This window comes from Streptacidiphilus jeojiense, assembly GCF_000719095.1.
Lineage (GTDB): Bacteria > Actinomycetota > Actinomycetes > Streptomycetales > Streptomycetaceae > Streptacidiphilus > Streptacidiphilus jeojiensis.
Genome location: NZ_JOEH01000030.1, coordinates 1 through 56,850, shown reverse-complemented (window position 1 = coordinate 56,850; position 56,850 = coordinate 1). Strand labels below are relative to the sequence as shown.

General features: G+C 70.1%; 51 protein-coding genes, 2 pseudogenes and 2 riboswitches (1 of these 55 only partly in view). Of the genes and pseudogenes, 23 read left to right on the top strand and 30 right to left on the bottom strand.

From position 1 onward, the window contains the following. Positions 1-794 carry the 3' portion of a phosphotransferase enzyme family protein gene (locus IF29_RS45435; protein ID WP_157624047.1) on the top strand. Its footprint begins 178 nt before the window's first position, so 794 of the gene's 972 nt are visible here — the last part of the coding sequence; the start codon falls outside the window, past its left edge; its stop codon occupies positions 792-794. Positions 795-951: 157 nt separating this feature from the next. Here the strand turns inward: IF29_RS45435 and IF29_RS0133255 are convergent, their stop codons facing one another. Further along, complete coding sequence (locus IF29_RS0133255) at positions 952-1,341, bottom strand: MerR family transcriptional regulator (protein WP_030262949.1); 390 nt, start codon at positions 1,339-1,341, stop codon at positions 952-954. Between the two features lie 172 nt (positions 1,342-1,513). On the opposite strand from IF29_RS0133255, the gene IF29_RS0133250 reads away from it, so the two are divergent. Together IF29_RS0133250 and IF29_RS0133245 are read left to right on the top strand one after the other, a co-directional pair. Continuing rightward, entirely contained in the window at positions 1,514-2,380 is an 867-nt protein-coding gene (locus IF29_RS0133250; protein WP_030262947.1) for an SDR family oxidoreductase, read from the top strand. Between the two features lie 99 nt (positions 2,381-2,479). Further along, positions 2,480-3,037, top strand: coding sequence for a hypothetical protein (locus tag IF29_RS0133245; protein WP_030262944.1), 558 nt, complete (start codon positions 2,480-2,482; stop codon positions 3,035-3,037). Positions 3,038-3,083: 46 nt separating this feature from the next. Here the strand turns inward: IF29_RS0133245 and IF29_RS0133240 are convergent, their stop codons facing one another. After that, positions 3,084-3,704 (bottom strand): TetR/AcrR family transcriptional regulator, encoded by a 621-nt coding sequence (locus IF29_RS0133240; RefSeq protein WP_030262942.1) that lies wholly within the window; start codon positions 3,702-3,704, stop codon positions 3,084-3,086. 78 nt (positions 3,705-3,782) lie between these two features. Here IF29_RS0133240 and IF29_RS0133235 point away from each other — a divergent pair, with 78 nt between their 5' ends. Beyond that, positions 3,783-4,745: a zinc-binding dehydrogenase gene (locus IF29_RS0133235; protein ID WP_030262940.1), complete on the top strand. Its 963-nt coding sequence runs from the start codon at positions 3,783-3,785 to the stop codon at positions 4,743-4,745. 96 nt (positions 4,746-4,841) lie between these two features. Here the strand turns inward: IF29_RS0133235 and IF29_RS0133230 are convergent, their stop codons facing one another. Then, a complete protein-coding gene (locus IF29_RS0133230; RefSeq protein WP_157624046.1) occupies positions 4,842-5,012 on the bottom strand; it encodes a hypothetical protein in 171 nt (56 codons plus the stop codon). A gap of 66 nt (positions 5,013-5,078) precedes the next feature. Then, a complete protein-coding gene (locus IF29_RS0133225) occupies positions 5,079-7,790 on the bottom strand; it encodes an ATP-binding protein (protein WP_030262934.1) in 2,712 nt (903 codons plus the stop codon). 130 nt (positions 7,791-7,920) lie between these two features. Between IF29_RS0133225 and IF29_RS0133220 the strand changes: the two genes are divergently transcribed. From IF29_RS0133220 to IF29_RS0133210, 3 genes are all read left to right on the top strand, one after another. Beyond that, positions 7,921-8,940: a GNAT family N-acetyltransferase gene (locus IF29_RS0133220; protein WP_030262932.1), complete on the top strand. Its 1,020-nt coding sequence runs from the start codon at positions 7,921-7,923 to the stop codon at positions 8,938-8,940. 36 nt (positions 8,941-8,976) lie between these two features. After that, positions 8,977-9,798, top strand: coding sequence for an alpha/beta fold hydrolase (locus IF29_RS0133215; protein WP_030262929.1), 822 nt, complete (start codon positions 8,977-8,979; stop codon positions 9,796-9,798). Positions 9,799-10,186: 388 nt separating this feature from the next. After that, complete coding sequence (locus IF29_RS0133210; protein ID WP_037597517.1) at positions 10,187-11,104, top strand: serine hydrolase domain-containing protein; 918 nt, start codon at positions 10,187-10,189, stop codon at positions 11,102-11,104. 56 nt (positions 11,105-11,160) lie between these two features. Here IF29_RS0133210 and IF29_RS0133205 read toward each other — a convergent pair whose 3' ends face one another. Further along, positions 11,161-12,027, bottom strand: a complete 867-nt coding sequence (locus tag IF29_RS0133205) for a MerR family transcriptional regulator (protein WP_030262924.1) — start codon at positions 12,025-12,027, stop codon at positions 11,161-11,163. A gap of 131 nt (positions 12,028-12,158) precedes the next feature. On the opposite strand from IF29_RS0133205, the gene IF29_RS0133200 reads away from it, so the two are divergent. Both IF29_RS0133200 and IF29_RS46395 read left to right on the top strand, forming a co-directional pair. Then, positions 12,159-12,530, top strand: a complete 372-nt coding sequence (locus tag IF29_RS0133200; protein WP_030262922.1) for a nuclear transport factor 2 family protein — start codon at positions 12,159-12,161, stop codon at positions 12,528-12,530. Positions 12,531-12,650: 120 nt separating this feature from the next. Then, positions 12,651-12,815, top strand: a complete 165-nt coding sequence (locus IF29_RS46395; protein WP_198037627.1) for a hypothetical protein — start codon at positions 12,651-12,653, stop codon at positions 12,813-12,815. Between the two features lie 7 nt (positions 12,816-12,822). Here the strand turns inward: IF29_RS46395 and IF29_RS0133190 are convergent, their stop codons facing one another. The 19 genes and pseudogenes from IF29_RS0133190 to IF29_RS0133100 all read right to left on the bottom strand — a co-directional run bounded on the left by IF29_RS0133190 (position 12,823) and on the right by IF29_RS0133100 (position 35,183). Next, entirely contained in the window at positions 12,823-13,968 is a 1,146-nt protein-coding gene (locus IF29_RS0133190; protein WP_157624045.1) for an MFS transporter, read from the bottom strand. A 70-nt stretch (positions 13,969-14,038) separates the two neighbouring features. Continuing rightward, positions 14,039-15,319, bottom strand: a complete 1,281-nt coding sequence (gene ectB / locus IF29_RS0133185) for a diaminobutyrate--2-oxoglutarate transaminase (protein ID WP_232242704.1) — start codon at positions 15,317-15,319, stop codon at positions 14,039-14,041. A 13-nt stretch (positions 15,320-15,332) separates the two neighbouring features. Beyond that, positions 15,333-16,415 carry a hypothetical protein gene (locus IF29_RS0133180; protein WP_030262913.1) on the bottom strand — a complete coding sequence of 361 codons (1,083 nt, stop codon included), beginning with the start codon at positions 16,413-16,415 and terminating at the stop codon, positions 15,333-15,335. Beyond that, positions 16,412-17,698, bottom strand: a complete 1,287-nt coding sequence (locus IF29_RS0133175; protein ID WP_030262909.1) for a SidA/IucD/PvdA family monooxygenase — start codon at positions 17,696-17,698, stop codon at positions 16,412-16,414. The genes IF29_RS0133180 and IF29_RS0133175 overlap by 4 nt, the downstream gene beginning before the upstream one ends. A 14-nt stretch (positions 17,699-17,712) precedes the next feature. After that, complete coding sequence (locus tag IF29_RS0133170; protein WP_030262907.1) at positions 17,713-18,786, bottom strand: FAD-dependent oxidoreductase; 1,074 nt, start codon at positions 18,784-18,786, stop codon at positions 17,713-17,715. Further along, positions 18,783-20,771 carry a class I tRNA ligase family protein gene (locus IF29_RS0133165; protein ID WP_030262904.1) on the bottom strand — a complete coding sequence of 663 codons (1,989 nt, stop codon included), beginning with the start codon at positions 20,769-20,771 and terminating at the stop codon, positions 18,783-18,785. Before IF29_RS0133165 ends, IF29_RS0133170 begins: the two co-directional genes overlap by 4 nt. After that, positions 20,768-21,859, bottom strand: coding sequence for a hypothetical protein (locus IF29_RS0133160; RefSeq protein ID WP_030262901.1), 1,092 nt, complete (start codon positions 21,857-21,859; stop codon positions 20,768-20,770). Before IF29_RS0133160 ends, IF29_RS0133165 begins: the two co-directional genes overlap by 4 nt. Positions 21,860-21,889: 30 nt before the next feature. Further along, complete coding sequence (locus tag IF29_RS0133155; protein ID WP_051726347.1) at positions 21,890-23,164, bottom strand: ATP-grasp domain-containing protein; 1,275 nt, start codon at positions 23,162-23,164, stop codon at positions 21,890-21,892. After that, positions 23,161-23,322, bottom strand: a complete 162-nt coding sequence (locus IF29_RS47100; RefSeq protein ID WP_198037626.1) for a hypothetical protein — start codon at positions 23,320-23,322, stop codon at positions 23,161-23,163. Before IF29_RS47100 ends, IF29_RS0133155 begins: the two co-directional genes overlap by 4 nt. A gap of 64 nt (positions 23,323-23,386) precedes the next feature. Beyond that, a complete protein-coding gene (locus IF29_RS0133145) occupies positions 23,387-25,222 on the bottom strand; it encodes a carbamoyltransferase family protein (protein WP_030262895.1) in 1,836 nt (611 codons plus the stop codon). Between the two features lie 39 nt (positions 25,223-25,261). After that, positions 25,262-27,463: an iron-containing redox enzyme family protein gene (locus tag IF29_RS0133140; RefSeq protein ID WP_030262891.1), complete on the bottom strand. Its 2,202-nt coding sequence runs from the start codon at positions 27,461-27,463 to the stop codon at positions 25,262-25,264. A gap of 145 nt (positions 27,464-27,608) precedes the next feature. After that, on the bottom strand, positions 27,609-28,634 hold the full coding sequence (locus tag IF29_RS0133130) for an SGNH/GDSL hydrolase family protein (protein WP_030262888.1): 1,026 nt from the start codon (positions 28,632-28,634) through the stop codon (positions 27,609-27,611). Positions 28,635-28,730: 96 nt separating this feature from the next. After that, positions 28,731-29,936: an MFS transporter gene (locus IF29_RS0133125; RefSeq protein WP_084715352.1), complete on the bottom strand. Its 1,206-nt coding sequence runs from the start codon at positions 29,934-29,936 to the stop codon at positions 28,731-28,733. Between the two features lie 175 nt (positions 29,937-30,111). Next, a riboswitch (SAM riboswitch) is annotated at positions 30,112-30,248 on the bottom strand. Between the two features lie 85 nt (positions 30,249-30,333). Beyond that, complete coding sequence (locus tag IF29_RS0133120) at positions 30,334-31,464, bottom strand: pyridoxal phosphate-dependent aminotransferase (RefSeq protein WP_051726346.1); 1,131 nt, start codon at positions 31,462-31,464, stop codon at positions 30,334-30,336. A 50-nt stretch (positions 31,465-31,514) separates the two neighbouring features. Continuing rightward, positions 31,515-32,723, bottom strand: coding sequence for a methionine adenosyltransferase (gene metK, locus IF29_RS0133115; protein WP_030262878.1), 1,209 nt, complete (start codon positions 32,721-32,723; stop codon positions 31,515-31,517). 41 nt (positions 32,724-32,764) lie between these two features. Continuing rightward, positions 32,765-33,475, bottom strand: a complete 711-nt coding sequence (locus IF29_RS0133110; protein WP_051726345.1) for a class I SAM-dependent methyltransferase — start codon at positions 33,473-33,475, stop codon at positions 32,765-32,767. Positions 33,476-33,522: 47 nt separating this feature from the next. Continuing rightward, the gene (locus IF29_RS0133105; protein ID WP_232242703.1) at positions 33,523-34,323 is read right to left on the bottom strand and encodes a methyltransferase; all 801 of its coding nucleotides are present in this window, start codon (positions 34,321-34,323) and stop codon (positions 33,523-33,525) included. Between the two features lie 9 nt (positions 34,324-34,332). After that, positions 34,333-34,656 (bottom strand): annotated as a pseudogene (locus tag IF29_RS49105) (methyltransferase family protein); the annotation flags it as partial. Beyond that, the gene (locus IF29_RS0133100; RefSeq protein ID WP_030262869.1) at positions 34,551-35,183 is read right to left on the bottom strand and encodes a pyridoxamine 5'-phosphate oxidase family protein; all 633 of its coding nucleotides are present in this window, start codon (positions 35,181-35,183) and stop codon (positions 34,551-34,553) included. The pseudogene IF29_RS49105 and the gene IF29_RS0133100, both read right to left, overlap by 106 nt. Positions 35,184-35,262: 79 nt before the next feature. On the opposite strand from IF29_RS0133100, the gene pdxR reads away from it, so the two are divergent. Both pdxR and IF29_RS42605 read left to right on the top strand, forming a co-directional pair. Continuing rightward, on the top strand, positions 35,263-36,687 hold the full coding sequence (gene pdxR, locus IF29_RS0133095; RefSeq protein ID WP_030262868.1) for a MocR-like pyridoxine biosynthesis transcription factor PdxR: 1,425 nt from the start codon (positions 35,263-35,265) through the stop codon (positions 36,685-36,687). Between the two features lie 200 nt (positions 36,688-36,887). Continuing rightward, positions 36,888-38,111, top strand: coding sequence for a glycosyltransferase 87 family protein (locus IF29_RS42605; protein ID WP_051726343.1), 1,224 nt, complete (start codon positions 36,888-36,890; stop codon positions 38,109-38,111). A 7-nt stretch (positions 38,112-38,118) separates the two neighbouring features. Here IF29_RS42605 and IF29_RS0133085 read toward each other — a convergent pair whose 3' ends face one another. Next, the gene (locus IF29_RS0133085) at positions 38,119-41,649 is read right to left on the bottom strand and encodes an AfsR/SARP family transcriptional regulator (RefSeq protein WP_198037624.1); all 3,531 of its coding nucleotides are present in this window, start codon (positions 41,647-41,649) and stop codon (positions 38,119-38,121) included. Between the two features lie 184 nt (positions 41,650-41,833). Here IF29_RS0133085 and IF29_RS0133080 point away from each other — a divergent pair, with 184 nt between their 5' ends. From IF29_RS0133080 to galE, 7 genes are all read left to right on the top strand, one after another. After that, positions 41,834-43,192: a glycoside hydrolase family 18 protein gene (locus tag IF29_RS0133080; RefSeq protein ID WP_051726342.1), complete on the top strand. Its 1,359-nt coding sequence runs from the start codon at positions 41,834-41,836 to the stop codon at positions 43,190-43,192. 204 nt (positions 43,193-43,396) lie between these two features. Beyond that, positions 43,397-43,538, top strand: a riboswitch (cobalamin riboswitch). Between the two features lie 314 nt (positions 43,539-43,852). Beyond that, positions 43,853-44,197, top strand: a complete 345-nt coding sequence (locus IF29_RS42600) for a hypothetical protein (protein ID WP_037597516.1) — start codon at positions 43,853-43,855, stop codon at positions 44,195-44,197. A gap of 366 nt (positions 44,198-44,563) precedes the next feature. Further along, positions 44,564-44,794, top strand: coding sequence for a CbtB domain-containing protein (locus IF29_RS0133070; RefSeq protein ID WP_051726341.1), 231 nt, complete (start codon positions 44,564-44,566; stop codon positions 44,792-44,794). Between the two features lie 19 nt (positions 44,795-44,813). Continuing rightward, positions 44,814-45,761 carry a CbtA family protein gene (locus IF29_RS0133065; RefSeq protein WP_030262854.1) on the top strand — a complete coding sequence of 316 codons (948 nt, stop codon included), beginning with the start codon at positions 44,814-44,816 and terminating at the stop codon, positions 45,759-45,761. Positions 45,762-45,887: 126 nt separating this feature from the next. Then, entirely contained in the window at positions 45,888-46,655 is a 768-nt protein-coding gene (locus IF29_RS0133060) for a maleylpyruvate isomerase family mycothiol-dependent enzyme (RefSeq protein WP_030262851.1), read from the top strand. 233 nt (positions 46,656-46,888) lie between these two features. Then, positions 46,889-47,212 (top strand): nuclear transport factor 2-like protein, encoded by a 324-nt coding sequence (locus IF29_RS0133055; RefSeq protein ID WP_030262849.1) that lies wholly within the window; start codon positions 46,889-46,891, stop codon positions 47,210-47,212. Positions 47,213-47,407: 195 nt separating this feature from the next. Further along, positions 47,408-48,415 (top strand): UDP-glucose 4-epimerase GalE, encoded by a 1,008-nt coding sequence (gene galE, locus IF29_RS0133050; protein ID WP_030262846.1) that lies wholly within the window; start codon positions 47,408-47,410, stop codon positions 48,413-48,415. 159 nt (positions 48,416-48,574) lie between these two features. Here the strand turns inward: galE and IF29_RS0133045 are convergent, their stop codons facing one another. Both IF29_RS0133045 and IF29_RS0133040 read right to left on the bottom strand, forming a co-directional pair. Further along, positions 48,575-49,267 (bottom strand): aminoglycoside phosphotransferase, encoded by a 693-nt coding sequence (locus IF29_RS0133045; protein ID WP_332262570.1) that lies wholly within the window; start codon positions 49,265-49,267, stop codon positions 48,575-48,577. Between the two features lie 330 nt (positions 49,268-49,597). Next, the gene (locus tag IF29_RS0133040; RefSeq protein ID WP_157624044.1) at positions 49,598-50,026 is read right to left on the bottom strand and encodes a hypothetical protein; all 429 of its coding nucleotides are present in this window, start codon (positions 50,024-50,026) and stop codon (positions 49,598-49,600) included. Between the two features lie 233 nt (positions 50,027-50,259). Here IF29_RS0133040 and IF29_RS0133035 point away from each other — a divergent pair, with 233 nt between their 5' ends. Beyond that, a complete protein-coding gene (locus tag IF29_RS0133035) occupies positions 50,260-50,862 on the top strand; it encodes a sugar O-acetyltransferase (protein ID WP_030262834.1) in 603 nt (200 codons plus the stop codon). Between the two features lie 85 nt (positions 50,863-50,947). Here the strand turns inward: IF29_RS0133035 and IF29_RS44040 are convergent, their stop codons facing one another. Beyond that, entirely contained in the window at positions 50,948-51,415 is a 468-nt protein-coding gene (locus IF29_RS44040; protein ID WP_051726339.1) for an STAS domain-containing protein, read from the bottom strand. A 176-nt stretch (positions 51,416-51,591) separates the two neighbouring features. Continuing rightward, on the bottom strand, positions 51,592-52,536 hold the full coding sequence (locus IF29_RS0133025; protein WP_030262827.1) for an SMP-30/gluconolactonase/LRE family protein: 945 nt from the start codon (positions 52,534-52,536) through the stop codon (positions 51,592-51,594). A 106-nt stretch (positions 52,537-52,642) separates the two neighbouring features. On the opposite strand from IF29_RS0133025, the gene IF29_RS0133020 reads away from it, so the two are divergent. Both IF29_RS0133020 and IF29_RS0133015 read left to right on the top strand, forming a co-directional pair. Further along, a complete protein-coding gene (locus IF29_RS0133020) occupies positions 52,643-53,095 on the top strand; it encodes an Lrp/AsnC family transcriptional regulator (protein ID WP_030262824.1) in 453 nt (150 codons plus the stop codon). Positions 53,096-53,153: 58 nt separating this feature from the next. After that, entirely contained in the window at positions 53,154-54,032 is an 879-nt protein-coding gene (locus IF29_RS0133015) for a menaquinone biosynthetic enzyme MqnA/MqnD family protein (protein ID WP_051726358.1), read from the top strand. Positions 54,033-54,281: 249 nt separating this feature from the next. On the opposite strand, the gene IF29_RS0133010 is transcribed toward IF29_RS0133015, so the two are convergent. Next, positions 54,282-55,583, bottom strand: a complete 1,302-nt coding sequence (locus IF29_RS0133010) for a glycosyltransferase (RefSeq protein WP_030262819.1) — start codon at positions 55,581-55,583, stop codon at positions 54,282-54,284. A 107-nt stretch (positions 55,584-55,690) separates the two neighbouring features. Between IF29_RS0133010 and IF29_RS0133005 the strand changes: the two genes are divergently transcribed. Together IF29_RS0133005 and IF29_RS42595 are read left to right on the top strand one after the other, a co-directional pair. Beyond that, on the top strand, positions 55,691-56,188 hold the full coding sequence (locus IF29_RS0133005) for a MarR family winged helix-turn-helix transcriptional regulator (RefSeq protein ID WP_084715347.1): 498 nt from the start codon (positions 55,691-55,693) through the stop codon (positions 56,186-56,188). A 272-nt stretch (positions 56,189-56,460) separates the two neighbouring features. After that, positions 56,461-56,850, top strand: a pseudogene (locus IF29_RS42595) (hypothetical protein); the annotation flags it as partial.

Sequence of the window (56,850 nt, the reverse complement as noted above, 5' to 3'; positions counted from 1 at the left end):
TTGTCCTTCGAGTTCACAGGCCCTGGGTCCGCCGCGGGCGGGTCGCGGGACTGCGGCGCCTGCGCGAGCGACTCCAGCGGACACAAATCTGCGTCCCTCGGCCGATTCCGAGTTTCGACCGCGACCTCCTGAGGGTCGCAGATCGTTGGGCCGAGACTGAGGAATTCATCGAACACGTGCAGCCACAGGCGGACGAGGACTCCTACGTCCGCCTCTTCGAGGAGCTCGGACGCCTTCACACCGCGCTCCAAGCAGTCTGGGAGCCCAGTGCGCCCGCACCCCTCGACGACCACAGAACCTTCCGCCAACTGCGCTACTCGGTCGGCTTCACACACCGCACGCTCGGACCCCGCAGCGAGCCGGTCGTGCAGCGGATGCGCCACCTGGCCGGCGAGCTCTCCAAGCTCCGCAAGGAGGTCGACCTGCCCTGCGCTCCGATTCACGGGGACTACAAATTGGGTAACGCGGGAGAACTGGCAGACGGCTCATGGGTCACTTTCGACCTGGATTTCGCGCGGGTCAGGGAGCGGTTGTACGACATCGCGGTCAGCCTGCACCACATCGCCCAGGACGACGAACTGCTCAAGCCGCGACGGCTGCTCGACGCCTACGAGAGCACGGCAACAGAGCCGCTCACCCGCGACGAGCACCGATGGCTCCCCGGCGCTCTAGCCCTTGTACCCCTGCACTGGGCTGCCACCACGGGGCTCGTGGGCAAGAGCCTCCATGAGGCCGAGAACGCAATGACCGCAGCCGAGGCCTGGTGGTCGCGCCAGGCTGAACTCTCGACGTAGTCCGGCGGTCACAATTAGCGCTCTGACCGCATTGGTGCGCCGTGTGTGAACTGCCGCAGCGGCCCGAAGCGGGGCTCGATCGGGTTTGCCCAGGACGCGCACGAAAATCTCGCCAGACCCCGCGGGGGCCGTCGGGGGTCTGTGTGAGTTCCGCCGATTAGGCAGCGGACACTCGGGTCCGCTGTTGTCCTTGTACTGGCTGGGCCCGGCGGGCTCGGGCCATCGCCGCGTCCAGCGCGTCGCGGGCGTTGAGCATGTCGGTGATGTGGGACGAGAGCTTCTCGCGTTCCTGGGCCATCCGCTCGAGCGCGGCCCGGGAGTTGTCGAGGCTGGGCGAGTCCACGCAGGGCAGCAGCTCCAGAATGGTGCGGCTGGAGAGTCCCGCGGCGTACAGACGCTGCAGGAACAGGACCCGCTCGACGTCCTCCTCCTGGAAGTGGCGTTGCCCGCGGGGGCTGCGCTCGCTCGTGATCAGGCCCTGCTCCTCGTAGTACCGCAGGGATCTGACGCTGACGCTGCTGCGTCGCGCGAGCTCTCCGATACGCATCTCCGCCACTCCTCGCTGCTCCGCCGTCCAGCCCGTATGACCTGCGCCATACGACTTGCCTCTCACATCAATGTCAGGTTCTAGCGTAGTTCGCGAGCCCAGGACATGGGAATCGCACGGCAGCAGCCGAGCCGTTCGGAGCGGCCAAGCCAACGAGAAAAGGACAGCAGACATGTCGGTTGTGATCACCGGAGCCACCGGACACCTCGGACGTCTCGTCGTGGACCGCCTGCTCGACACCGGCACACCCGCCGGCGACATCATCGCGACCGGTCGGGATGTCGCGAAGCTGGAGCCGGTCGCCGCACGCGGCGTCACCACGCACCGCCTGGACTTCGCCGACCCGGCGCAACTGGAGGCCGTCCTCGCGGGAGCCGACCGGCTCCTGCTCGTGTCCACCACCACCGCAGGCGAGCGGTTCGACAACCATCGCCGTGCCATCGATGCGGCACGCGCCAGCGGCGTCAAGCGACTCGTCTACACCAGCACGCTGAACGCTGACACGGCGCGCATGCGGCTCGCCGAGGAGCACCGTCGAACCGAGGAGTACCTGCGTGAGAGCGAAGTTCCGTTCGTCATCCTGCGCAACGGGTGGTACTTGGAGAACTACACCGGCCAACTCCCGCTGATCCGCCGGCACGGGGTGCTGCTGGGCAGTGCGCGCGACGGCGCCGTCAGCGGCGCGAGCCGCCGTGACCTGGCAGACGCAGCAGCGGTCGTGCTGACCCAGGACGGCCACGAGGGATCCACCTACGAACTCGGTGGGGAGCCGTTCACTCTGTCCGACCTGGCCGCCACGATCGGCGAGGAGCTCGGTACGCCGATCGCCTACCAGGATCTGCCGGTCGACGCCTACGCCGAGGCGCTCATCGGGGCCGGACTGCCGGCCGACCTGGCGAAGATTCTGGCCGATGCCGACGCCGGCTTGGCGCGAGGCGAGCTGTACACCGACAGTGACGACCTCCCGCGTCTGATCGGTCGCGCGGCCACCACTCTCCGCGACGCCGTGCATGCAGCACTCACCCACGGCAACGCGTGATGCCCGCCCTCGCCGAACGCCACGACGCGCTGTTCTTCCCGGACCCGAAGCCCTACCCTCGGAGTCGTGGGCTGGGGCTGGGGGAGCTCGGGGGGACACATGAAGGTCGGCGACGCACCAGGGCTCGACGTCACGGCACATTTCACGCTCACTCTCGGCGAGTGCCGACGGATCGCCTGGCTCGCAGCGCCGCGGCTCTACATCTGGGTGATGCCTCGAGCGGCGGCCTTCGGCCTGGTGGTTTCGGCTGCGCTGTATTTCAGCCACACCGCGCGCAGCACCGTGCCCGCCCTCATCTACCTCGGTTTGACCGTCTACTGTCTCCTTCCCCCCGCATACGTCGGCTTCTCGGTGGCTCGGATAAAACGCGGATCCGACCATCCCGGGCTGGAGCCGATGACCTTCACCGCGAACCCGACGGTCGTCCGCATCGAGTTCCAGTCGGGCGTCACGCATGAGTGCCGACCGGACGAGGCGTGGGTCGTGGGCAAGAGCGGAGCGCTGTGGTATCTGCGCCTGGGTTCGTCCGGGTTCGCTGCCCTTCCGCTGCGGGCCGTGGCCCCCGATCAGCGCGACGGACTCGTGGCGTTCATCGCCGCGCTGCCACGCGCGCAGGGCGCGCCGCGTGCGCGGCGACCTCGGCGCACGCGGCGCTGAAACTGCCGCCCTGGCCTCAGCTGCCCCCTCCCCCGCCCATCGGCCGTCAACTGGGCGTCGAAACCAGTCGTGCCGCTGGTGGCAGCGGCGCGTGCTGAGGTGAGGCTTTCAACGCCTGGATGGCCAGCCCTGCGAAGCGTCGGGAGGCCGTCACCTGGGTGTCGGTCGATCTGCTGTGGATCCCCTTGTTGGCCATGAGGATGAGAATGAGGTCGTCCAGGACGAAGTCGGACCGCAGATGCCCTGCGTCCTTGGCCCGCTGGGCCAGTCCGGCGACCGCCTTCACCGTGTACTCGCGGCCCGCGACATCCGGCGCCCCTGGAAAGGCCGTCAGGAAGGCTTCGCCCAAACCCCGATCCCGCGCGTGCAGCTCACAGATCTTCTCGATCACCAGGCAGAGGCCACGCCACGGATCGGGATCGGCGCACCCCTGGTCGACGATGGTGCGGCATGCGCGCAACTGGTCCGCGAAGGCTTCGGTGGCCAGCACCTGCTTGGTCGGAAAGTGACGGTACAAGGTGGCAGGGCCGACCCCCGCACACCGTGCGATCTCCCGCATCGGCACGCCCAGGCCGTCAGCGGAGAACAGGGCTCGGGCCGCGTCGAGGATGCGCTCGCGGTTGTCCAGCGCATCGGAGCGCAGGGTGTGAGGCAAACGGTCGATCATGCTCTCACTTTAGCCAAACGGACGGGGGCGTCCGTTAGCGTCCGCGACGTAGCAGCTCATCGAGATCGGGAGACGACAGTGAAGGCCATCGCGATCCAGACGTACGGAGGCCCTGACGGTCTGGCTGTTGTCGACCTGCCGGCTCCCGCACCTGCTGCCGGGCAGGTGGTGGTCGCCACCGAGGCCGTGGGCGTCGGTGGCGTCGACACTGTGATCCGCAGCGGGGCCCTGGCCGCCTACGGCTTCACCGTGGGCCACATTCCGGGCAGCGAGGTGGCAGGCACGGTGACCGCGGTCGGTGACGGCGTCGACGCCTCGTGGATCGGCAGGCGGGTGTGGGCCTTCACGGGCACCGGCGGAGGCTATGTGGAGCAGGCCCTGGCACCGGTCGAGGAGATAGTTCCGCTGCCGGTGAACCTGTCCGCAGTCGATGCGGTGACCCTGGGCAGTGCCGGCGTGGTGGCCCACTTCGGGCTGCGCCACGCCCACTTCGCTCCCGGGGAGACGGTCCTGGTGCGTGGTGCGGCCGGCAGCATCGGGATCATGGTCGTGCAACTCGCCGCTCGCGGCGGCGCAGCCGCGGTGGCGGTCACCACCTCCTCGGCCGAGCGCGGCGAGCGGCTGCGAGGTCTCGGCGCGACCCGGGTGCTGGACCGCTCCGGCGACGGAGGGGGCCCGGCTCCCGCAGGGTTCGACGTCATCATCGACGTGGTGGCCGGCAAGGGCCTGCCGTCGTTCTTCGACCGGCTCAACCCGAACGGCCGCATGGTGGCCGTGGGCGCTGTCGCAGGCCAGCCACCGGCGGACTTCGGTACGAAGATCATGGCGGCGTTCCAGAAGTCGATGTCCTTCGCCGCTTTCAGCGCCGCCACCGTCCCCGGGGCCGACCGCCGTGCCGTACGGAGCGAGCAGTTCGCCGCAGCAGGCCGGGGTGAGATCGAAACAGTGGTGCACGAGGTGCTGCCACTGGACGCAGCTGTGCTGGCGCACCAGAAAATGGATGCGGGTGAGGTCTTCGGCAGGATCGTGCTGACACCGTAGTCGAAGGGATCGTGGTGTGCGCCGGCGCCGGCGCACTGACCGCCCGTCAGGCCGGGTCGACCGACGCCCCCAGCTGGACCATCTGCTCCCAGGGGTTCAACGGTCGTCGTCCACCGGCAGAAGGGCGAGCGCCTCCTGGAGGTTGTGCTCGGCGATGCCCATCATGACGGGGGCGACGGCGCTGATCAGTGAACTGAAGCAGGTACTCGACCACCTCTGAGAAGCCGTTGCCGCACCGATCACGTGAGCACCATCGACGGTGGGCACACAGCCCCCGCCGGAGTCCTCGCCCCTGACCTGCACCGTCGAACCGGACGACGCATGCGGATGCCGTCATCCGCTCCAGGGCCCGTCGAGGGCCTGAGCGAGTTCGGTGCGGGAGTTGATGCCGAGTTTGGGGAAGGCGCGGTAGAGATGGTGACCGACCGTCCTGGGGCTCAGGAAGAGCTGGGCGGCGATCTCACGGTTGGTGGCTCCGGTGGCCGCAAGTCGCACGACTTCCCGCTCCTGCGGGCTGAGCCGGCTGATCGCCGTGTTCGCGGAACCGCCGAGGTCGGCGGCCCCACCGCTGGCCTGGAGTTCGGTGCGGGCCCTGGACGCCCACGGCTGGGCGCCGAGTCCCTCGAACGTCTCCAGTGCGGCGTGAAGCTGGTGGCGAGCGTGGGTTCGACGCCTCTCACGGCGCAGCCATTCCCCGTACAGCAGCTCGGTGCGGGCCCGCTCGAACAGTTGGGCCGAGCCTTCACCGTGCAGGTGCAGGGCGGTGGTGAAGTGCTGCTCGGTCTGATCGTCCAGGCCGGTGACGGCCTGGCAGCGTTCGGAGAGCGCGGCAGCAGCAGGGTGGCCCGCAGCCTGTGCCCATGCGGCCAGCGCCAGCGCCGGCTGCTTCGCACGGTCGGGCTGTCCCGCGCGGATGGCGGCCTCCACGAGATCGGGCAGGAGCCGGGCCGACAGGAGCGGGTGCTCCACCCGGGCGCCGGCGGCCTCCAGGTGGCTGAGCGCGTCCTCCACCTGGCCCAGGCCAAGGCCGAGCAGGCCGAGTGCCCGATGCGCGTGTGCGGCGGCCAGCTCGATCCCGTGGGCGTCGGCGTAGCGCAGGGCCCGGTCGCCCAGGCCGGTGCAGTGCTCCTGGTCCCCCCGGAGCGCGGCCAGTGTCGCCAGGGTTCCACGCAGATAGGCGGCCCGGTGGTTGCGGCCGAACTGCTCGGCGACGGCGAGCCCCTCGGTGGCGGTTGCCTGGGCCTCTTCGTGCAGCCCCAGGGAGAGTTGGGCCTCGGCGAGAAGGTGCAACGAGGTGGGGAGCCAGCCGACCACGTCGTGGTCCCGGCAGTCACGTACGCAGGCGGCGGCGAGCTCCAGGGCGGTGTGGTGATCGGCGACCAGCCGGCCGTAGGTCCCGGCCAGGATCCGCTCGGCGAATCCGGCGTCCCGGGCCGGTGCCGGCCTCCTCGGGTATCCGGAACCGGTGCCGCCGGGATCCGCCATCACCCTGGCGATCGAGTGGCGCGACGAGGCGGGGATCCGCGACCCGACTTCGCTCATCAACGAGCGGTCACCCGACGACTGCGCCGTCGAGACGGCCTCGGCCAGTACCGGTGCCAGGTCGGCGGAAGAGGCGAGCCGGTCCATGCATTCCAGGAGGATCCGCGTGGCCTGGTGCGGCGTCCCGCGGTCCAGCTCCACGATGGCCCGGACCCGGGCGAAGTCGGCGAGCATCGCCGGGTCCAGGGCGAGCGCGTTGATCCGGTCGGTGAGGGCCGCGGTGCGGTGGAACTGCCCGGCCTCGGCCGAGGTGAAGGCTGCCGAGGCAAGCAGTCGGGCGCGTCGGGCCGGCACCGTGGTCAGTTGCGCCGCACGTTCGTAGGCGGCCGAGGCCGAGGCCGTCCCCTGCCGGCCTCCGGCCCTTCGCGCGACGCTCACCATGGCGTCGGCGACCTGCTCGTCGGTTCCGGTCGTCGCGGCGGCCAGGTGCCAGGCCCGGCGGTCGGCCTGCTGGTCGCCGGGCATGGTGTCGCCCAACGCGTCGGCCAACGCCCGGTGGGCCGCCAGCCGCCGGGCAAGCGGGGTGTCCTGGTAGGTGACCGATCTGATGAGGGGATGGCGGAAGGAGAGGGTGTCCTCGGTCAGCACGATGAGCGTGGCGCGTTCGGCCGGTTCCAGGTCCTCCACCGTGGCGCCGAACCGGGTCGATGCCCGCAGAACCAGGTCCAGGCCGCCGGAGTCGTCAGCAGCGGCCACCAGCAGCATGGCCCGGGTGGCGTCGGGCAGCCGCCGAAGCTGCTCCTGGAAGGTCTCCTGGATCCGGCTGGTGGGCGACCCCGGCCCGGCGGGGAGGGTGACCGGATTCAGCCGGCCGGCCCGCTGTTCGGCGGTGAGCGCCGTGGGAAGCTCCAGCAGCGCCAGCGGATTGCCCTGCGCCTGCTCGACGATCTGGCCGCGCGCGTTCGGCGACAGATCCGCGACGCGGTCGGTCAGCAGAGCCTCGGCGGCCGCGGAGTCGATCCCGGGCAGCCGCAGCCGCGCCAGGCCGGTGATCTGACCACCCGGAACGCTGTCACGCAGGGCGAACAGCATCACCACGCCCTGGCTGTGGAGCCGGCGGGCAGCGAACGTCAGGGCGTCCAGTGACGCCTGGTCCAGCCACTGGGCGTCGTCGATCAGGCACAGCAGGGAGCTGCCGCGCGCGGCCTGGGAGAGGCAGGTCAGCACCGCCACTGCCAGGGCGAGCCGGTCGCCCACCGCCTCACCGGACAGCCCGAACGCCGCCCTCAGGGCGGCGGCCTGCGGCCGGGGCAGCCGGTCCACATGGTCGGCAACCGGTGTCAGCAGCCCGTGCAGGCCCCCGAAGGCCAGCTCCATCTCCGATTCGATGCCCACGGTCCGCAGCACCCGCCCCGGCGCCGCGAGGTCGGCGGCGTACCCGAGCAGCGCCGTCTTGCCGATCCCGGCCTCACCGTGGATCACCAGCGCGCTGCTCGCGCCCTCGCGGGCACCCTCGAGCAGCCGGCGTATCCGCTCCTGCTCGGCCCCCCGCCCGTACAGCATGCGGTCACCCTACCCAACGCTCCCGCCCTGCCGGGGGTCGCGTTACGTCATGGCGACCGATGCGCCCGGTCGTCACGCTCCCCTAGCTTCAGAGCACTTCACCACCCCGCTCGACTCCGGGAGTACCGCCGTGTCCGACTCCGTCCACCTCACGCCGCTCCATCACGTCTCGGCCGTCCACGCCGCCGGGTGGCACCAGGTCCTCGCCGCCTCCATGGCCCACGACCTGCCCGGAGTCCCGCCTCCCGGGCCCGGGAAGGTCCATGCGCAGCTCACCAAGCCGGCCCTGGACAGTCATCGGCTGGCCTGGACGGCCACCGGGCCCGGTGGCCTCCCGGTCGCCGTCGCGGGCCTGCGGCTGTTCACCTCACCAGGGCGGGACCGCTTGGCCGAACTGGAACTCCACGTCGACCCGGCACACCGGCGCCGGGGAACCGGCTCACGCCTGCTGTCGACCGTCGTGGCGGCCTGCCGCACCGAGAAGCGGCGCAGCCTGGTGGTCGAAGTCCCGGGTGACAGCCCGGGTGAGGCCTTCTGCGAGCGGTGGGGCTTCCGACGGGCCCTGACACTCGATCACCTGATCCTGCGTCTGGACGCGCCGGCCGCGCTGGCCGCGCTGGACGAGGCCACGATCTCCGAGGTCGCCCCTGCCGGGCACCTCGGCTACCGACTGACCGGCTGGACCGGAACGGTGCCCGACGAGCTCGCGGACGCCTTCGCGACGGCCAAGAACGCGATGAACGACATGCCCGTCGGCGACCTGGACTACGGCAGCCTGGACTGGGACGCCGACCGCGTACGGACCATGGCCCAGGTGATCGCCCACCGCGGCGACACGCTGCTGACCCTCGCCGCCGTCCACGACGACGGCACGATGGCCGGCTACACCGAGATCCTGCTCCCCCACGGCGCGCCGCCACGGGCCCAGCAGTACGACACCGCGGTCGTACCCGCGCACCGCGGCCACGGCCTGGGGCTGTGGCTCAAGGCAGCGATGGTGCACCGGCTGCGGGCCCAGCACCCCCATGTCGTCGAGGTCGAGACCGACAACGCCGAGGACAACGTCCACATGCTCGCGGTCAACCACAAGCTGGGCTTCCGCTCCTACCGACGCACCTGCGAGTTCCAACTCGACCTGTCCGCACCCTGACCCGACACCCACGCAACACCTGACCTGGAGAGACACATGGCGACGAACACCACCTCCCCGACCGTCCCGGCGTGGACCGGCATGGTCCCGGTCGACGACACGGCCCTGGCCGTCACCGACACCAGCGGCCCCGGCATCCCCGTGGTCTACCTCAACGGCCAGTTCGCCACCCAGGGGTACTGGCGGCACGTCATCGCCGAGTTGGGCACCGGGTGGCGGCACATCACCTACGACGAGCGGGCCCGCGGCAGGAAGTCGAAGCGTTCGGCCGACTACTCCTTCGAGGCCGTCGTCCGTGACGTCGACGCCGTGCTCGCGGCCAGGGAGGTGGACCGGGTGCTGGTGGTGGGCTGGTCCTACGGGGCGTTCGTCGCGGCGCACTGGGCCGGCCGCAACCCCGACCGCGCCCTGGGCGCGGTCCTGGTGGAGGGCGCCCAACCGCACGACTGGCTGGACCAGTCCATGGAGCAGCGGATCCGCAGGACCTTCCGCCGGCTGAACCTGTTCATGCCGCTGCTGCGCCCGACCGGCCTGACCCCGCGGATGACCGCCGCACAGATGGCGGACTGCAACATCGAACTCGGCAGGCTCGCCCGCAGGCGCGAGTTGGGTCCCGTACTGGACACCATCACCGTCCCGACGCGATACGTGGTCGCCTCGGGAACGTCCCTGGGAAGCAAGGGCGACGAACAGGAACGGATCCGCGCCAGCCTCGACGGGGTGGTCGCCGGCAACCCGAACATCGAGATCAGCGCCAAGGTCGCCAGCAACCACGACACGATCCTGAAGAAGGACGCCCCCACCGTCGCCGAAGCCGTCTGCCAGGTCGCCGCCCACCACGACCGCGCAGAGCGGTGACATCTGCCCTGCCGTCGTGACCGACGCGGGTGCCCCCGCTGCCCCACGCGGCGAGGCACCCGCGCACCGCGTCAACAGCGGCCACCCCTCCCGGGGCAATGCAGGGTCGAGGTGCCTCATGCTCGTGGCCGCCCCGCACCTCCAACCCCGGCCCGTCAGTTCGGCGGCGCCCCAGTCGGGGTCGAACTGGGCGATCACCGCCAGGTGCTGGCGTAGCTGGAGGATCGGCATGCGTGCGCGCCAGTCTCGTGCGCGCCACGCTCGCCCCCTTCCGGCACCGGCCCTGAACTCAACTGAGCAGAGCCAGACACCGGTCCATCCGGGCGGGGCCATGGTGACGCGGCGCAGACGGCCGGGAATGTCAGACCCCGCTATTAGGCTTCCCGCCATGCGAGAACTCATTGACGCTCTGGTCCGGTCCGCCGAGCGAGAGGGCATGCAACTCTACGGAGTGCACATCTACCGCCGCGGTGCCGAGCCGGTCGAACGCAGGCTCCGCTCGGACGACCGGGTCGACGTGCGGTCCGTCTCGAAGACCTTTACCTCCGTAGCGCTCGGCATCGCCGAAGCCGAGGGTCGCCTCGCCCTGGACGACCCCGCCCTCACGTACTACCCCGAGCTGGCCGGCTCTGCCGCGCCCGGCCTGGACCAGGTCACGCTCCGGCACTTGCTGATGATGACGTCCGGCAGCCCGTACTTCTGGTCCGCCTACGACCCCGTCGTGGTCCCCGACCTGGCCGCTGACTTCTTCGCGACCCCGCTCGCGCACAAGCCCGGCACGTATTTCAGCTACACCGGCATCGGCCCGTACATAGCGGCCCGCGCCCTGCGCGCCGCGACCGGCGCCAACGTCCGCGACTACCTGCTGCCCCGCCTCTTCACCCCGCTGGGCATCCACAACCCCCAGTGGCACACCTGCCCCCTCGGCCACCCGGTGGCGGAGACCGCCCTCCACCTGAGGACGCCCGAACTGGCCCGCTTCGGCCGCCTCCTGCTCGACGAGGGCCGCCACGAGGGCCGCCAGCTGGTCCCCGCCGAATACTGCGCACGAATCGCGACAGAGACCGTCCCGACCATGCAGGACCCCACAGACGAAGGCTTCCGCCTCTCGGACAGCTACGGCCTCGGCGTCTGGTGCACCTCTGGGGAGAAGACGTACAAAATGGCAGGCCTCTACGGCCAGCTCTGCATCATCTCCCCGGACAAGGAAGCGGTGGTAACCGTAACTGCCCATGTAGAAGGGGGCGGCTCCCAGCGAACCTCTATCACAGCCCTGATAGACGAAGAGATCGTAGCCCGCCTGTAGAGGCAAGCGTTCCTCGACTCGATGAGGAGACAATCACGTGATCGGCCGGACGGCTCTCAATCGCCGCCTTCGTTCGTACGTGCTGCGGGTTCGTCGGGCGACGGTCCGGTGTGGAAGATCGGCCAGCAGATCTCGGTGCGCCACTCGGCCGCCTCTGCGCTCTCGTGGCGCCCGACGGGGTAGTACTCGCGGATCGGGCCGTCCACGGCGAGGGCATGTTCAGCGACGTACGTGCCCAGGGCTCCGTAAGCCAGGTCGATATTCGTATGCGGGCCGCGGTGCACGATCGTCGCCAACTCCACTGCCGGGATGACCAGCGCGTCGACCCGGCCGATGGGGCGCAGCGGTCCGGCGCAGGGTACGAAGATCGTCGCCGGTCCGTGCCCGTGGGTGAACAGGTCGGTACTGAAGATCCCGCCAGCCGGTGCGTCAGCGGCCAGTCCCTGGGCGTCGAGCGTCGCGTAGATCTCACCGAGCGCACCCTGGTACCAGGTCAACGCCTCGGCGACGTCCACCGTCTCGGTGACCGCAGCCCCCGGCATGGCCGGAACGCTGCGGCGCCCGATCTCGGCCCGGGTGCCGCCCGGCGGGCCGGTGAGCAGGTCGCGCAGCGAGGCGACCGCAGACTGGCTGCGCGCCAACTGCTGCTCCATCTGGTTCAGGTGTGCGGCCAGCAGCGCGTTGCGGGTGTCGAGGTCGGGGGCGGCCAGCACCTTGGCGATCTGCTCGACCGGCATGTCCAGGGCGCGGAAGCGGCGGATGATCTGCGCGGTCGGGATCTGCGCGGTGGTGTAGTAGCGGTGGCCGGTGTGCCGGTCCACCTCGTCCGGTTCCAGCAGGCCCACCTGGTGGTAGTAGCGCAGCGTCTTCACGCTCAGGTGCGTGGACCTGGCGAAGTCCCCGATCGGCAGTGTCGCGTCCATGCCTGCCACTGTGCCACCTCCCCCAGGGGGAGATGCACGGACGCGCGCGGGGCTTGCACCTCTCGTGGGAGCACGCGCGAGCCTGGGTGCAGGCGGTCGGACCGGGCCGCCGGCCGAAGGGAGCCGAAACGATGAACACGCCCACGAGCACCGCCCTGCCGCCCGTCGTCGCCGAGTACCTGGCGGCGGTCAACGCCTTCGACCTGGACCGGATGGTCGCCGCCTTCGCCGAGGACGCCTACGTCAACGACGCGCGCCGTGAGATCAGCGGTATCGCAGCCATCCGGGCCTGGGCCGAGAAGGAGATGATCGGCGACCACGTCACGATGGAGCCGATCGAGGTCGTCGCGCACTACGGCCAGACCATCGTGCGCTCGCGCTACGACGGGACCTACGACAAGACCGACCTGCCGGCCGAGCTGGTGATGTCGGACTACTTCAGCGTGCGCGACGGCAAGATCGTCAGCCTCGCCGTGATCCGCAACCAGCCCTCCCCGTACTGACGGACACCGCCGTGTCCGGCCCGCCCGAGGCCCGCGGCGCACGCGGACCGGCCCGCCGGCCCGCGTGCGCCACTTCGGTGCCCACCCATCCGTCCACCTGTGGAAAGCGAACCACTTCCCATGAACTACACCCTCGACCCCGAACTCGTCCCCCTGCTGGCCGCCCGCGCCGAGCAGGCCGCCGGCGTAGCCGCCCGCGAGCCCGGGGACTGGAGGTCGATTCGCGAGGCCGGAAGCCTCGGCCAGGCCGCCATGGCGGCCCTGGTCCCCGGCCCGGTCGGATGATCTTTTCTCACCGAATCTCTGACGTTCCGCCACGCCCGGATAGGGACAGTGCTGCCAGGACAGCCAGCGCCAGAACCCCGGCGAGGACCAGCACACCGTCCAGGCGGGTGGTGGCCAGCAGCCCGGCTGCCGTCGTCGCCGCCGAGGCGCCGATCCACGAACTGCTCTGCAGCCAGGCAAAGGCACTCGGCCTGATCGCCCGATGGGTCACCTGCGCGAGTTGCGATGTGATGAGGCCGAGTGTGGGCGAGACGGCGATGCCGCTCAGGGCGAGAACCGCGGCGAACACCACGCCGCTGTGCATCCCGAAGGCCGCCATCAGGAAGTAGGCAACCGGCGAGACGGCGAGAACGGCCCAGCGCACCCAATGCACCCCGATCCAGCGGGTCGCCCCGAGCCCTCCCAGCAGAGAGGCCAGCGACCAGCCGCACAGCATCGACGCCGCTGCCGTAGGGTCGTGGAACCTTGCCACGACCGCCACCTCGATGCAGGCGAGCATGCCGTAGCAGGCACCGCCCGCCGCCACCAGGATTACGGCAGGCAGCCACTGGGAGGCGGTCCTCGGCGCGTCGGCCGGGCTTCGATCATCAGGTTCCCCGGAGTTCGCCGCGACCTCTGGTCCTCCGCCGATCCGAGCGGCCCCGCGCCCCACGCGGACGTACAGCAGACTCACCGAAACCAACAGCGCGCCCGAGGCGAGGACCGGCCCCATCTCGACCAGTGCACGCGACGCCCCGACGATGAGCGGAGCGATGACGAAGGCCAGGCTGGCGAGAGCCGATTCGGTGGAGAACGCCCGCTCCCGTTCCGGACCCGGGAGGAGTTCCGCGAGCAGAGCGCGTGCCTTGGCCGTCACCGGAGGCAGCGTCAGACCAGCCAGCGTGGCCGCTCCGACCGTGAGCGCCGGCCCGTGGACGAGTCCCACCGAGGCGTGGAAGGCAGCCGTCAGCACTCCGAGGGAAGCCAACGTCCTGCCGTGCCCCCATCGCTCGCACGATGCCACCCAGGCCGGTTGCCCCGCTGCCCCCGCCAGGGTCCAGCAGGTCAGCGCGACGGAGGCGACCGCCAAAGACTGCCGCCCGGTCACCGTGACCAGAATCGCCAACGGACCCATGCCGGTCGCCGTGCGATACAGCAGGGTGCTGAAGAGCACCACGAGAACCTGCCGCCGGACCCGGAGGTCACCCGCATCCCGCTCCCTGGTCAGGCTGGACTCGGACGCCCTACTCGGCATTCTCGTCAACTGCCTCGGCAAGCACGTCGAGTCCCTCCCGCAGGTCCTCGTCGCTCACGGTGAGCGGCGGCAGCAGCTTGACCACCTCGTCCCGGGGCCCTGCCGTCTCCACCAGCAGGCCACGCCGGAAGGCGGAGCGTGCGATCCGCACCGCCAGCCCGGGATCGTCGAACTCGATCCCCCAGAAGAGGCCCCGCCCCCGGTGCCGGGCCCCGAGTCCGGCATGACGATCAGCCATCTCGCCCAGTGCTCCGGCGACCACGTCGGCCTTGCGCCTGGTGGACTCCTGCAGACCCGAGTCCTGCCAGTACAGGTCCAGGGCTGCGGTGGCGGTCACGAAGGCGAGGTTGTTCCCACGGAAGGTTCCGTTGTGCTCCCCCGGCTGCCAGAGGTCCAACTCCCGCTTGAACAGCGTGATCGCCATCGGCAGCCCGTACCCGCTGATCGACTTGGAGAGGCAGACGATGTCGGGGTGCAGGCCGGCTGCTTCGAAGCTGAAGAACTCGCCGGTCCGACCGCAGCCGGCCTGGATGTCGTCGACGATGAGCAGCATCCCCCACGCCTCGCACAGTGTGGCCAGCGTCCGGAGCCAGGCGCTGCTGGCCACGTTGACGCCGCCCTCGCCCTGAACCGTCTCGACGACCACTGCGGCGGGGAGCTCCACCCCACTGCCCGCGTCCCGGAGCAGGTCAGCGAGCAGGTCCAGCCCGGGCACGCGCTGGCCCTCGTACGGAATCCTCAGCACATGGCCGAGCGGCACTCCGGCTGCGGCCCGCTTCGAGGCGTTGCCGGTGAGCGCCAGCGCGCCCAGGCTCATACCGTGGAAACCCCTGGTGAACGCGACCACGGACTGACGGCCCGTCACCTTGCGGGCGAGTTTGAGCGCCGCCTCCACCGCGTTGGTTCCGGTGGGCCCGGTGAACTGCACCTTGTAGTCCAAGTCGCGCGGTCTGAGCACCCGGTCGTGGAGGGAGTCGAGGAAGCCCTGCTTCGCCTCGGTCATGGTGTCGAGGCTGTGGACCACCCCGTCGCCGGCCAGGTACTCCAGGAGACGGGCTTTCAGCACCGGGTTGTTGTGCCCGTAGTTGAGAGCTCCGGCACCGGCGAAGAAGTCCAGGTAGCTCCGCCCGTCGAGGTCGCGAAGCCGACTGCCCGCCGCCTGGGTGAAGACGGTCGGCCATGACCGCGAGTAGGTGCGAACCTCTGACTCCAGGTCGGCTCGGTCGGTGGAGTAGCCGAACTTCTGTGGCAAGAGCACGTCTGTGTTCACGAGGTATTCCTTGTCAGCGTCGAAGCAGCAGGTATCGCCCTGCCGCGATCACCAGGAGGACGAACAGCAGCAGGAGCGGTGCGGCAGCCCAGCGGAGGGGGGCACTGCCGCGGCGCAGCACCGCGACAGCCCCGAGTGCGTAGGCCGCACCGACGGCTGTGGCGGGCACCATCAGCAGCCGCCCGACGTCACCCCGTCCCACCAGCAGGAAGAAGCAGAACGCCAGGCCCACCAGGGCTGGTGCCACACCTCGCGTGGCCGTCTGGGGCAGGACCTCCCGCGCCGTCATGGACACAGCGCGCAGGTTGGTGGCGCAGTACGTCAGCAGCAGACAGGCCACCGCTCCGCAGAGGAGCCGGCGCCCGCCGGGAGGCAGGCCGCCCCCGGTGCGGTTGCCGTGGCACAGGGCGACCAGAACCAGGTAGACCGTGGACACCACGGCCGCCGCCCCGGCCACGCCGCGCAGCAGTTCCCTGCGAGTGAGTCCGGGCAGCGCGGAGTGGGCGACCACGCTCTCCCACCCGTAGCCGGCGAAGAACAGCACTGACGCGGCGGGCCAGAATCCCGCCGCTCCCGTCGGCAGTGACCAGGGCTGCGCCCACACCGCGGCGGCCACCGCGACCACCACCGCCACCAGGGGTCTGAACCTCAGTGCCCCGGCCCCGCTGCGGGGCAGCAGAGTCACGCCGACGCAGGCTGCCGCGGCCAGGCCCAAGGCCCACCACAGGGATGGCGCGCCGGGGACGTCCTGCGGGAGGGTCGCCTCGGCGAATCCGATGATGAACCAGACGATCGCGGCCTGCCCGGCGGCGAACGCCGGTACCAGGGCGATCCGTACGGCCCGACCCGCGGCGCTGCCGAGCACGTCGTCGAGCAGCTCGGGGAAGGAGCCGGGCGGTTTCGCTCCCCCGGCCGGGTAGCGCTCGTGGGTGAACAGCGCCAGGATCCCGCACAGGGCCGTCCCCGCTCCCAGTTGCACCACCCATGCGGCCGTGTCCCGCCCGTTCGCGAGCCCTGCTGCCACCAGGGGTGCCAGCAGCATCCCGGCACCGAGCACATGGGCGGCGGTCCGGCGGCAGACCAGTTCCGCAGTCACCGGTCGAGCCGCTTGTGCAGGCCCTCGAGAATGCTCTGGGCCCGGAGCGACAGCAGGCTGAAGGATCCTGCGTCACCGATCCCGTGCGAGGACTCACACAGTCCGTTGAGGATCGCGGGCGGGGTCTCCGGGGACAGCGAGGCGAGCGTGTAGTCGGCCTCCACCAGCGCGTATCCGTCGTTGTCGAAGGCGAACCGGTCGGCCAGCCCCTGGAGCAGCGGGGGCACCCGGTCCTGGTGCGGCCCCGGGCCGAGGTCACGGAATCCGGTGGCGAGTACGACCAGGTCGTGGTCGACCTCCTCCGTTTCCTGGGTGTCCAGGTCACCCACCCGGAGCCGGACGGCGTCGCCCGACTCGCTCGCGTCGAGCACCTCGCGGCTGCCTCGGACGAAGACCCGCTGCCCCTGATCGATCCGCTGCTCGTAGATGTGCGCATAGAGCTCGGCCAGCACGTCGCCGTCGGAGGCCGAGTAGTTGGTGGGGCGCAGGTAGGCGTCGAGCTCGTCCTTCCGGGCTCGCGGCAGTGCGTGGTAGCGGGCGGTGAACCCGGGGAAGTAGCCCTCCTCGCTGAAAGGGCTCGTGTCCTTGAGCCGAAGGGCGAAGGAGCGGACGTACATGGTGATCCTCGCCCGCGGGTAACGGCGCATCAGGTCGAGCGTCAGCTCGACCGCACTCTGGCTCCCGCCGATGACCGCCACGTTCTGCGGATGACTGTCGCCAAGCAGCCGCAGCGACGGAAGGTAGCGGGTCAGGTGGAAGACGCGGGAGGACTCCAGGCCGACGAACGGCTCCGGGATGTACGGCGACCGGCCCGGGGCGAGCACGATCGAGCGTCCGAAGAGCGCCTCTCCGGACAGCGTGGAGACCTGGTACATCGGACTGCCCTCGTCGGCCGTCCGCACCGCTATCGAGGACACCTCGGTTCCGTAGTCGACGAGGTGGCCGAAGAACCCTGCGGCCCAGCCGATGTACTGGGCGTACTCCTTGCGCAGCGGGAACTCCAGCGGCAGGTTGAGGTGTTCCAGCAGCCTTCCGTGCTCATGCAGGAAGTTGGTGAAGCTGTACCTGCTGCGCGGGTTGCGCAGCGACACCAGGTCCCGCAGCGGGTGGTTCTGGATGTCGGAGCCGTCCAGGAGCATGGCGCTCTGCCAGGAGGGGGTCTGCTGACGCTCGACGAAGCGCATCCGGAGCCCGCTGTCCGCCTCCTCCGCCGCGATGGCGAGTGCCAGGTTCGCGGGGCCGAAACCGATGCCGACGACGTCGTACACGTTGTGCGTTTGCATGTGCTCTGAATCTTTCAGCTAGGGGTTCGAACCTGACTCAGGACCCGCTCGGCCACGAGGCGTCCGACGGCCGGGGCGACCTTCACTCCCCCGCCGCTCCAGCCGCGGACGCTCCAGACCCCGCTGTTGCCGGTCGGCCGAAGCACCTCGGTACTCGACGTGTAGCCGTCATAGGAGCGGACCGTGGTGAGCAGGGGTGCCTGGCCGGCCCAGGGAAGGTTCACCGCCACGGCTTCCCTGGTCCTGGTCGTGTGCGGCACCGACGGCCGGTGCCTGTCGGCCGGGTCGACGTCCCAGACCTCGTGCGGCAGGCCGATCAGGGAGCTCTCCTCGTCGATCGGCCTCCCATAGGCGCCGGTTCGCAGATCCACGAAGCTCGCATGACCGGCCCGGCCGGCCTCCTGCCCCCGGCGCACCGTGCTGATCTGGATGGAGCGGGTGCGCAGCACGGTCGGCTCGCGCAGTCCGGGCACCGGTTGCGCCGCCCAGGCCCCGAGCGCGAGTACCACGGCGTCCGCGGTCAGAGCGGTGCCGTCGTCCAGTTCCACACCGGGCCTCCCCTGCTCGGTGGTGACCCGGACGACCGCATGGCCGAAACGGGCGGTCGCGCCCGCCCGGCATGCTCGACCCAACCAGTCCCTGGTGGCCCGGACCGGGTCGATCCAGCCGGCGTCCGGCTCGACCAGGCCCACTCCGCCGGCGGTGCGGACGCCGAGCAGCTCCTCGGCGGACGACACCGCCGCGGCCCCGAGTCCGAGCCGGCGCGCAGCGGCCCGGAGCACGGGCGCGGCTGCGGAGTCCGCGATCGTCACCGCTCCGACCCGTCGCAGCGGTGACGATCCGTCCGCCCACTGGCTGCCGTCCGCGTAGATGCGCAGGCTGGCCGACGCCAGTGCCGCGACGGTCGGGTCGGGGTCGAAGGCCCTGACCATCCCGCCGGAACTGCCGGTGGCCCCTCTCGCCGGTGCGTCGGCCCGGTCGACGATCACCGTGGCCGCCCCTCGGGCGGTCAGCTGCTGGGCCGTGGCCGCCCCGATGATGCCGGCACCCACGACGATCACCGCAGGGCGGCCGGCGCCGGCCGTCATCCGCCACCGACCGGGCTCCCGAAGCCGGACGGCGCCGCGACACGGTGGCCGGGCGGCAGGAACGACCACTCCTGCTCGCGAACCGGCTCACCGGACAGCCCCAGCGCGGTCCAGAGCCGGGAGGCCGTCTCGGGCAGCACCGGCCACGCGAGCGCCGCGAACGCCTTGGCCGCGAGGAACTCCAGCGCCAGGCTGGTGCGTGCCTCCTCCTGGAACGAGGGGGTCGCGCGCAGCGGCCCCTCCGTCGCCCGGAAGCGCTGGGCTCGGTCGAGCAGCCCTTCCAGACCTCGTACGTAGGCGCGGGCGCTGAAGGCGCCCGGCACCAGCGCTCCGTCCAGTTGGCCGGTGAGGGAGTTGACGCTCCGGTAGAACTCGCGATGGGCATCGGTCCAGGCGCCGGTGCCCGGTACCTCGGGACCGAAGCGTTGGACCAGCGGCGCGAATCCGTCGATCCACTCGCGGGCGCCCTCGACCAGCGGATCCTGGCCGAGCCGCGCACCTTCCTCCTTGGAGATGGAGGACTCCGCCCCTTCGGGGGCGTGCCGCATCAGCGCGGCCCGCACCGCGTCGGGTCCCACCCGGGTCAGGGCCTCGTCGGCCCAGAGGGCATGACCCCTGCTGGTGGAGAACTTCTCCCCGTCGAGCTGCAGGAACCTGTTGGTGACGAACGAGGTCGGCAGGAGGTGTTCCAGGCCGAGGGCGATGGCGAGCACCGGGAGCAGGATCGCGTAGTAGTAGCTGTTGTCGTAGCCGAGGAACAGGGCCGTCTCGAACGGCTCCGCCTCGTGCTCGCGCTCGCGCTGTGCCGCGAGGAGGAAGGTCAGGGCCAGGTCCACCCAGGCGTCCACCCGTGCCACTGCGCCTTCCGCCTCGGCGGATCCGCTCGGCCAGTCGATCCCCCAGTCGGTGCTGCGGGTCAACCGGTAGGGCCGCAGTCCGGCCTCGTCGTCGAGCAGCGATTCCGCGAGGGCTCGCAGGTCCGGACCGCCGACGGTGCTTCCGAGGTAGGTCCGGAGGCGGTCCTGGTAGTGGGCCAGGTCGAGCCAGAGCGCCTCCTCGACCCGTACCTCGGCAGCGGCCCCGCACAGGCGGCAGCGCACCCCGTGCAGTTCCCTGGCCTCGTTGGGGAAGCCGCAGGCCTCGCAGATCTCGCCGTCGCTGCCGGCTCCGCAGCGTGCGCAGTCCCCTCTCGCGAAGGCCTGGTGCAGTGAGGTCCGGCAGGCACCGCAGTACGCCGTCGGCTCGGAGCGGGTGGCCACTCCCTCAGCCGCCGACAGCCGGCCGAGCAGGGCCCGGACGGAGCTGTGGTGGTCGGGTTCGTGCACCGGACGGGTGAGCCGGGTCGGGTGGACCCCGGCATCGGCGAGCGTGGCCACCACGGCGTCGCCCTCCTTGCGGGCCACCTCCGTGCCGGTGGACCCGGTGAGCCGGGCTGCCACGCTGACGTAGGACTGGTGGTCGTCGGTACCGGTGATCAGCCGGGCGTCGCAGCCCATGGACCGCAGCGCCCGTGCGTAGAGGTCGGCCCGAACGTACGGACCGGCCAGATGACCGAGGTGCAGGCCCCCGTTGGGGGTCGGCGGCGGGCAGAAGACCAGTGTGCGCTGCGGCAGGCGCTGCCGGGCCGGGCTGCGGCGCAGGACCGAGACCGCGGCGGGGATGTCCTCCCAGTAGACCGAGACGAGGTCGAAAGGTGCTTCCGAGTCGTTCCGGATCTCGTGGACCGAGAAGGGTGGGAGGCAGACCACGTCGCCGCGCACCAGCAGCTGCTCCTCCGCGTCCACCACGACGGTCGCCTCGCCGTCGAGGACGACGAACATCTCGCCGTCGTGGTGGGAATGGCGCTTGGACACGCTGCGGGCCGGAACGGACCCGAAGACCGATCCGAACGGCATCCCCTCCACATCGGTCGCGGACAGCAGGTCCTGCAGGTCCATCTCGTAGGACCAGCTCATCTTCGCCCGGTCCAGTGAACGGACGATCATCGGAGGCTCCTTGTCCGACGCGGCGTGGCCGCGCAGTAGTCATGTGGTGGTGTCGCCGCCCCGGCCGTCAGGACCGGGAGCCGGTCCAGGCCCGGGCTGGTGGACCGCGGATTGGGGAGGTGGCGGATCCGCGGCAGGACGGCGGCCGCCCTGCGCGGGGGCAGGATGTGCGCCGCCGGCCGGTGGCCTGCCGTCAGGTCGAACAGCCCGTAGCCCATCCAGAACTGGGTCGCGCTCCGACGGTTGCTGCCCAGGTGCAGCCAGCCGGGGATGCCGCGGCGCAGCGCGATCGGGACGGTGTCCGACCGGTAGAGCTGGTGGGCCCGCTCGCGGTTGTCGATCTCCAGGTACGCCTGGTGTTCGCAGACGCTGCGGCGCAGTGCCTCCGGAGAGCGCCCGGTCCTCCCGTCCACGGCGTGGAAGTCGTTGTTCGCCGCACCGCGCAGCAACCGCTCCTGGTCGGCGGCCGGGAGCGTCGGGAACCACTCGGTCTCGAGCCGCCGCCCGAGGCTCTGCATCCGAGTCGTCAGGTCGTCGATGTCGTAGGCGTGCCTGACGAATGTCTGGCGTAGCTTCAGATTCGGTGCCTGGTCCCGGGCCACGGTGCGGAGCACCTCGTCGAAGGCGTTCCGGTAGGTCCGCAGCGTCTGCGGGTCGGCCCCGGTGAGCCTGGGCACGAGAGCTTCGTCGGAGCAGAACTCGATGACGGCCCCGGCCGGGTGGAGTGCGCAGATCGGGGAGACGAGTTCGCACAGTCCGGCGACCGCGAAGAGTTCCGCCCACCCGGCCGAGGGGTACTCCGGTGACGAGGGGCTCTTGTACCCGCCGAACGGAACCAGCAGCCGCAGCGGCTGCCCGCGTCGGACCGTGTACGAGACGACCTGCTCGACCCGGCCGGCGACCTGACGGTCCAGCGGGGACTTGCGAAAGGTCTTGGCCAGCAGTCTGCGGGTGATCAGTTCCTCGGGCGTCCCGCCGGCGGCCAGCCGGACGCCCCAGCGCTCCACCAGGTCGGTGTCGCACGGTGTGAGGAGTCCCCCGAGCAGGACGTCAACATCGCTGACGTCGAGCATCTGGGTGGTCGTCACGGGTTACTCCTTGCTTCGGCTCGGTTCGGATCAGGACTCGCGGTAGGTGACCGCGAGGTGGCTCAGCGCCGCGTCCGCGACGACGGCAGCCTCCTGGGGGGTGTCGGCGCTGGTCATCACATGGCCCAGCCGGTCATGGCTGTTGAGCGGCCACCTGGTCTCCCGCCCCGGGGCGGCCTTGAGCTGGAAGGCGACCAGAGCGGGGAACCTGTCCAGGACCCGGGTGTCGGGCACGGAGTCGACCGTCCCGGAGCGGCCGGCCAGGAAGCGGATCGCGGCACCGCCCGCGCGGGTGGGCGTCAGGTCGGGGCGGCCCCCGCTGTGCGCCACGATCGAGCGTTCCAGCAGGGGCACCCCGATCGCGTGGTGGACCAGATCGGGGATGAAGTCACCGCCGGTCCTCGCGTTGATCTCGATCAGCACCGGCCCCTGCGCCGTCAGCTTCACCTCGACGTGGGCCGGGCCGAAGTCGAAGCCGATCGCGTCCAGCGCGGCGACCGCCAGTTCCGCCGCGGCCCGCGCCCCCTCGCCGAGGGTGGACGGGAAGGTGTGGCCCAACTCGACGAAGTGCGGCGTGGGTCCCAGCAGCTTGTCGGTGACGCCGAGGACGGTCGTGCTGCCGTCGAAGGTGAAGGTCTCCACGCTGACCTCGTGTCCGAACAGGCACTCCTCGACGAGTCCGCCGGGCACCCGGGGCTGACCCTTGGAGTTCGTGGTGCTTGCCGCCATCGCGGCGATCCGCTCCACTGCGTCCTGCCGCGTCCGGCACAGCGCCACGCCGATGCTCGCCGACTCGTCCACCGGCTTCACCACGCAGGGCAGGCCGAACTCGGCCAGGGCGGCGTCCACCTCGGCGGCGTCCCTGACGAAGCGGAAACCGGGCACCGGCACCCCCCGCTCCGCGCAGCGGACCCGTGTCTTCAGCTTGTCCCTGGCGATCCCGGCCGCCAGTGGATCGATCCCGGGCAGGCCCAGCCGCCGGGCCGCGGCCGCCGTGGTGGGGACGTAGTACTCCATCACGGTCATGACGCCCCGCACCGGAACGACCGAATCGAGGAGCACCTTCTCGATCGCTTCCGGGCTCTGCGTGTCACAGATGAGGATCTCGTCGGCGATCTCCCCGATCGTGCGCGCCGTGTCCGGGTCGACCGAGTAGCGCTCCAGGTCCGAGGTCAGGAACAGGATGCGCAGCCCCAGATCGCGGGCCAGCCGCAGCGCCTGCATGCCGGTGCCGGTGAGGTTGCTCTCCACGAAGGCGAGCGCTCCGCCGTGGCCGGATCCGATGCCGGCCGAGGACTCGTTCATCGGGCGGCCCGCCCGCCCACGGCGTTGCCGCCGCTGGTGACCCAGTAGGTCTCGGCCCGCGGGTCCCAACGCCGCGCGAGCGGGTCCCGGATCAGACGACTGGCCACCCCCGCCGGGACCACCAGCAGGAAGTAGACAAAGCACAGCAGTACACGCATGGGAAGGCTCCTCGATCTGGTTCGACGTCAGGTCGGGCGGACGGTCCGGCTGCTCCGGCGTCGGTCAGTCCAACGGGATGGCCTCACGCCAGTCCTGCGCCTCGGCCCAGTCCGGCTGGTCCGCCTTCTCGAGCAGGAAGTCGCCCAGGACCAGCACGTCGATGTCGGTGCGCATGAAGCAGGTGTAGGCCTCCTCGGGAGAGTTCACGATCGGTTCTCCGCGTACGTTGAACGAGGTGTTCACCAGGACCGGGCAGCCGGTCCGCTCCTTGAAGGCCGACAGCAGTCGGAAGTAGGCCGGATTGCTCTCGTCGGTCACTGTCTGGACCCGGGCCGAGTGATCCACGTGGGTGACCGCGGGGATGGTCGAGCGACGCACCCGGAGCAGGTCCAGGCCGCTCACGCCGTCGTTGTCGTCGCTCTCCACCCGCTGCGCCGCGGCCACCCCCGCCACCACCAGCATGTAGGGGCTCTCCTGGTCGAGGTCGAAGTAGTCCTTCGCGTCCTCGCGCAGCACCGAGGGGGCGAACGGGCGGAAGGACTCACGGAACTTGATCTTGAGGTTCATCGCCGACTGCATCTCGGTGTCGCGCGGGTCACCGAGGATCGAGCGCGCGCCGAGTGCGCGCGGCCCGAACTCCATCCGGCCCTGGAACCAGCCGACGATGGCGCCCTGCGCGAGTCGGTCGGCCACCGCGCCGGGCATCTCCTCGGAGGCGGCCTTGCGGTAGGCGGCGCCTCGGCTGTCGAGGAATCCGCGGATCTCGTCATCCCCGTAGGAGGGACCGAGGAGCGATCCCGACATCGCGTCACGTCCGGTACCCAGGTGCGTGCGCGACGCGCCCCGCTCCAGGGCCACGGTCAGCGCGGCGCCCAGGGCTCCGCCCGCGTCGCCGGCGGCCGGCTGGATCCAGACTTCGTCGAAGATCCGTTCCTGGATGATCCTGCCGTTGGCGACGCAGTTCAGGGCCACGCCGCCGGCCAGGCAGAGCCGTGACTCCCCGGTGAGCCGGCCGGCCGTGCGGGCCAGCAGCAGCACGACCTCCTCGGTCACCTCCTGGATCGAGGCGGCCAGATCGAACTCGCGCGCGGTGAGCGGTGCCTCCGGCTGCCTGCGCGGGCCGTCAAAGAGCCGTTCGAACCCCCGGCCGGTCATCACCTGACCGGAGAGGTACTCGAAGTAGCGCATGTCCAGCCGGAACGAGCCGTCCGGCTTGATGTCGATCAGCTTCTCGCGGATCAGCGCGGCATAGCGCGGGGTGCCGTACGGAGCCAGGCCCATCAGCTTGTACTCACCGGAGTCGACCTTGAAGCCGCAGAAGTAGGTGAAGGCGGAGTAGAGCAGTCCCAGCGAATGCGGGAACCTGATCTCCGACAGCGGCTTCAGGCTGTCCCCGATGCCGTGCCACAGCGTGGTCGTGGCCCATTCGCCGACGCCGTCGACACACAGGACCGCAGCGGACGCATAGGGGCTCGGGAAGAACGCCGACGCCGCGTGGGACTCGTGGTGGCGCCGCGGCTGGACCGCGGGAACCCGGCCGAGGCCGAGGTCCTCCAGGTTGCGCCGTACCGTGTCGACGGTTCGGCGCTTGTCGGTCAGCCACCCCGGCAGGGTGTCCTGGAAGGAGGCGAGGCCGCGCGGGGCCGCACCGAGGTAGGTCGCCAGTACCCGACGGAACTTCAGCGCCGGATCCTCGTAGTAGGCGACCGCGGAGACCTCGTCCATCGACACTCCGGCCTGGTCCAGGCAGTAGCGCACCGCCTGTGCGGGGAAGCCGGCATCGTGCCGCTTGCGACTGAAGCGCTCCTCCTGGGCCGCCGCGACGGTGACCCCGTCCACGACCAGGGCAGCCGAACTGTCGTGGTAGAAGGCTGAGATACCAAGGACCAGATCAGACATAGCGCATTCCCTTCCTCTTGCCGGTCAACGACTTCTGGGTCAACGACTTCTGCTCACGCGTCTGGCACGTCGGTCCGCCAGCCGGGCGTGGATTCCGGTGGGCGGATTGAGGGAGCGGTAGCCCTCCCTGATCCGGCCCCAGGCAGCGTCACGTGCGAGTCCGCCACCGTTCGACGCCGCAGCGGACATGAAACTGTCGATGGCGTCGGCCGCCCAGGCGGAATGCCCGGTCGCGACGTTGTCGATGGTGTTGTGAATGTCGACGAAACGCGTGCTGAAGCCGTACTTGCGCAGTCCCAGCCTGGCGCGCCGGTAGGTTCCACCGACTCCTGAGAGCTCCATGGCGAGGTTCAGGCCGAGCACCTCGGGCTGGAAGGTCTGCGGGAACCGTCCGATGCTCAACCAGAACACCGGGAGCTCGAAGGAACTGTCCAGGAACCCGGGCCAGCGGGCGAACTCCACCGATCCGGTCGGTGGCAGTTCCACTCCCATGCCTGCCACCAGCTCCCGGTAGATCAGCGGGTGGTTGAGCGCGAGCCGGCCGTTTCCCAGTTCGTCCCAGTAGGTCTCGAAGAGGGAGTGGCCGATGTCGGAGGAAGCCAGCTCGTAGTCGGTGAAGCCCTGCAGCCAAGCGCCGTCGATCATGGTGAGCGGAGCCAGCTGAACGGTCGACTCGATCAGTTCCTCCCGGGACGGCAGCTCCGCCTCAGCCGTCGCCTCGAACTGCTCGGCATGCCGATCGTGCTGTTCGGCGAGCCAGGGCCGAAGCCCCTCCTCCGGCCAGCGCGGCGGCAGTGCGCAGTCGGTCCGCGCCAGACCGTGGCGCGCGCGACCGAGCCATCCGTGCACGTACTGCAGGGCGTAGCGCCGCACAGCCGGCTGCTGGCCCCGGCGTTGCAGCAGGAAGTACGCCTCCCGCAGGTCCGCAGGAGCCGTCCCGTCAGCCGGACTCCCGCCCTCCAGCGGCAGATCGAACCCACCGGACCCGGGGCGCTCGCCTCCGGAGCGGGCCCGCCCGTCCGCGGCACGAGCAGTGGTGCCTTCTCCATCGCTGGTCGGCAGCGAGCCGATCCACCGGCGGAGGACAGCCAGGTCGGCCTCGCTGAAGACCCGGAACATCGAACCGCGCTCGCTGACCAGCCCGTTCACCAGAGGGCTGCGATCGGGCCGCCCCGGCTTCACCAGACTGCTCTTCGCGAGTTCGGCGAGCAGCGGGAAGGGGTCGGTCCGGGCCTCCTGCAACCAGCTCGACAGCTGCCTTCCTGCGAGCTTGAACTTCTGGTGGTACTGGGATCCCTCCCTGGCCCTGATCCGGATCAGTTCCGCTGCCTGCCGAGCCGGGTCGAACACGTCGACGAGCTCGGCGTGGAGCCCCTCGTTCCATGCACGGAGGGCGGTGAACGCCCAGCTGAACCCGGCGGCGACCCGGCGGCCCGCATCCCGGTCGTCCTCGACTGCGGTGCAGAGGGCCGTTATCGCGGCCTGGCATGCGGCGGTACCGCCGTGCGGCTCGTGGCTCCGGGCCTGTCCGGGGTCCAGGACGTCCCAGGCGGCGGCGGGGAGGGCCGTCATCACCGCGACAAGCGGAGGGAGCAGGCCGACCCGGCGCAGGCACAGGTCGGCCCCGAGGATCTCCGGATGAAGGTCGTCGGGCCTTCTGCCCATCAGGAGCAGCAGTGCCGGCAAGGAGAACGCCTCGTCCCCGATCCGCAGATCGAGTGCGGTGCGCGCGGCGGGTACCGCGAACTCGGCGACCTGAAGTGCCTGCAGCACCTGCAGGTATGCGGCCCCGCGGGAGTTGCGGGGGTGTCCCACACCGACATCGGAGGCATAGAGGGTGAGGGCGGCCAGGGCTGATGCCTCGTCAGCGTTGGCCATACCGCTCAACCACTGCAGCCACGCCCCCGAGAGCAACGCGAGCGGTGCGCAACCGAGCGCCGCGGACTGCGCGAGCAGCAGCCCTGCGTCCTCCGCCGCGGCTCGTGCGGCCAACTCCCGGTACCGGAGCGCCTCCTGGCGCGACCATGTGCCGGCTTGGCCGCACAGTTCGGCGAGGTCCGGAGTGGTCGGTCCCTCGACGCCCGACCGCTCCAGCTCAGCCCGGATCTCAGCCAGCGGCACTGCCTCGGCCTGGGTGTCCTCCGGGTCGGCGAAAGCGGCGTAGGCAGTGCGCGCCCGTGTCCGGTCGAGCTTTGCGGAGCGGCCCTTCGAGGGGTCGGGCCACGCGGTCTTTGGGGGCATGAAGTCGTCTCCTCCGGGTGCCTCCGGTTAGAACATCGGGTAGATGGACGCGTCGTCTGCGCGCTTCTTCCTGCGTCCGCGCCGGAACAGGGCATCGATGAGTCTGCGAATGGTTCCCATGGGTTCCTTTTCTCCCTTGTCTGCCTCAGCGCAGGCCGAGGTGCTCCGTGAGCAGTCCTGCGACGAGGTCATGGCCTGGATCGGTGAAGTGGATTCGGTCCACGAACACCCAGTCGTCGGCGCCTGCCGCCTCGCCGAGGATCGGGTTGATGTCCAGGAAGCGCACGTCGGCCTTCTCGCAGCCCAGTCGAAGTTCCTGGGCGTAGCGCCGCCCGGCCTCGATGGTGCAGATGTCGCCGTAGGCCTGACTGAAGTTGGAGATGCCGTCCAACTCCTCGAACAGCAACCGCTCCTGCTCCGCGGGCCGTTCGCGCACCCAGGGGGCGAGCGGCTGCAGGACGAAGCTGAGACGGGCCCCCATGCCCTGGGCGAGGAGCTTCCAGGTGGCGAGGTGTCGGAGCGTCAGTGCGGCGGCTTCCTCGATCTGGGTGGACAGGTCCGGGACGCTCAGCTCCGCGGGCCCTCGTTCCGTGGCCTTGCGGGAGGCCCGCCGGGAGAGTCCGGCCGCCCGGCGCTGCTTGGCCTGCGCCTCCTCGACCTGGTCGAAGTAGTCGTGCCCGTTGAAGAAGGCGCCGTTGTCGCCCTGCATCCAGCGGGGCAGCCGGGCCAGGCCCAGATTGTTGAATCCGCTGAACAGGACGATCTCCTCCACCTGCGGCAGCAGGTGCCGGTAGAGGACGAACAGCAGCAGTTCCTGGGTCGAGTTGAAGCTGCGCCCGCCGAAGTTCAGCCAGGGCAGCTCAGGGGCGTGCTGCGACCAGAGCCGGGATGCCAGGGTCGCCGCATCGGAGGACGCCCCGATGCCGAACACCGTGGAGCTTCCGGCGATCAACCGGACCGGCCCCCCGGGCAGTTGCCCGCCGGCCGACGCCTGCCGGCCGCCGCCCTGGGAGAGCCGGAACCCCAGGTGGTCGGTGTTCACCACATCCGAGGCGTGGCCGGCTGCGTGAAAGTACATCAGGTAGGGCAGCCACCGGATCTCACCCCGGTCGTCGAACTTCTCGGCGTACTGCAGCATCTGCGGAGTCAGCTCCGCACGATAGGAGGGCATGGGGCATCAGCTTTCTTTCGGGCAGCCCGTCGGGACCGGCCCATGTGGACAGGGGGAGGCAACCTGGGTGTGGCGGGTGAACGGCTTCGGGCGGGGTCAGCCGGCCGGGACGCGGGGGGTCTGCGGCGCGGCCCCCAGCTCGTCCTGCGGCGTGTACAGCCCCCTGGTCGCCTCGGCCCAGCGCACCGCTCGGGGTGCACCGAGCCCGGCTGCCAGGAAGAGGGCGCCGAGGACGAACCAGCCCGGCTTCCCCCAGCCGATACAGAGCCAGGTGAGCAGTGCCGGGCCGAACGACTCGGCCAGTCCCATGCCCACGCCGAACACGCCGAGGTACTGGCCCAGGGCATGCTCGGGGGCGAGGACGTTGGAGACTTCGAAGCCTCCTGCCGCTTGCCACAGTTCACCCACGCTGTGCACGGCGACGGCAGCCCCGAGCACCACGAGCGCTGCTGTGGGGGGTATCCCGGAGGCCCAGGCCATGGCCGCGCAGGCGAGCAGGAAGGCGCATCCGGACCTGCGCAGGGTCAGCGCCGCGGCCCGCAGGGAGTCCACCCGGCGGCTGGCGCGCACCTGGAACAGGATCACGATCACGGTGTTCAGCACGACCGCTGCGGACACCGCCCAGCGCGGGGCCGACGTGGCCCCGACGATCCAGAGCGGAACAGCGACCGTGAGGACGCGGTACTGGATGGACAGGACTCCGTCCAGCAGTGCCAGGGTGAGGTAGGGGCGGTCACGCAGCGCGGTCCAGCGCGGTCCCTCGGTTGTCTGCCGGATCGGGGCCATGCGCGGAATTCGGAACGCCAGCGCAGCCGCCGCGAGGAAGCACCCGCAGTTGACCAGGACGAGCTGGCGGTAGGTGCCCACGGTGTCCGCCTGGGCGGCCCAGCCGGCCAGGGCCGCGCCGACGGAGATGCCGATGTTGGTCACCGACCGGATGTAGGCCCGGAGTTCCTGCGGCCGCCCCTCGGCCAGGTGGTTGATGATCGGGCCGCGCGCGACAAGAAGTGACGACTGTGCCGACGTGGCAGCCACCACCACGAGCAGGAACGCCCAGAACCCGTGCACGGGAAGGAAGGCGGCGGTGGCGAGTGCTCCCAGCAGCAGGCTGCCCATGAGAACGGCCCGCGGTCCGCGCCGGTCCGAGAGGTACCCCGCACAGATGCCGGCGACGACGGATGCGATCCCGGCGGCACTGAGCCCGATGCCCACTTCCTGGGCCGGTATACGGGCTGCCCTGGTGAAATAGAGGACACCCGAGGTGAGAAATATTCCCTTGCCGGTCGAACTGGCAAGCGTCACAAGGACCAGCGCTCTTTGTGAGTGCCTGTTGGGAAAAAGAGACGATGGAATGCGCACAGGAAACCCCCGCTTCCGAGACGCGCCCGATCCAGCCCGATGGAAACGGGTTAGAACAGGCGGCGGAATCGGATACGGGAACCATGCTTGTTTACGCGCACCATGTGCGAGATCCTCTCACTCATCTTTCCCGCGCCACTCTGGCGCGGGCCGGAATTAGCACCACCCTGATCGCTTCCTTTGAAGGAACAATGCGCGCTCGGGGAGGTTGCTGGGGGATCGACGGGCCGTTCCCTACACCCCTCTAGATGAACTACTTGAATACCACTACTTCCGATGACGAACAGATTACCGATGAGCTCATGTCAACGCAAAGGTGTCTCACCCGCTGAGACATCGATTAAATGTCCGAGTTCGCCCGAAGCATGCCGCTTGACCTGCTTGTACGTATCCTTGAGAGCGCTTTCAGGCACGCCTGGATTTCTGGCTCACCGCCTATGGAAACCCTTATTCCGTTCGGGAATCCGAGATCGTGGCAGGGGCGCACCAGGACGCCGTGGCGCTCCAGCTCCGTGCTGACCGACAGCGCCGGGTAACTCGTCTCGCAGAAGACGAAGTTTGCCGCCGACGGAACAGCTCTGATCCATCCGAGACTGCGGATCCCCTTGGCGAACGTGTCCGCCAGGCCGCGGACCCGCTCTCGCTCCTCCGCGACGAATCCGGAATGGCGCAATGAGGCCGAGGCCGCGGCCAGGGCAAACCGGTTCACATTGAACACCACGACGTTCTTGACCTTGCGCAGCTGCTCCGCGAGTTCCCGGGGGGCGACCGCGTAGCCGCAGCGCAGGCCGGCCAGCCCGTATATCTTCGAGAAGGTGCGCAGCACCACCACCGGCTTTCCGCTCCGAACGTGTTCGAGGGCGGAGCGGGCGCGATCGGGCTCGGCGAATTCCATGTACGCCTCGTCCACGACCAGGACCGCGTCGCTGCCGACGGCGGCTTCCACGAGGAGCGAGACCTCCTGCTGGGACAGCACCGTGCCCGTGGGGTTGTGCGGGTTGCACACGACGGCGGCCGCGACGCCGGGGGACAACGCCCCGGCGACACCGGCCGCGTCGACCCGGTACCCGCGCAGCGGCACCGTGATCCGCGCTGCCCGTACCGCATCCACCGCCGCGGCATGGCCCGGGTAGGTTCCGGCCGAGACGACGCCGGGCCTGCCGGGGCCGAGGAACGCCAGCGAGACGAACAGCAGCAACTCGTCGATGCCGTTGCCGACGACGATGTTCTCAGGCGCGACGCCGTGGAGCGCGGCCAGGGCCTCGGTGAGCGCCCCTGCGGTGGCATCCGGGTAGCGCCCCGCCAGCGGAACCTCGCGGGCGATGGCCTGGAGTACCTCGGCCCGGGGCTCGGTGCCACTTTCACCGAGCCCCAGCCTGACCGCCCCCACCGGGTCGTGGGTCAGCGGCCCCGGGCGGAAGGGGGGCAGCCAGTCCGTGCTGTCGCACTGTTTGATGACGGTGCCCGGCATCGGGCTCCCTCCCTTCGGATTGCCTCGACGACCCGCCGTTCCGACCTGGATCAGTCCAGGCCCACGGCCTGGCGAAGCGCCTCCGCCTTGTCCGTGCGCTCCCAGGGAAGGTCGAGGTCCGGACGGCCGAAGTGTCCGTAGGCGGCCACCGGGCGGTACTTGACCTGACGCAGTCCCAGGCCCTGGATGATCCCGCCGGGACGCAGGTCGAACACCTCGTTGACGGCCTTGAGAATCGACTCCTCCGGGACCGTGTGCGTGCCGAAGGTCTCGAAGGAGACGGACAGCGGTCGGGCCATGCCGACGGCGTAGGCGACCTGGAGCTCGAAGCGGGAGGCCAGGCCTGCTGCGACCACGTTCTTGGCGACGTAGCGGCCCGCGTAGGCACCCGAGCGGTCCACCTTGGTGGCGTCCTTGCCGCTGAATGCCCCGCCACCGTGCCGGGCCGCGCCACCGTAGGTGTCGACCTGCAGCTTCCGGCCGGTCAGCCCGGTGTCGACGACCGGGCCGCCGACGATGAACGTCCCCGTGGTGTTGCTGTAGACCTTCGTGCGGTCGTCCAGCAGATCGGCCGGTATGACCGCCTCGATGACATGGGTGCGCAGGTCCTCGTGGACCTGCTTCTCGTCCACCGACTCGTCGTGCTGGGTCAGCACCAGGATCGTGTCGACCCGCAGCGGGCGGCCCTCGGAGTACTCGACGGTGACCTGGCTCTTGCCGTCGGGTCGCAGGTACGCCAGCGTGCCGTCCTTGCGGACCTGGGCCAGCCGCTGGGTGATGCGGTGCGCCAGGGAGATCGGCAGCGGCATCAGGTCGGGGGTCTCGTCGGCGGCGAAGCCCGTCATCATGCCCTGGTCCCCCGCGCCGATGGTCTCCACCCCGGCCGGCCCGCTCGTCTCGAAGTCGACGGCGTGGTCGATGGCACCGGAGATGTCGGGCGACTGCTGCACCAGGGAGACCAGGATCGACGAGTTCTTGCAGTCGAAGCCGAGCGCGGGGTCGGTGTAGCCGATGTCGCGGATGACCTCGCGCGCCACAGCCTCGTAGTCGACCTGCGCACGGCTCCTGATCTCTCCGAGCAGCATGGCGAACCCGCCCTTGACGACGGTCTCGCAGGCGACCCGGGCGTTCGGGTCCTGCGCCAGGTGCGCGTCGAGCACCGCGTCGGAGATCTGGTCCGCGATCTTGTCCGGGTGGCCCTCGGTCACCGACTCGGATGTGAAGAACAGTTGCTTGGCGCTGCTGAAGGTGGCACTCATGTTGGTGACGTCCTCGTCTCTCGGTGAAGTTGTCGCAGTGGTCAGGAGTTCGGTCGACCAGGCGCATGCCCGCCGAAGACCGCGAACTTGATGTACCGCCAGGTGCAGTCGACCCGGGTGAATCCGAGCTCGTCGAGCCACCGCAACTGGTCGACCAGCGGGGCGGGGCGGTCGTTGTGGCCGACGCGCTCACGCAACTGCAGGACCTCCTCCTCGGAGAAGTCCTTGGTGCGCAGCCAGTCCGCCCACGCGTCCTCGTTGAGCTCGGAGTCCTCGGGGCTCGACGAGAGCACGTACTCGCCCTGCCAGAAGCTGCCGCCCGGCGTGAGCGAGCCGAGGATCCGGGCATACTGAGTGCGCTTCTCCTCGTCGGTGCCGAGGTGGTGCAGGGCGAGTGTGGAGACGACCGCGTCGAACGGCCCCTCGGGCATGTCCTCGAACCTGCCCTCGACGAAGCTCGCCCGGGAGCCGAAGCGCTCAAGCCGCCGCTCGGCCGCAGCGATCATGTTCGAGGAGAGGTCCAGCAGCGTCACCTGCGAGTCGGGAAACCGCTCCAGCATGATCTCGGCGAGGACACCGCTTCCGCACCCCAGGTCGAGGATCCGGGCGCCACTCGGCACGCGGACCCGCGACACCAGTTCGCCCAACATCTCGTCGTAGCGGGTCTGATAGCGGCGGGCGAGCTGGTGCCATTCGTCGGCCTCGCCCTGGAAGACACGTTCGATGACCTGAATGCGGTCGTCTGTTCCCATTTTTCGGCAGCCAAATCTTTGAGGTGGGTCGGTGGTAGGAAAAAAAGTCAGGCGGGAAGGAGTTCGAGCAGGCTGTCCCTCGCACCCAGCGGAATCACCCGGGTCAGGCGGAACCCCGCCTCGGTGAAGAGCGAGCGGAACTCCTCCTCGGTGCGTTCCCGGCCGCTGCCGAACACGAGCATGTTGAGGTCGCTCAGGGCCCCGGGATGCGACGCGCAGCCCTCCGGGAGCACGACGTTCAGCACCAGCAGCGTCCCGTCCGCCCGGATCGCCTTGCGGCAGTTGCCCAGAATGGTGCGGCAGTCCTGGTCACCCCAGTCGTGCAGCACCCACTTGAGCAGGTAGAGGTCACCGTCGGACGGGACCTCACGGAAGAAGTCACCGCCGATCAGTTCGCCGCGTTCGGCCAAGGTGCGGTGGCCCTTCACGCGAGCGTTCTCGACCACATAGGGCAGATCGAAGAGGACACCGGTAGCTCGGGGGACGGCCGCCAGCACCGCGTCCAGGAAATCGCCCTCGTTCCCGCCCACATCCACGATGCGGGTGAAACGGGTGAGGTCGTATGCCTCCAGCACGGCCTGAAGGATGTTCTCCGTCAGGCCGGCCATTGCCCGGCCCAGGGTGCGGCCGGCCTCGGGATCGGCTTGGAAGAGCTGCCACGGGGTTTGCCCGACGGCGTACTCGAAGGACGACTCCCCGGTTCTGAGGGCGTAGGTCAGCTCGCCCCAGGCCCGGTGTCGGCTCTCGCCCAGCTCCACGAGAACGTGGGCGGCGAGCGAGCCGGCGACACCGGTGCGCAGGGTGCTGCCGACCGGGCTCAAGGCGAACCGGCCGGGTCCGGACTCCACCAGGACGCCGACAGTGACCAGAGCCCGCAGCAACCGGTGCAGCGAGGGAGGATGCGTCCTGGTCAGCTCGGCAAGTTCAGCAGCCGTATGCGTTCGGTCCGCGAGATGGTCGGCGATACCGAACTCAACGGCCGCGTGCACCGCCCGCGCCGCCCAGAGTCCCTGACACAGGTCCAGCAGGAGATCCGCCGACTGGCGGGAGTGCGTGGGAGCGGGGGCCTTTGAGGTCACTGCCTCGCCCTGAGGTGCTCGGGCACGGGGATTCCGTCCTCGAGCCGGGGGTCCGGCTGAAGCGGGCCCCAGATCTCGGTCCGCGGCAACACGCCTGCCCATACGGCCAGGGCGTAGTCCTCCTCCTCGTCCAGCGGGGCGCCCGTCCTGACCTTGACCGACGCCTCCGCCAGCGGAACGGCCAGCACGAGGGTCGCCGCCAGCTCCCTGGCGTTCGGCTGCCGGGTCGCCTCCCACTGGCCGGGGGCCAACTGGTCCGTGATCGCCCGGAGTCCGGCCAGTCGCTCGGCCGGGTCCTCCACCCTGCGCGCCTCGCCGTAGATCATCGCCGAGCGGTAGTTCATGGAGTGGTTGAAGACCGATCGGGCCAGGACCACTCCGTCCAGGTGCGTGACGGTCACACATACCTGGCCACCGGTGCGCAGCGACCGGGCGCCGCTCGAACCGTGCAGGTACAGGGTGTCCTCGATCCTCCCGTACCCCGTCGGGATCACCACGGGGCCGTCGTCGATGATTACCCCGAGGTGACAGACCATGCCGGCGTCCAGCACGGAGTAGAGATCGGTGCGGTCGGTCAGGCCTCGTTCCTTGGCGCGGTTCAACCTGGTCCGGTGAGTGGTGGAGAGCATGATCGATAAATTACGAGCAGCTCGATGAGGCGACCATACCCACTTCCCTCTGTTTGGTAGAGACCACTTGGAGAAGCACGTGCGCGACCACGCCGACCTGCCGATCGCCGTCGACCGGGAGTCGGAACTGCCCCTGAATGTGCAGGTTCGCGACCAACTGCACGAAGCGCTGCTGCGCGGCGCCGTGCGGGCCGGCGAGAGGCTCCCTTCGAGTCGGGTCCTCGCCCGGAAGCTGGGCGTCAGCCGGATCGTCGTCACCGAGGCGTACCAGCAGCTCACCGCTGAGGGCTGGCTGCGGGGCGAGCACGGCTCCGGCACCTTCGTCGCGGACGCCTCCGACCTTCCGAACCACCCACCCGTCAAGTCGGGACCCGGGGCGGTGACAGGCGCCTCCGCCATGCCTGTCCACCCGCCGGAGCCACCGCAGGAGGGCGTGGTCGACCTGCGCTCCGGGAAGCCATGGGTGTTCGGCTACGACGAGGCGGCCTGGCGTCGGGCCTGGCGGGCCGTGGGGACGCTGTCGCTGGCGGACGACTCGACCCCCTTCGGACTGATGCATCTGAGGATGCTGTTGGTCGACCATCTGCGCAGGTCGCGTGCCGTCCCGGCGCGGGTGGAGAACATCATGATCACCAGGGGAACCGGCCACGGACTCGACGTCCTCGCCGCCACCCTGGTCCGCAGCGGTGATCGCGTGGGCATCGAGGAACCCGGCTACCGGGTGGCCCGGAACATCATGGCCTCCCGCGGTGCCACCATCACGCCGATCCCCGTGGACGACCACGGGGTCCTGATCTCGGAGCTCCCCGACGACCTCACCGTCCTCTACACCACACCGGCCCATCAGTTCCCTCTCGGCGGCAGACTCCCGAGCGATCGCCGCCTACAGCTCATCGAGTGGGCCGCGCGGACCGGCACCGTCATCGTCGAGGACGACTACGACGCCGAGTTCCGCTACGACGTCGCGCCGCTCAACACGCTGTACGGCCACGCTCCCGAACACGTCGTACTCGTCGGCACGCTCTCGAAGTCGCTCAGCCCCGACGTGGGCCTGGGCTGGCTGATCGCCCCCAGCGAGCTGCTCCAGGCGGTCTCCCGTCGCCGCGAGGAACTGGGCGACCGCACCGCAGGTCCGGTCCAGCACGCGGTGGCGACCCTGCTGGAATCCGGCGACCTCGACCGACACCTCCACCGCATGCGTCTCGAATACGCACGGCGCAGAGCGGTCATCGTCGACCTGCTGGGAGACCGGGTCAGCGGTGACGCCGCCGGCCTGCACGTGATGCTCAAGCTCCCTGCGGACATCGCGCCCCTGATCGTGGCCGAAGCCCAGGCACGCGGCGTTCTGGTGGAGACGACAGAACGCCATCACCACGGGGAACCTCGCGTCCACGGACTGGTCCTCGGCTACGGTTCCGCGTCCGCAGCCGAGGTGAGGCGCGGCTGCGCGATCCTCGCCGAGGTCCTCAGGGGGACTCGGGCACTCAATTCCTGGCGGGAGTAGCAGTGTGACACGGTGGCCGGCGCCGGGGCGCAGGCCACCCCAGCACTGCGGCCGATCTCTGCACGTGGCGTCAGTGCACCGGCGTTGATGGTGCACAGGTGGTCCCGTCGTCCCGCCCCATCACTCCAACGACTGAAATGCCTGCTGGGCCGCCCGCGTCGAGGCAAGGAACGCGTGGGACGCCACTAGGGTTTCCCGGCATGGCCACCTCTGGACCGGCGACCTCGCCGCAGCGCGCCCGCACGACAGTCCTCCTGGTCGGGCTGGCTGCAGCGGCAGCGAAGGCCGCCATCGCGGCGACCACGCACGGAACCGATGACGTGCGAACCTTCATCCGATTCGCGCGGGTCATCGCCCACACCGGCCCGGTCGGTGTCTACGGCGTCCCAGGACTCACGCGCTACAACCACGGTCCGCTCACCGGAATCCTGCTCGCCGGCATGTCACGGCTGGCCGTCTACGGCGCTCCGATGCCGCTGCTCATTCGCCTCCCCGCGATCCTCGCCGACCTGCTGACCTGCCTGCTGGTGTTTGAACTCACCCGCACCAGGATGGGCGTCCGGCGGGCCCGCTGGTGCGGGACTGCGGTCGCGCTCAGCCCGGTACTGGTCGCCGTCTCCGGATTCCACGGGAACACCGACCCGGTCTTCGCGGCCCTCACCCTGCTCTCCGCCTGGTTGCTGACCCGGCGCCGGCTCCCGCTCCAGGCCGGGATCGCCCTCGGGCTGGCGCTGAGCATCAAGATCGTCCCGGTGGTGGCGGTCCCGGCCCTGCTGATCGCCGCCTTCCGCCTGGGCCGCGGCCACGGCTACCGCTTCGCCGTCGCCCTGGCCGCGACCCTCGCCGCCCTGTGGTCCGGGCCCATGCTGCGCTACCCGAAGCAGGTCCACGCCGACGTCCTCAGCTATGCGGGGATCTCATACCGGCCCTGGGGCCTGCCGCACCTCGCCGCTCTGATGGGCGTGCCGCTGCACTGGATCCATCTCTGGGTCGGTCCAGGACGCTTCTCCGTGGTCCTGCTCGCCGCAGCCACCGGCGCCTGGATCGCCTGGCGCAGGCCGCAGGAGGCCGGAGCAGCTGTGGGCCTGTCCCTGGCCGCGATGCTGCTGTTCAGCACCGCGAGCGCGGCCCAGTACCTGGCCTGGGCCGCAGCCGGGGTGCTGGTGGCCGAGTTCTGGAGCGGGCTGGCCTACAACCTCCTGGCGGGAGCGTTCCTCTCCGAGCTCTACGCCCGCTGGAGCAGCCACTGGTACTGGGACTTCGCCCGTGCCACACGCTGGACCCCGCTGGAGGTACAGGCCGGAGTCGCGGTCTGGGCCAGCCTCGCGGTCGCGCTGGCCCTCGGCATCCGAGCGGTGCTCCGGCGCCCCGCGACGGTGACAGTGACCGTGGCCGTGGACGTGGATGTGCCGGTTGCGGCATGAGCAGTTGTCAGGACCTGTGGACCGCCTCACCCCCGGCTGGACTGCTTCCGCCGATGTGTTCCGGCGGCGAGGCCGCCTTCGGCCCCGGGATCGGCGAGGTGCTGAGGTGTGTCGCCGACGAGAGGCGGCCCGCCCAGGCGTCCAACTGCGCCTGGGCCGCCGCTTCCAACCGGACTGAGCCGATGCGCTGGTGGAGGGCGACGGCTTCGCGAAGCAGGGCCTGTGCGGATGCGCGGTCCCCGGTCCGCTCCAGGCCGTGCGCGAGGCCCTCCGACGCGTGCGCCTGGCCGAGCAGGTCGTCCGCGGCGCGGGCGCAGGTCAGGGCATCGCGGTAGTCGGCGACGGCGTCGTGCACGGCACCGGTGTCGGCGGCCAGGTCGCCCTGGTACCGGTGGACGAGGCCCAGGCCCCCCTGGTCGCCCGTCGCCCGGTAGGCCGCAGCGGCCTCCCGCAGCATCGTTGCGGCGGCGGATGTGTCACCGGCGGCGTGGAGGATCCGCGCCAGTTCCGCCTTGGCCCGGGTTTCCAGCGGCGGGACCCGGTGCAGGCCCCATGCCACGGACTGCTCCAGGGCGCGTCGGGCTGAGGGCAGGTCACCCAAGGCGGCGAGGGCCTGTCCCAGGAAGATCTGGACGTGGGCTTCGTGGAACTGGGCTCCCAGGCTGTTATGCAGCGCCGCCGACTCGGTCAGGGTCCGGGTCGCGGAGACGATGTCCCCGGCGGCGAGGTGGAGTTGGCCGAGCTGGCCCAGCGCGGCGGCGACCCCGCTGGACAGGCCGAGGTCCCGGTACAGGGTGAGCGCGTCGTTCAGTGTTGCGGTCGCGGCGCGCAGGTCCGCGGTGGCCAGGTGGACCCTGCCGAGTTCGGTCAGGGCCGCGGCCTCGTTGACCCGGTGTCCCAGTGACCGGGCCAGGTTCAGCGCACGGCGCTGCAGGTCGGCCGCGGTGTGGACGTCCCCGGCGGCCCACTTGACCACGCCGAGGGCGGTGAGTGCGTCGAATTCGTTGAGCCGGTGCTCCAGTTCGCGAAAGCCGCCCAGTGCCTCGGTGAAGTGGGACGCCGCCGTCGGCAGGTCCCAGCGCGACCAGGCCAGGTTTCCCAGCGCCCATCGGACGTTCGCCTCGCCGAGGCGGTCGCCGAGGTCCTGGAAGATGCGCAGGGCCTGGTTGTCCAGGTCGGTCGCGGACGCCAGATCCCAGGCCAGGGACCGTGAACGGGCCAGCTCCCACAGGGCGTTCGCCTCCCCGTGCCGGTCGCCGGCCGCGCGGTGGGCGGTGAGGGACTGCTCCAGCTGGACGGCTGCGGCCCGGTGATCGCTGGTCAGATTGTGGACCCGGCCCAGTTCCCAGCGCATGGACGCCGCGCCGAGGTGGTCGCCGCGCTCGACCGCGGTCCGTACCGCGTCCTGGTGCAGCGCGACCACCTCGTCCCAAGGCCCTTCCTCCTGGAGGAACGCGGAGAGCGCGCAGCCGATCGGGACCGTCTGCGCGGGCCAGGCGCGCGCTGCGGCGATCAGGTTGGCCCGTTCGGCCCGCAGCCAGGACTGGGCCGCGGCCCGGTCCCCCAGCTGGGGACCGCCATCTGAGGCGACGTCAGACACCGGCCGGTCGCCGGCCGATGCTGCCGCCGGGCGGGTATGGCGGACGAAGAACCGGTCGGCGGCCACGGAGGTGCGCAGGTAATGGTCGGTCAGCCGGTCGAGGGCGGTTGCGTACTCCTTGACGGACCGTCCGTCGCTGTCGCCGAGCGTCCGGGCATGGATGCGCACGAGGTCATGGAACCGGTAGCGGCCGGACTCGTGCTGGAGCAGCAGATTGTGGTCCAGCAGGGATTCGAGCAGCCGATCGGCGATATCCCGGTCGCTGCCGGACAGGGCGGCTGCGGTGTGGACGTCGAAGTCCGCACCGGGGACGAGCCCCAGCAGCCGGAACAGGCGCTGTTCGGGCTCGGGCAGGGCGGCGTAGGAGGAGGCGAACACGGCGGCCAGGTCGCGGTCCTCGTCGCGGAGCCGGCCCAGTCGGGTGCCTTCGTCGCGAAGTTGCGCGACCAAGTCCGCGATCCGCAGGGCACGGTGGTAGCGCAGCCGTGCCGCGACGATCCGCACCGCCAGGGGCAGGAAGCCGCACAGGGCCATCAGTTCCACCGCGTCCGGATCGCGGGTGTCGATCCGACCGGGACCGGCCACCTTGTCCAGCAGGTCCAGCGCCTCTGCCTCGGACAGGGTGTCGAGCGAGACCCAGTGGGCCTCGTCCAGCCCGGTCAGCCGTCGCCGGCTGGTGGCCAGGACCAGGCAACCGGAGGTGCCCGGCAGCAGCGGACGTACCTGAGCGGCGCTCACCGCGTTGTCCAGGACGATCAGGGTCCGGGTCCCGGCGAGCAGGGCGCGGTAGAGCGCGGCGCGCTCCCCGGGGTCGCCCGAAATCCGGGTCGGCGCCACGTCCAACAGGCGCAGCAGGCGGGCCAGCGCGTCCGGTGCGGTCAGCGGCTCGGTTTCGGGATCGTGTCCGTGCAGGTCCAGGAACAACTGCCGGTCCGGATAGGACGGTCTCAGCCGGTGCGCGGCGTGGAGCGCGAGCGCGGTCTTGCCGATGCCGCCCATTCCGCCGATCAACGCGACCGCTGCGACCGCTGCTCCGCCGGTCCCGGACGACGGTGCGCCCGCGACCTCGACCAAGGTGCGGACCTCCGCTGCGCGACCGGTGAAATGTCGTGTCTCTGGCGGTAGTTGACTGTGCGTCATGCTCAATGGCCCGGCCGGTTCCGCGGGGGTCGCCGTCGGCGCCCGGAGGGCCGTCGGGTACTCGTCGGACAGGATCTGCTGGTGCAGCCTCCGCAGTGCGGGGCCCGGCTCGATGCCGTTGGTGGCGACCAGGGTGGCGCGGGCGTCCAGGTAGGCGGACAGTGCCTCGGCGCGCCGTCCGGCGCGTGCCAGTGCCGACATGAGCAGGCCGAGCGGCTGCTCGCGGAGCGGATGCCGCTGAACGATGTCGGCCAGTTCCGGGAGCAGCGATTCGGCGAGACCGAGCTGGAGTTCGGCCTCGATGCGGCGCTCCGTGATCCGCAGGCGCAGTTCCTCCAGGCGACTGTGCCAGGCGTCCTGGAGCAGGCGGCTGCCGATGTCGACCAGCGCGGTGTCGCGCCACAGGTCAAGGGCTCTGACCGCGTCGGTGCGTGCCTGCTCCCACTGCGCGCGGCCGAGGGCGGCTTCGCACCGAGCCGCCAGGGTCTGCGCGCACTGGTGGTCCAGTTCGCCCTCGTGGGTCCTGATCAGGTAGCCGGGGGCGCGGGTGATGATCCGGGCCCTGCCGTCGGTGCCCAGTGCGGTGCGCAGTCGTTGCGTGTAGGAGCGGACGGTGGCATACGAGCCGGGCGGCTGGGCACCGTCCCACAGGGCCTCGGCCAACTGCTCCACCGGAACGACCTGGTTGGGGCGCAGCAGCAGGGCCGCGAGCAGGACGCGTTGGCGGGCGGCCGGGACCGGGAGCTCTCGTCCGCGGTCGTCGTGGACCTGCAACCGTCCGAGAATGCCGAATCTCACGTCGCCGAGCCCCCACCGTCGACCCTGCTGGTCTAGACCCATGGTAGTAGCCAGGGGCGATGACGTCCGGCGCCACGGCGACGTCGTCGGCACGTCGGAACGGCGACCTACGGTGAACCCGACCGGGCACCGAAAGCTCGTCAACTCGTCAACTCGCCGACCGACAGCCCGTGGAGGGTCACCCATGCGCACATCCGGCTCAGCCGTCGCAGCCCACGACGCCGCCTCTCCCGCACCGCGCCGCAGGCACCGCCGACTGCTCGTCGCGGCTGCCGCCTCGGCGGCGCTGCTCGCTACGGTACCCGCAGCCGCGGAGGCCGGGACTCCCCGACCAGTCGCACAGCAGGGCAGCGACGGCGGCAAGCAGTTCGTGGGCTACTTCACCCAGTGGGGCATCACCTCCGGGTTCTACGAGAAGAACCTGATCACCAGCGGGGAGATCGGGAACCTCACCGAGCTCGACTACGCCTTCGGCGGCGTCGCCCCGGACGGCACCTGCACCAGCACCGACCCGTCGGCCGACTACCAACTGCCTTTCACCGCCGCACAGTCCGTGGACGGTCGTGCCGACCGCCCCGGACAGGCCCTGGCCGGGAACTTCAACCAGCTGCGCGAGCTCAAGGCCAAGTACCCGAAGCTGAAGATCGTGATGGCGATCGGTGGCTGGACCGGGTCCGGCCGGTTCTCTGCCCTGGCGCAGACCGCCGCCGGACGCCGCGCATTCGTCGCCTCGTGCATCGACCAGTACATCAGGGGCGACATCCCCGGCCTGCGTCCGCACGCTGCCGCCGGGATCTTCGACGGCCTGTCGGTCGACTGGGAGTATCCGGACCAGCCCGGCGCCGGCAACCCCTACAGCGCGCAGGACATCCCCGACTACACCGCGCTGCTGCAGGAGTTCCGCACCCAGCTCGACGCCGCGTCCGCCGGCACGGACCGGCACTACCTGCTGACCGCCGACACAGCGCCGTTTCCGCAGCTCGCCGGCCAGCTCCAGCTGGCACAACTGACCCAGTACGTCGACTGGCTCAACGTGATGACCTTCGACGTCTACGGAAGCCTGGAACCGAACGGCCCCACCGACTTCTCCTCGGGCCTGTACCCGGACCCGCGCGACCCGTACCCGCCGGTCTACCAGTTCGACATCGCCAACACGGTGACCTTCTACGAGTCGCAGGGCGTCGCACCCGGCAAGATCGCCATCTCCGTCCCGTACTACGCGCACTACTGGACCGGCGTCGCACCCGGCCCGAACGGGGACGGCCTGTTCCAGACGGCGACCGGCGGCGGCACGACCATGAACTACAACCAGGAGACCGGCGAACCGGGCACGACCTACTTCGACCCGGCGGCCGGCGAGCCGTACAAGTACGACGCGGCGTCACAGACCTTCTACAGCTACGACAGCCCCGCCTCCGTGGCCCTGAAGGGCCGGTACGTCTGGCAGCAGGGCCTGCGCGGCGCGATGGTCTGGTCGATGGACGGGGACACCGCTGACGGCCGGCTCACCGCGGCGCTCGGACGCAGCCTCCGCAATCCCTGACGCCGCCGTGCCCTCGGCGCGGGGCAGCACCGGCGGCGCGACGCCGGGCAGACGACGGAGTCGTCAGGACGGCCAGACCAGCCGGGCCAGGCGCGGGTCCTTGCGCTCGGGTGCGGGCCCGCCGTCGGCGGGCATACGGCCGGCCCCTGGCGCCCGTCCGACCACCGGGGTAGTGCCCGGGCGCGTGGATCCGTACGATGCAAACCTGGCTGTTGATCTGACGGCCTGACAATTTCATGCGTCCACGCGTGGGGGAAGCCGGTGGGAGTCCGGCGCTGACCTGCAACCGTGAGCGGCACGAGCCTGTGCCGCGAGCCGGGATACCCGCCGTGCGACGTGCACCGCTTCCCACTGTCACGGTCTGCAGCGTGGAGCCTGAACCCTCGCGGGTCCGCACGTCCCCCGCCGCCTCCACACGGAGCCCTCGGCGGGGTGCGGGGCACGTCGCAGTGGTTGTGGGGTCCTGGTGCCGACCCCATTCGAAGGGTCGTCCCCTCGTGCGTCGTACACCCTCCCGACGGACCGCCGTCGGCGCTGCCGCCCTCACGCCACCCACCGTCGGCGCCATTGCGGCACCTCACCCTGGACGAGACCGACGCGGGACACGCTCCACCGGCCTCAGGAGCTGAACCGCAGGGCACTTCCGGAGGAAGGGTGGGGATGTCAAGGCAACCGGAACCGGAGCGGATCTTCAGAGACGGTGAGGAACTGGTGCTGCTGACGGTCGAGCAGTACGAGTCACTGCGGGCCAGCCGTCGCCAGATCGGCGGCCAGGCCAACCGCGTGCGCAGACTGCGCCAGGACCTCGACGTGACCCGCGCCCTCCTCGATACAGCAGTGGTGCTGCTCGGGGAGCTGGACAGCTGTCCGGACGTGCGGCACCGCACCTGCGGCCACCGCGACCGCGCGGCCTCGCTGCGGGCCGTGTGCAGCCCGGGCCGGGGGCTCACGACCCGCAGCGAGGAACCGACGCCAGAAGGACGGGGCAGCGCGGAGCGGGATTGATCGGCCCGCTCGGACTCCCTCTGCCTACCGTGCCGTACCAGGGGGGGGAGGGGGCAGGGGCGCGATGAGCGGGGGTTCCATGCTCGCGGCCTCGCGGCCCGTGGCAGACGACCGTGCAGTTCACCGTGGGTCTGCGGCGACAGCCGGAGTGAGCGGCGTCACCGGCCCCGCCGGTACCCGCTCATTGTGAAGACGGCATAAGAACTCCTACACTTGCGCACTGTATGACGGTGTACGGAAGTCGGTGGGAATCCGACGCGGTAGCGCCACTGTGAACCACCCCGGCAAGGGGCTGGTCAGCCAGATACGTCTCCGTCATGACGCTCCAACAACAACGAGGGACGCCCCATCCCCGAGGAGGACTTCATGTCGTCTGCCGTCCACGGCTCCACCCCGCTGCCCGGAATCACGGTCTCGCCCGAGGCGATCTCGCGCGGCCGGGTCGCCGTCATCCTGAGCCTGACCGTCCTGGTCGCCCTGGGCCTGTACTACTTCGTCGGTGTCGACGAGGGCATGGCCTCGGTGTTCGGCAAGACCATGGTGATCCACGAGTGGGTGCACGACTCGCGCCACTTCCTCGGCTTCCCCTGCCACTGACGGGAAACCGACACCCACCATGGAAATCAGAACCATCCTCCGCGGCGCGCTCGCGGGAGGACTCGCAGGCGTGCTCGCATTCGCCTTCTCACGCATCTTCGCCGAACCCCTCATCAACAAGGCCATCGACTACGAGTCCGGCCGCGACGACGTCCTGTCCGCGATGAACAAGGCCGCAGGCCGCACCGTCGCCCCGGACGGGCCGGAGATCTTCTCCCGTTCCATCCAGTCCACCGTGGGCATCGCCACCGGTCTGATCGCCTTCTCGGTCGGCATGGGCCTGCTCATCGCCGTGGCCTACACGGTCATGCACGGCCGGTTCCAGGTACGCCCGCGCAACCTGGTCTGGGGCATCGCCGCCTTCGGATTCCTGGGCGTCTTCCTACTGCCGTACGTGAAGTACCCGGCCAACCCGCCGGCCATCGGCCACACCTTCACCATCACCACCCGCGGACACCTCTACCTGGCCATGGTGTGCTGCTCGCTCCTGCTGCTCGCCCTGGCCGTCCACCTGGCGCGGGTGCTCTCCCGGCGCTACTCGATGACCACCTCGGTGGTGCTCTCGGCAGTGGCGTTCCTCGTCCTGTACGGCACGCTGATCGAGCTGCTGCCCTCGCTCGGCCACCTGTCCGCGAACGTGGCCGCGGCCGACCAGTTCGGATACGGCCGCGCCGCCACCGAGACCCCGCAACCGATCGTCAACATCCTCACCCACGCACTGACCGTCGACGGGAAGACGTACCAGCCCGGGCAGATCGTCTACCCCGGCTTCGACGCGGACGTGCTGTGGAAGTTCCGCTGGTACTCGCTGCTCAACCAACTGCTCCTGTGGACGACCATCGCCCTGACCTTCGGCGCACTGCTGGAAAGGTTCCTCACCGGCCGCCCGCTCCTGAAGCGGCAACAGCCCACCCCACCCAGAACCCCGGAGCCCGCCGAGTCCCCAACCCCCGCCCCCGCCGCGTAGCGACCGACCCGGGCAGGGCTGACGGTGCGGCAGCGCGTCCTTGATTACAGTGGATCCAGTACCCACGCGGTAGGCCGGTACGCACCTCATCCGGCTCGGACCGAGCCGGCAACTGATCGGAAGCCCATGCCTGACCTGGATACCTGGATCTCGGCAGTACGCAGCTCGCAGAACCGCTTCGCCGCCCTGCTGGCACCGCTCGACGCCGCGAAGGTGCAGCACCCGTCCTACGCCGACGACTGGTCCATCGCCCAGGTCGCCTCGCACCTGGGCAGCCAGTCCGAGATCTTCGACCTGGCCCTGGACGCGGGCCTGAACGGCACCCCGACCCCGGGCATGGAGCAGTTCCAGCCGCTGTGGGACGCCTGGAACAGCAGGTCCCCGGAGGCCCAGGTGGCCGACAGCGTGAAGGCCAACGAGGCCCTCGTCTCCCGGATCGAGGGCCTGTCCGGTGACGACCGGGCCAGGTTCCGGGTGTCCCTGTTCGGCCGGGACATCGACCTGGCCGCCCTGCTGGCCATGCGCCTGGGCGAGCACGCGCTGCACACCTGGGACATCGCCGTTGTCCTGGACCCCTCGGCCGTGGTGTCCCCTGACGCGGTCCACCTGCTGATCGACGTCCTGCCCGGCACCGCGGCGCGGGCCGGCCGGGCCGCTGCCGAACCCCGGGTCCTCGCAGTCGAGACGGCCGACCCGCAGCGCCGCTTCACCCTCACCACCGGGCCCGACGTCGAACTCGCCGCCGCCCCGGACGGCGGGCCGGTGGACCTGGTCCTGCCCGCCGAGGAACTGCTGCGGCTCGTCTACGGGCGACTGGACCAGGAGCAGACCTCCGCGGAACTCCCCGGCCACGAGGTGGTCCCCGAACTGCTGCAGGTGTTCCCGGGCTTCTGACCCTGCCGCCCGGTCAGCCCACCGCTCCGCCCTCATCGGCCGACGGCCGAACGGTTGCGGCTGGCCGTGCGGCTGGCCGGGTACGCCCGCCTTCCAGGGGTTTCGTAGACGTGTTGGTGCCGCCCGTGGATGCGGACCGTGGCACCATATCCGCGTGGTTACTTACAGCTAGTTTCCGTTTCCTTGCGTAACCATCCACTGGCAGTCGACCCCCACTCCCCAGGAGCCTCGCCGTGACCATCGCTACCAACCGGCTCTCCGACCCCACGGTCCGCGCCCTGGTGACCGCGATCAACGACAACGACCGCGCAGCCTTCCTCGCGCTGCTCGCCGAGGGCGCGACCATGTCCGACGACGGATCAGACCGCGACCTCGAACAGTGGATCGACAAGGAGATCTTCTCCTCCCGCGGCCACATGGAGGTGCAGACCGAGAGCGACGGAGGGCGCGCGCTGATCGCGAACTTCCGCAATGAGACCTGGGGTGAGATGCGCACTGCCTGGAGGTTCACGGTCGACGGCGGCAAGGTGAGCCGCTTCGAGACCGGGCAGGCATAACGGGCTCGCTGCCGTTCGCGGAGCCAGCAGCCCGGCCGCATCACTGGCCATAGGCGTCAAACTGGTGGAGTCCGCCCAGCCAAGGCGGCGGGCCCTACGGGCCCCCACCCGCAGCCGCGGTGGGAATGAGCGGTTCGATGCACTGAAGTGGCGGCGATGGATCGTGCATCACCGGGGTGGGAGAGAATCCTGGGCATGAACAAGATCTTGATCACCGGCGGTGCCGGTTTCATCGGCAGTACAGTCGCCTCTGCCCTCACCGATCAGGGGATCACCCCGGTCATCCTCGACGACTTCTCCAAGGGACGCCGCGAGTTCGTCGTGGACCGCGTGTTCTACGAAGGGGACATCGCCGACCAGGCACTGATCGACCGGGTCTTCACCGAGCACCCCGACATCGACGCCGCCCTGCACTGCGCGGCGAAGATCGTCGTTCCCGAGTCTGTCGCGCAGCCGCTGCACTACTACCGCGAGAACGTCGCCAAGACCGTCGACCTCCTGGACGGCCTTGAGCGCAACGGCTGCCGGCGCGTGGTCTTCAGCAGCTCCGCCTCCATCTACGCACCGACGCTCGACGCCCGTGTCGACGAGTCGTCACCGGTGGCCGCCGCGAGCCCCTACGCGCGCACCAAGCAGATGATGGAGCAGGTCCTGCACGACTGGAGCACCGCATCCCCGGTGCGGGTCATCGCGCTGCGGTACTTCAACCCCATCGGAGCCGACCCGAAGCTGCGGACCGGACTGCAGGACCTGAACCCGACGCACGCCCTCGGTAAACTCATCGAGGCGCACACCCAAGGCACCCCGTTCACGATCACCGGAGTGGACTGGGCCACGCGCGACGGCAGCGGGATCCGCGACTACATCCACATCTGGGACCTCGCCCGGGCCCACGTCGCCGCCCTCACCCGCTTCGACGAGGTAGTCAGGCCCGATGCTGACGACCGCTACCGGGTCATCAACATCGGCACCGGTCAGGGCACCACCGTCCGCGAACTGGTGTCCGCCTTCGAGGACGCCGTGGGACAGAACCTCGCTGTCCGCGAGGCCGAACCTCGCCCCGGCGACGTCATCGGCTGCTACACCGCCAGCGACAACGCCCACCGACTCCTCGGCTGGACCGCGCAGCACACCATCAACGACGGTGTCCGCGACGCACTGGCCTGGCGCGCGAAGTGGGCAGCCCAACTCGCCGCCGGCTGACAGTCGGGAACCCGGCGAAGTCACCATCGCACGCCGACACGACCCACCCAACAGAGTGCAGCAGGGCAGGTCGCCCCACTCGAGGCCGGATGACGAAGACCACATCCTGGCCAGAGCCGATCCCGAACGCCCACCCTCGGTCCCTTTGGCCGGGCTCGCTCAGTCGCTCTGGCGGGCGAAGTCTCCGAAGATGCGGGTGGCCCGGTCGTAGCGGTCACGTTCGTCGGCGAGGCCGCGGGAAGCGTCCGCGGGACCGCAGCGCAGCCGCTCGTTGGTGGTCGCCAGCCGGTAGATGACGGCACGGGCGACGTGTTGGGCAAAGTAGGGCCCGCTGATGGCCGCTGCCGCGCGCAGCAGGGGCAGTCCGGCTCCGTGCCAGATGATCGCGTCGCCCACCACGACGGCCTCTGCGAAGGCGGTCGGACGCCAGTAGGGCGACAAGTCGATCACGGCCGGGGGCAGACCCGGGGCGAACAGCACATTGCCCGTCAAGTCGCCGTGGACCAACTGGGGTTCCTCGGGCGGCGGTGGTCCTGCCAGGGACCTCAAGCGCTGGTGGAGTCCGTCGAGCGGTGGGGTGAAGTCGGCGTCGCGTTCACCCCAGGCCACCTGGTCGCCGATGTCCCACCAGGTGCAGCGGTTGTCCAGGAAGCCCGGGCGTGGACGGCCCGCGAGCGCCTTGTGGAAGGCGCGGCCGGCCTCGATGATGTCGAGCCAGCGGGGAGTTGAGCCGTGGTCGGGTTCCGCGCCCGGAACGAACTGCGAGGCCGTCCAGCCCCCGTTGGTCCAGGAGCCCTCGGTGGTGCGCAGGGGGCGGGGTACCCGAAAGCCGGCCTCTTCGATGGTGGCCAAGGTCTCCGCCGCCCACTGCGTCAAGCGCAGGTCGGGTTCGGCGGGTTTGAGGACGGCCTCCCCGACGCGGAAGCTTCCTCCTTGACCACCGCTCAGACGGACCGCGTCGCCCATCAACCCGAATGCCGCCAGCACGGCTGGCCCTGGGACATCCACGGGGTGTCGCCTTCCCTCGTCGATCATGTTGAAGGCACCGTAGCGACGGCGAACCGGTAGGGGCCAGCGCTTAAGCGCACCCCGCCCATGGGCCCGAGGAAACAAGGGGATTGTGCAGCCAGCAGACGACGCACCAGGCCCTGGGAGAGCTGAGCCGGACCTCGTTTCCGGCTGTCACCCGGCTCCGGTGTACTGCAGGATGCGCTCAATATCCCAGGCGTGGTGGTGCCCATCATGGGCGTTGTTGCGCGCGACATCCTCGGCACGCTGCACTCCGCGGGTGGCATGCCGCAGGACAATCCCGCCTTCGAGGGCGGCAGTGATCGAGGCCACCCATGCACTGACCGCGTGTTCCAGCGACCACAGGGCGGCGGCCGGGGCGATCTCGTTGTAGTGACGGGCCCGAGCGATCAGGTCCGGATCGTAGCCCGGCACATCGACCGCCCCGGACAGCCGGGCCCCAGCCAGCCGTTCAGCCCAGTTCCGGAGGTTGTCGGTGACGTGGCTGATGTAGGCCGCGGGCGTCCAGGCCAGATCCGGGTGCCGCTCGTGCCCCGAGTGCCCTGCAAGAAGTAGGCGGAAGCGCGTCGGAAGCTCCTCCACGGCCTGAATCGCCGCTGGCGGAGTCAGCGACCACGCAAAGCCGCAGTGCTCACACGGATCCCCGTACAACCTTGCGCCCCATGGCTCCATGGACCTCGACCCTACCCAGGCACATGAGATCGGAAAGGACCCGTGGTGTCGTCGCGGCGCACGTAGGCTCTTGATGCACGCGGCCGGTGGGGAGCGCATCGCGCCTGTGCTCGAACGGTTTGCCGAACGGAGGGCGTTCAGCTGTGTCGCAAGCTCATGAGGAAGAAGTCCTGGCCCGGATCGGAAAGGGGCTCGTCTACACCGAGTCGGAGGCGGCCTTCCAGGCCCCTCTGCGCCGCACGGAGCAGATCTTCGAGTACAACCACACGCCGCCGGGCGAAGCGGACCGGCGTCGATCGCTGCTCATGGCGATCCTCGGATCAGTCGGAGAACGCACGGTGCTGCTGCCGCCGTTCCACGCCGGGTTCGGAAGCAACGTCCACATCGGTGACGACTTCTTCGGCAACGTGAACCTCACCTTCGTCGACGACGTGGACATCCGCATAGGCAACGACGTCATGATCGCGCCCAGCGTGACACTGACCACGACGGGTCACCCGGTGCATCCCTCACGGCGCGTGGACTTCGGGCGGTTCTCGGAACCGATCGTGATCGAGGACAAGGTCTGGATCGGCGGCAACGTGGTCGTCCTGCCGGGTGTGCGGATCGGTTACGGGTCGGTCATCGGCGCCGGCAGCGTGGTCAGCCGCGACATCCCGGCCATGACCGTCGCGGTGGGAACTCCCTGCCGGGTGCTCCGCCCCATCACGGACGAGGACCTCACCACCCGCACCGCCGAAGGCTAGCGGCGTGTTCTCCTCCTCGACGCGGTCCGAACTCCCCGCCGGGGGCGGGGACCGGGCCCACCCTCGGCGACCCCGCCCCACAGGATCACGTCGCCGCCCCAGGCGGGGCGGGCACGGTCCGTCCCTGCTCTCCGGCCCCCGGTCCACTCGTCTGGACCCCACCTCCGCCGGAATCCCTCGCACCGCCGCAACCCCCCTCCATCGGTGCGCGACCGCCGAGGCTGTCGAGCACGGCCAGGGGCACCGTGTCGTACACCGCAGTGTGCGCCACGCCCATCCGGTCCAGTAGACGGCGCTGGGTAGGAGTCGGGGCCACGATGCGCACATCGACGCCGCGGTCCTGGCCACGCCCGCATGCGCGGGCGATGACGGCCAGTCCGGGGGAATCGATGAACTGTACCGGCGAGAGATCCAGCACGAGCCCGGTCGGAGGCAACCGGTCCCAGACCCGCTCGCCCAAGGTCGCGTCGACCTCGGCGGCACGTACGCCGTCGACCTCCGGGGGAAAGGCGACGATGACGCATCCGCCCATCGATTGGATCCGCAGTGCCATGTTCCTCTCCCATCAGCGCGACTGGCGGCGGAGGCGAACCGCCGGCAATCGGGCGGCGCGGCTCTATCGAACCAAGCCTCGTACACATCACGCGGTGAATGTCCTGCGATTGCAGGACATTCACCCGACCGAGCAGAACCTGACCCGTGATGTGACCGACTTCCGGAACCGACCGGTCAGAGCCAGGGGCGACGGCCCGGTCCGGTCGGGTGCGTGCCGGTGACCGCCATGACCACCGAGTAGAGGCTGGTCTCTGCGGCAATGAAGAGACGGTTGCGCTTGGCGCCGCCCCAGGAGATGTTGGCGACTGCCTCGGGGATGTTGAGGCGCCCGATCAGCGTGCCGTCGGGGTCGTAGCAGTGCACACCGTCGCCCATCGCGGCAGCCCAGAGCCGACCGCCCTCGTCGAAGCGGAGATTGTCGAAGCGGGCGCCCTCGCGGGCCGCCGCTTCAGCGAAGACCTTCCCCTCGGACAGCGTCCCGTCCTCGTGCACGTCGAAGACCCGGATGGCGCCCGCCCGGGTGTCGGAGACGAACAGCTGCTGCTCGTCGTGCGAGAAGACCAGGCCGTTCGGGGCGCCGAAACCATCGGCGACCAGCCGCACTTCGCCGGTGACCGGATCGATGCGGTAGACGTTGTTGGAGCCGATCTCGCTCAGCGCACGGTAGCCCTCGTAGTCGCTGTTGATGCCGAAGTCCGGGTCGGAGAACCAGATCGAGCCGTCGGCCTTGACCGCCGCATCGTTCGGGCTGTTCAGCCGCTTGCCCTTCCAACGGTCCGCCAGGACGGTGACCGTGCCGTCGTGTTCGGTCCGGGTCACTCGACGGTTGCCCTGCTCGCAGGTGATCAGCCGGCCCTGACGGTCCAGAGTGTTGCCGTTGGTGTGCCCGGCGGAGCGGCGGAAGACACTGACGGCACCGGTCTCCTCGTCCCAGCGCAGCATCCGGTCGTTGGGGATGTCGCTCCAGACCACCTGCCGCCAGGCAGGCAGGTAGATCGGCCCCTCGGCCCACCGGCAGCCGGTGTACAAGACCTCCAGCGCCTTGTCGCCGTTCATGCACTTCCCGGTGCGGAACCGCTCGTCGAACATCTCGTACAGCCCGGGGCCCTCGCCGGTCATGAGGCTTTCCTCTCCTGCGGACGTCACATACTGAATGTGCTTTGGTTCGAGACGATGATTGCAGGATGAGATATGGTCATTGCAAGAGAATTCCGAACGGAGAGTCGTGGATCACATCGATCGCGTCCTGCTGGCGCAGCTCCAGCAGGACGCCACCCAGTCCTATGCCGCGCTGGGCCAGGCCGCCGGCCTCTCGGCCGGCGCCGCCCACGAACGCGTGCGCAAGCTGCGGGAGAGCGGCGTCATCCGGCGCACCACCGTCGACACGGACCCGGCCGCGCTGGGCGGCGCCGTCCTGGCCTATGTGATGGTCGACTCGTCCAGCTGGATGGGTGATACCGCCCAGGACTTCGCCGCGCTCCCGGAGATCCTGGAGGCGCACATCATCGCCGGCAGCGCCTCGGTGCTGGTGAAGGTCAGGACCGCATCCACCGAGCAACTGCAGGATGTGCTGCGCCGGATCTACGCCATCGAAGGGGTCAGCGGGACGCAGGCCACCGTGGTCCTTGAGACCTTCTTCGAGCGCCCGCTCTCCCCGCAGACCCCCGAGCAGACGTGATCAGGGGCAAGCGTCCGCAGTGCGGTTCGGTGCCGGCTCGGAGGGCTAGCCTGTGGACGTGAACGATGCACACGCAGCCCGCGGCCCGCAGGAGCCGGAGAAGCGCCCCCGGGTGGGGCACATCCAGTTCCTCAACTGCCTGCCGATCTACTGGGGGCTGGCCCGCACCGGCACCCTGCTGGACCTGGAGTTGACCAAGGACACTCCGGACCGGCTGAGCCGTCTGCTGGTCGACGGGGCCCTGGACATCGGGCCGATCGCATGCATGGAGTACCTCAAGCACGCCGACGAGTTGGTGCTGCTCCCGGACATCGCGGTGGGCAGCGACGGCGCGGTGACCTCCTGCCTGATCGTCAGCCAGGTCCCGCTGCATGAGCTGGACGGGCGCCGGGTCGCCCTGGGCTCCACCTCGCGCTCGTCGGTACGCCTGGCCCGACTCCTGCTGGAGGAGCGCGAAGGGGTCCGCCCCCAGTACTTCACCTGCCCGCCGGACCTGCCGGTGATGATGCAGGACGCGGATGCCGCGGTCGTGATCGGCGACGTGGCGCTGCGCGCCTACCTGCACCAGGCCGAGGAGCTGGGACTGCTGGTGTACGACCTGGGCGAGATGTGGAAGGCGTGGACCGGCCTGCCGTTCGTGTTCGCGGCCTGGGCGGTCCGCAAGGACTACCTGGAGCGGAACCCCCGGCTGGTGCGCGAGGTGCACCAGGCCTTCCTGGAGTCCCGGGACCTCTCGATGGCCGAGGTCGACAAGGTCTGCGAGCAGGCCGCCCGGTGGGAGGCGTTCGACGAGCAGGCGCTGCGCCGCTACTACACCGAGGCCCTGGACTTCTCCTTCGGCGAACGCCAACTGGCGGGTGTCCGCGAGTTCGCCCGCAGGGTCGCCCCGGACTCCGGATTCGATCCCGGGCTGGAGATCACGGTCCTCCAGCCGTAGCGCCCGCCCCGGTCCACGGTGCTGAAGCAGAGAGGCGGCCTGAGACTTCGTCCTGGACCCGCCCGCGTCTCATCCCGCGCCGTAGTCTCTCCTTGGGGAAGAGGACCACCGGGGACAAGCCAGCAGCAGTCTCGTCTTCCTCTACCTTGTTCCCGCCATGCGCGTCGGCATGATCTTCTTCCCCACCGACCTCGAAGGCGAGAAGCTCACCCCCATCGGCCGCCTGCACCACCTCTTCGCCATCGCGCATCATGTGCTCAGCTTCACGGCCCTACCCGCAGCCGGCTCGACCGGTCCGAGCGCGGCCGTCTCGATGATGGCGTCGGCTGCCCGGCCGGGGCCGTCAACGGCGTCGTAGAGGCGTTTGATCCGGGCAGCGGCCTGCCGATAGCTGTCGTGGCCGAGGAGTTGCCGGGCCAGTGCCGCGAGCTTGGGGCCCGCGCAGTCGCGCGGGGCGATGCGGCGAGCGGCGCCGAGGCGTTCGAGCAGAGCGACGTTGAGGTCCTGCTCGAGCTGCAGAGGGATGCCGAGGACGGGCGTTCCCGAGGCCATCGCCGTCTGCACGCTGCCCTGCCCGCCCGTGACGACCGCCAGGTCCACCCGGGGCATCACCAGATGGCTGGGCAGGACCGAGTCGACCATGACCTGGCCGACGCCGTCGCCGCTGTCGCTGTCGCGTCCGTCGAGGTCGGCGAGGTCGGCGAGGTCGTGGACAATCCCCGCCACCAGGATGCGGACGCCGAGCCCGCGCAGTCCGGCCACCGTGCGACGGATCAGATCAGGTCCGGTGGAAGTGAGCGCGACGTAGACCACCGGGCCCGGCCCGTCGAGGAATTGCTCGACCCGGGCCGGCAGCGGCAGGTCCAAGTGGGCATAGAGCGGGCCGGTGTACCGCAGGGAGGCGCCCTGCCGGTAGGCGGCCTTGCCCCGCGGGCTCCATGCCTCGAGTTCCTGTGCAGGGATTCCGACAACCTCGGGGATCTCCGGAACCAGCGTCACGTCTCCCATCAGCAGCGCGGGCAGGCTGGGCACGCCCTCGACGCCCAACTCCGCTGCGATCCGCTGGAACCCGGAGCAGTAGTAGCGCAGTCGTGGGAGCCGACGGTTGATGATCCGGCGCAGCACTGACCTGGGAACAACGCGCAGCGCGCCCTGCACCTGGCTCGGCGCGGGCAGCAGACCGCGCTCAAACACCGGCGGCACCCAGCTGCCCGCGTGCTCGGTGACCAGCCGGGTGCCGGTCAGCCTGGTCGACAGCAGGGCGGTCAGCGTGAAACCGGTGACCGCGACGGTGACGCCGTGGGTCCGGAAGTACTCCGCCTCTGCCTGGACGTAGGAACGCATCTCGTCGTCGGTGTACATGCTCTGGTCCACCGGGCCCAGGCCGACGGCGGAGCGGACGAACTCGGTGCCCCGTTCCCGGTTCATCGGCGTCCCGATCACGTCGTAGTCGATGCCCGCGGCGCGCAGCAGCCCCTCGTGGACACCACCGTGGGTCGCCACCCGGACCGAGGCCCCACGGGCGCGTAGTGCCCGGGTCAACTCGATCATGCGACTGGTCTCCGACAGGTACGCGCAATGGACCAACATGCAGATCACGGCCACACCCCTCAACTTAGGCAATATATTGCACAACCTGATTAGGTAATATATTGCTCATGACTCCAGCAGGGAAGTCCGTGTTCGGCATCGGCCCTGATTCATCACTCGATCCGGCGGTGCGAGCCTTCCGCGCCCTGCTGCTCGCAGGGCAGCGATTGCGCTACCTCATGGACGACCGGCTTCGCGCCGACGGGCTGACGACCCAACAGGCCGCGCTGCTCACAGCAGTGACCGCCCTGGGCCAGCCCTCGCTCCGCGAGGCCGCCGAGGCCATGGGCACCACCCACCAGAACGCGGCCCAGGTGGTCGCCGCCCTGGTCCGTAAGGAGCTCCTGCGCGTCGAGCCCGACCCCGCCGACGGCCGACGTCGGCGGCTGATCGCCACCGAGACCAACGACCGGTACTGGCGCACCCGCGATGCCGCGGACCACGCGGCGGTGGCCTCATGGTTCTCCTCGTTGAGCGGCCAGGAGATCGAAACCCTGGCCTCGCTGGCCGAACGCCTGCTGCCCGGCCTCACCGACGCCCACGGGGACGCCGCCCGCAGCAGGTAGCGACCGGATTCGGAAGCGTTCACCAGTGAGACGAAGCAGACATGACGCTTCGCACACGTCCCCTCTCGAACGCACCCGCCGCAGCACCACCCGGCTCTCGCGCAGGGACTGGTCAGCGGCTGCGGCCGGCTCGCCGCGGCCATCGACAGCCTCGCAACGCTCAAGGCTGCCCTGGCTGCTGGTTCAGGGAACTCCCATTTCCGCCCCAGGCCTGGCACATGCTGGACATACAGACTCTCTGTACGGGTCGTCGCAGAGGGGATTTTCTGATCATGAGTGGCTTCGAGGACAGCGGCGCTGCGCACGGCGGGCCCGCGAGTGGTGATCAGCCGGCGAGCGAGCCGGACCCCGCCCTCGCGCAGCCGACGCCGCCCGTGCCGGTGGATCAGTCCGGTCCGCGGGGGTTCTTCACCCGCAAGCGGAACATCGCGGTCGTCGCCGGGGCGGCGGTGCTCGCGGTGGGCGGCGGGATCATCATCGGCGTGGTGGTCACCTCAGGTTCGTCGAACACCACGGCCAGTGCCCCTTCGGGGTTCAAGGGCGGCAAGGGCCGTGGGGCCCTCGGTGCGGGTGAGTCGGGATCCAATGCCCGTTCCGTCAACGAGCCCGGAGGCACCTCGGGCACGGTCAGCAGCGTGTCCGGGACAGGGTTCACCGTGACG

Excerpts from the sequence above, each read along its gene's own strand:
- IF29_RS0133255 (WP_030262949.1), bottom strand. The coding sequence starts at position 1,341 with ATGCGTATCGGAGAGCTCGCGCGACGCAGCAGCGTCAGCGTCAGATCC.
- IF29_RS0133250 (WP_030262947.1), top strand. The coding sequence starts at position 1,514 with ATGTCGGTTGTGATCACCGGAGCCACCGGACACCTCGGACGTCTCGTC.
- IF29_RS0133245 (WP_030262944.1), top strand. The coding sequence starts at position 2,480 with ATGAAGGTCGGCGACGCACCAGGGCTCGACGTCACGGCACATTTCACG.
- IF29_RS0133240 (WP_030262942.1), bottom strand. The coding sequence starts at position 3,704 with ATGATCGACCGTTTGCCTCACACCCTGCGCTCCGATGCGCTGGACAAC.
- IF29_RS0133225 (WP_030262934.1), bottom strand. The coding sequence starts at position 7,790 with ATGCTGTACGGGCGGGGGGCCGAGCAGGAGCGGATACGCCGGCTGCTC.
- IF29_RS0133215 (WP_030262929.1), top strand. The coding sequence starts at position 8,977 with ATGGCGACGAACACCACCTCCCCGACCGTCCCGGCGTGGACCGGCATG.
- IF29_RS0133210 (WP_037597517.1), top strand. The coding sequence starts at position 10,187 with ATGCGAGAACTCATTGACGCTCTGGTCCGGTCCGCCGAGCGAGAGGGC.
- IF29_RS0133205 (WP_030262924.1), bottom strand. The coding sequence starts at position 12,027 with ATGGACGCGACACTGCCGATCGGGGACTTCGCCAGGTCCACGCACCTG.
- IF29_RS0133200 (WP_030262922.1), top strand. The coding sequence starts at position 12,159 with ATGAACACGCCCACGAGCACCGCCCTGCCGCCCGTCGTCGCCGAGTAC.
- IF29_RS46395 (WP_198037627.1), top strand. The coding sequence starts at position 12,651 with ATGAACTACACCCTCGACCCCGAACTCGTCCCCCTGCTGGCCGCCCGC.
- IF29_RS0133175 (WP_030262909.1), bottom strand. The coding sequence starts at position 17,698 with ATGCAAACGCACAACGTGTACGACGTCGTCGGCATCGGTTTCGGCCCC.
- IF29_RS0133170 (WP_030262907.1), bottom strand. The coding sequence starts at position 18,786 with ATGACGGCCGGCGCCGGCCGCCCTGCGGTGATCGTCGTGGGTGCCGGC.
- IF29_RS0133165 (WP_030262904.1), bottom strand. The coding sequence starts at position 20,771 with ATGATCGTCCGTTCACTGGACCGGGCGAAGATGAGCTGGTCCTACGAG.
- IF29_RS0133155 (WP_051726347.1), bottom strand. The coding sequence starts at position 23,164 with ATGAACGAGTCCTCGGCCGGCATCGGATCCGGCCACGGCGGAGCGCTC.
- IF29_RS47100 (WP_198037626.1), bottom strand. The coding sequence starts at position 23,322 with ATGCGTGTACTGCTGTGCTTTGTCTACTTCCTGCTGGTGGTCCCGGCG.
- IF29_RS0133145 (WP_030262895.1), bottom strand. The coding sequence starts at position 25,222 with ATGTCTGATCTGGTCCTTGGTATCTCAGCCTTCTACCACGACAGTTCG.
- IF29_RS0133140 (WP_030262891.1), bottom strand. The coding sequence starts at position 27,463 with ATGCCCCCAAAGACCGCGTGGCCCGACCCCTCGAAGGGCCGCTCCGCA.
- IF29_RS0133130 (WP_030262888.1), bottom strand. The coding sequence starts at position 28,634 with ATGCCCTCCTATCGTGCGGAGCTGACTCCGCAGATGCTGCAGTACGCC.
- IF29_RS0133120 (WP_051726346.1), bottom strand. The coding sequence starts at position 31,464 with ATGCCGGGCACCGTCATCAAACAGTGCGACAGCACGGACTGGCTGCCC.
- metK (WP_030262878.1), bottom strand. The coding sequence starts at position 32,723 with ATGAGTGCCACCTTCAGCAGCGCCAAGCAACTGTTCTTCACATCCGAG.
- IF29_RS0133110 (WP_051726345.1), bottom strand. The coding sequence starts at position 33,475 with ATGGGAACAGACGACCGCATTCAGGTCATCGAACGTGTCTTCCAGGGC.
- IF29_RS0133100 (WP_030262869.1), bottom strand. The coding sequence starts at position 35,183 with ATGCTCTCCACCACTCACCGGACCAGGTTGAACCGCGCCAAGGAACGA.
- IF29_RS42605 (WP_051726343.1), top strand. The coding sequence starts at position 36,888 with ATGGCCACCTCTGGACCGGCGACCTCGCCGCAGCGCGCCCGCACGACA.
- IF29_RS0133080 (WP_051726342.1), top strand. The coding sequence starts at position 41,834 with ATGCGCACATCCGGCTCAGCCGTCGCAGCCCACGACGCCGCCTCTCCC.
- IF29_RS42600 (WP_037597516.1), top strand. The coding sequence starts at position 43,853 with ATGTCAAGGCAACCGGAACCGGAGCGGATCTTCAGAGACGGTGAGGAA.
- IF29_RS0133070 (WP_051726341.1), top strand. The coding sequence starts at position 44,564 with ATGTCGTCTGCCGTCCACGGCTCCACCCCGCTGCCCGGAATCACGGTC.
- IF29_RS0133065 (WP_030262854.1), top strand. The coding sequence starts at position 44,814 with ATGGAAATCAGAACCATCCTCCGCGGCGCGCTCGCGGGAGGACTCGCA.
- IF29_RS0133060 (WP_030262851.1), top strand. The coding sequence starts at position 45,888 with ATGCCTGACCTGGATACCTGGATCTCGGCAGTACGCAGCTCGCAGAAC.
- galE (WP_030262846.1), top strand. The coding sequence starts at position 47,408 with ATGAACAAGATCTTGATCACCGGCGGTGCCGGTTTCATCGGCAGTACA.
- IF29_RS44040 (WP_051726339.1), bottom strand. The coding sequence starts at position 51,415 with ATGGCACTGCGGATCCAATCGATGGGCGGATGCGTCATCGTCGCCTTT.
- IF29_RS0133025 (WP_030262827.1), bottom strand. The coding sequence starts at position 52,536 with ATGACCGGCGAGGGCCCCGGGCTGTACGAGATGTTCGACGAGCGGTTC.
- IF29_RS0133010 (WP_030262819.1), bottom strand. The coding sequence starts at position 55,583 with ATGATCGAGTTGACCCGGGCACTACGCGCCCGTGGGGCCTCGGTCCGG.
- IF29_RS0133005 (WP_084715347.1), top strand. The coding sequence starts at position 55,691 with ATGACTCCAGCAGGGAAGTCCGTGTTCGGCATCGGCCCTGATTCATCA.